General features: G+C 34.0%; 58 protein-coding genes and 1 riboswitch (2 of these 59 cut by a window edge). Of the genes, 8 read left to right on the top strand and 50 right to left on the bottom strand.

The annotated features are described in order from the left end of the window. The 16 genes from CHB72_RS08400 to CHB72_RS08470 all read right to left on the bottom strand — a co-directional run. Window positions 1-1442: the 5' portion of a PASTA domain-containing penicillin-binding protein gene (locus CHB72_RS08400; protein ID WP_089282440.1), read on the bottom strand. 709 nt of this gene lie to the left of the window's left edge; only the first 1442 of its 2151 coding nucleotides appear in the window; the start codon lies at window positions 1440-1442; its stop codon lies off the left edge, out of view. Window positions 1443-1457: 15 nt separating this feature from the next. After that, window positions 1458-1946, bottom strand: coding sequence for a cell division protein FtsL (locus tag CHB72_RS08405; RefSeq protein WP_089282441.1), 489 nt, complete (start codon window positions 1944-1946; stop codon window positions 1458-1460). A 41-nt stretch (window positions 1947-1987) separates the two neighbouring features. Continuing rightward, window positions 1988-2923 carry a 16S rRNA (cytosine(1402)-N(4))-methyltransferase RsmH gene (gene rsmH / locus CHB72_RS08410; protein WP_089282442.1) on the bottom strand — a complete coding sequence of 312 codons (936 nt, stop codon included), beginning with the start codon at window positions 2921-2923 and terminating at the stop codon, window positions 1988-1990. A 16-nt stretch (window positions 2924-2939) separates the two neighbouring features. Further along, on the bottom strand, window positions 2940-3371 hold the full coding sequence (mraZ, locus tag CHB72_RS08415) for a division/cell wall cluster transcriptional repressor MraZ (protein ID WP_089282443.1): 432 nt from the start codon (window positions 3369-3371) through the stop codon (window positions 2940-2942). A 191-nt stretch (window positions 3372-3562) separates the two neighbouring features. Next, window positions 3563-3709, bottom strand: coding sequence for a hypothetical protein (locus CHB72_RS26465; RefSeq protein WP_176431278.1), 147 nt, complete (start codon window positions 3707-3709; stop codon window positions 3563-3565). A 234-nt stretch (window positions 3710-3943) separates the two neighbouring features. Continuing rightward, window positions 3944-4684 (bottom strand): prolipoprotein diacylglyceryl transferase, encoded by a 741-nt coding sequence (gene lgt, locus CHB72_RS08420; protein WP_089282444.1) that lies wholly within the window; start codon window positions 4682-4684, stop codon window positions 3944-3946. 83 nt (window positions 4685-4767) lie between these two features. Next, window positions 4768-5925: a hypothetical protein gene (locus CHB72_RS08425; RefSeq protein ID WP_089282445.1), complete on the bottom strand. Its 1158-nt coding sequence runs from the start codon at window positions 5923-5925 to the stop codon at window positions 4768-4770. Window positions 5926-6071: 146 nt separating this feature from the next. After that, window positions 6072-6626 carry a YhcN/YlaJ family sporulation lipoprotein gene (locus CHB72_RS08430; RefSeq protein ID WP_089282446.1) on the bottom strand — a complete coding sequence of 185 codons (555 nt, stop codon included), beginning with the start codon at window positions 6624-6626 and terminating at the stop codon, window positions 6072-6074. A 128-nt stretch (window positions 6627-6754) separates the two neighbouring features. Continuing rightward, window positions 6755-7423 (bottom strand): deoxyribose-phosphate aldolase, encoded by a 669-nt coding sequence (gene deoC / locus CHB72_RS08435; protein WP_089282447.1) that lies wholly within the window; start codon window positions 7421-7423, stop codon window positions 6755-6757. Window positions 7424-7441: 18 nt separating this feature from the next. Then, a complete protein-coding gene (gene pduL, locus CHB72_RS08440) occupies window positions 7442-8020 on the bottom strand; it encodes a phosphate propanoyltransferase (protein ID WP_089282448.1) in 579 nt (192 codons plus the stop codon). 233 nt (window positions 8021-8253) lie between these two features. Continuing rightward, on the bottom strand, window positions 8254-9261 hold the full coding sequence (locus CHB72_RS08445; protein ID WP_089282449.1) for a restriction endonuclease: 1008 nt from the start codon (window positions 9259-9261) through the stop codon (window positions 8254-8256). A gap of 76 nt (window positions 9262-9337) precedes the next feature. Next, a complete protein-coding gene (locus CHB72_RS08450) occupies window positions 9338-9601 on the bottom strand; it encodes a YkuS family protein (protein WP_089282450.1) in 264 nt (87 codons plus the stop codon). 118 nt (window positions 9602-9719) lie between these two features. Continuing rightward, the gene (locus CHB72_RS26470) at window positions 9720-9893 is read right to left on the bottom strand and encodes a hypothetical protein (RefSeq protein ID WP_089282451.1); all 174 of its coding nucleotides are present in this window, start codon (window positions 9891-9893) and stop codon (window positions 9720-9722) included. 75 nt (window positions 9894-9968) lie between these two features. After that, on the bottom strand, window positions 9969-10505 hold the full coding sequence (gene hpt / locus CHB72_RS08460; protein ID WP_089282452.1) for a hypoxanthine phosphoribosyltransferase: 537 nt from the start codon (window positions 10503-10505) through the stop codon (window positions 9969-9971). A 32-nt stretch (window positions 10506-10537) separates the two neighbouring features. Then, window positions 10538-11068, bottom strand: a complete 531-nt coding sequence (locus CHB72_RS08465) for a cob(I)yrinic acid a,c-diamide adenosyltransferase (RefSeq protein WP_089282453.1) — start codon at window positions 11066-11068, stop codon at window positions 10538-10540. Between the two features lie 146 nt (window positions 11069-11214). Further along, window positions 11215-11631 carry a MaoC family dehydratase gene (locus tag CHB72_RS08470; protein WP_089282454.1) on the bottom strand — a complete coding sequence of 139 codons (417 nt, stop codon included), beginning with the start codon at window positions 11629-11631 and terminating at the stop codon, window positions 11215-11217. 451 nt (window positions 11632-12082) lie between these two features. Here CHB72_RS08470 and CHB72_RS08475 point away from each other — a divergent pair, with 451 nt between their 5' ends. Continuing rightward, window positions 12083-12703, top strand: a complete 621-nt coding sequence (locus tag CHB72_RS08475) for an NUDIX hydrolase (protein WP_089282455.1) — start codon at window positions 12083-12085, stop codon at window positions 12701-12703. A 16-nt stretch (window positions 12704-12719) separates the two neighbouring features. Here the strand turns inward: CHB72_RS08475 and CHB72_RS08480 are convergent, their stop codons facing one another. The 4 genes from CHB72_RS08480 to CHB72_RS08495 form a co-directional block, all read right to left on the bottom strand. Continuing rightward, window positions 12720-13220, bottom strand: a complete 501-nt coding sequence (locus tag CHB72_RS08480) for a hypothetical protein (protein WP_089282456.1) — start codon at window positions 13218-13220, stop codon at window positions 12720-12722. A 51-nt stretch (window positions 13221-13271) separates the two neighbouring features. Then, entirely contained in the window at window positions 13272-14084 is an 813-nt protein-coding gene (gene ccsB / locus CHB72_RS08485; RefSeq protein ID WP_242975074.1) for a c-type cytochrome biogenesis protein CcsB, read from the bottom strand. 17 nt (window positions 14085-14101) lie between these two features. Then, on the bottom strand, window positions 14102-15352 hold the full coding sequence (locus tag CHB72_RS08490; RefSeq protein ID WP_089282457.1) for a cytochrome c biogenesis protein ResB: 1251 nt from the start codon (window positions 15350-15352) through the stop codon (window positions 14102-14104). Between the two features lie 86 nt (window positions 15353-15438). Continuing rightward, on the bottom strand, window positions 15439-16716 hold the full coding sequence (locus CHB72_RS08495; RefSeq protein ID WP_089282458.1) for an ammonia-forming cytochrome c nitrite reductase subunit c552: 1278 nt from the start codon (window positions 16714-16716) through the stop codon (window positions 15439-15441). A gap of 183 nt (window positions 16717-16899) precedes the next feature. Between CHB72_RS08495 and CHB72_RS08500 the strand changes: the two genes are divergently transcribed. The 5 genes from CHB72_RS08500 to thiD all read left to right on the top strand — a co-directional run bounded on the left by CHB72_RS08500 (window position 16900) and on the right by thiD (window position 21778). Then, window positions 16900-18648, top strand: coding sequence for a flavin monoamine oxidase family protein (locus CHB72_RS08500; RefSeq protein ID WP_278277822.1), 1749 nt, complete (start codon window positions 16900-16902; stop codon window positions 18646-18648). Window positions 18649-18716: 68 nt separating this feature from the next. Next, window positions 18717-18821: riboswitch (TPP riboswitch) on the top strand. Between the two features lie 89 nt (window positions 18822-18910). Then, the gene (gene thiM / locus CHB72_RS08505) at window positions 18911-19711 is read left to right on the top strand and encodes a hydroxyethylthiazole kinase (RefSeq protein ID WP_089282459.1); all 801 of its coding nucleotides are present in this window, start codon (window positions 18911-18913) and stop codon (window positions 19709-19711) included. Further along, the gene (gene thiE, locus CHB72_RS08510; RefSeq protein WP_089282460.1) at window positions 19702-20331 is read left to right on the top strand and encodes a thiamine phosphate synthase; all 630 of its coding nucleotides are present in this window, start codon (window positions 19702-19704) and stop codon (window positions 20329-20331) included. The genes thiM and thiE overlap by 10 nt, the downstream gene beginning before the upstream one ends. Next, window positions 20313-20972, top strand: coding sequence for an MtnX-like HAD-IB family phosphatase (locus CHB72_RS08515; RefSeq protein ID WP_089282461.1), 660 nt, complete (start codon window positions 20313-20315; stop codon window positions 20970-20972). Before thiE ends, CHB72_RS08515 begins: the two co-directional genes overlap by 19 nt. Further along, on the top strand, window positions 20969-21778 hold the full coding sequence (gene thiD / locus CHB72_RS08520; protein ID WP_089282462.1) for a bifunctional hydroxymethylpyrimidine kinase/phosphomethylpyrimidine kinase: 810 nt from the start codon (window positions 20969-20971) through the stop codon (window positions 21776-21778). Before CHB72_RS08515 ends, thiD begins: the two co-directional genes overlap by 4 nt. 241 nt (window positions 21779-22019) lie before the next feature. Here the strand turns inward: thiD and CHB72_RS08525 are convergent, their stop codons facing one another. The 5 genes from CHB72_RS08525 to CHB72_RS08545 all read right to left on the bottom strand — a co-directional run bounded on the left by CHB72_RS08525 (window position 22020) and on the right by CHB72_RS08545 (window position 27659). Continuing rightward, complete coding sequence (locus tag CHB72_RS08525; RefSeq protein WP_089282463.1) at window positions 22020-23006, bottom strand: sugar ABC transporter substrate-binding protein; 987 nt, start codon at window positions 23004-23006, stop codon at window positions 22020-22022. Between the two features lie 643 nt (window positions 23007-23649). Then, window positions 23650-24702, bottom strand: a complete 1053-nt coding sequence (locus tag CHB72_RS08530) for a LacI family DNA-binding transcriptional regulator (protein ID WP_089282464.1) — start codon at window positions 24700-24702, stop codon at window positions 23650-23652. 194 nt (window positions 24703-24896) lie between these two features. After that, window positions 24897-25361: a ribonuclease HI gene (gene rnhA, locus CHB72_RS08535; protein ID WP_089282465.1), complete on the bottom strand. Its 465-nt coding sequence runs from the start codon at window positions 25359-25361 to the stop codon at window positions 24897-24899. Window positions 25362-25727: 366 nt separating this feature from the next. Then, entirely contained in the window at window positions 25728-26762 is a 1035-nt protein-coding gene (iolG, locus tag CHB72_RS08540; protein WP_089282466.1) for an inositol 2-dehydrogenase, read from the bottom strand. A 63-nt stretch (window positions 26763-26825) separates the two neighbouring features. Next, window positions 26826-27659 carry a sugar phosphate isomerase/epimerase family protein gene (locus CHB72_RS08545; RefSeq protein ID WP_089282467.1) on the bottom strand — a complete coding sequence of 278 codons (834 nt, stop codon included), beginning with the start codon at window positions 27657-27659 and terminating at the stop codon, window positions 26826-26828. A gap of 531 nt (window positions 27660-28190) precedes the next feature. On the opposite strand from CHB72_RS08545, the gene CHB72_RS08550 reads away from it, so the two are divergent. After that, on the top strand, window positions 28191-28394 hold the full coding sequence (locus CHB72_RS08550) for a methylenetetrahydrofolate reductase (protein WP_089282468.1): 204 nt from the start codon (window positions 28191-28193) through the stop codon (window positions 28392-28394). 33 nt (window positions 28395-28427) lie between these two features. On the opposite strand, the gene CHB72_RS08555 is transcribed toward CHB72_RS08550, so the two are convergent. Genes CHB72_RS08555 through CHB72_RS08565 form a run of 3 tightly spaced genes read right to left on the bottom strand, consistent with a single transcriptional unit; the run spans window position 28428 to window position 29961 of the window. Further along, complete coding sequence (locus CHB72_RS08555) at window positions 28428-29153, bottom strand: permease (protein WP_242975075.1); 726 nt, start codon at window positions 29151-29153, stop codon at window positions 28428-28430. Further along, on the bottom strand, window positions 29150-29632 hold the full coding sequence (locus tag CHB72_RS08560) for a permease (protein ID WP_089282469.1): 483 nt from the start codon (window positions 29630-29632) through the stop codon (window positions 29150-29152). Before CHB72_RS08560 ends, CHB72_RS08555 begins: the two co-directional genes overlap by 4 nt. A 2-nt stretch (window positions 29633-29634) precedes the next feature. Then, complete coding sequence (locus CHB72_RS08565; RefSeq protein WP_089282470.1) at window positions 29635-29961, bottom strand: cupin domain-containing protein; 327 nt, start codon at window positions 29959-29961, stop codon at window positions 29635-29637. A gap of 99 nt (window positions 29962-30060) precedes the next feature. Here CHB72_RS08565 and CHB72_RS08570 point away from each other — a divergent pair, with 99 nt between their 5' ends. Then, entirely contained in the window at window positions 30061-30741 is a 681-nt protein-coding gene (locus CHB72_RS08570; protein WP_089282471.1) for a Crp/Fnr family transcriptional regulator, read from the top strand. Between the two features lie 218 nt (window positions 30742-30959). Here CHB72_RS08570 and CHB72_RS08575 read toward each other — a convergent pair whose 3' ends face one another. From CHB72_RS08575 to deoC (CHB72_RS08680), 22 genes are all read right to left on the bottom strand, one after another. Beyond that, window positions 30960-32180: a DUF438 domain-containing protein gene (locus CHB72_RS08575; RefSeq protein WP_089282472.1), complete on the bottom strand. Its 1221-nt coding sequence runs from the start codon at window positions 32178-32180 to the stop codon at window positions 30960-30962. Between the two features lie 11 nt (window positions 32181-32191). Next, entirely contained in the window at window positions 32192-32419 is a 228-nt protein-coding gene (locus CHB72_RS08580; protein WP_089282473.1) for a DUF1858 domain-containing protein, read from the bottom strand. A 347-nt stretch (window positions 32420-32766) separates the two neighbouring features. Continuing rightward, on the bottom strand, window positions 32767-34962 hold the full coding sequence (locus CHB72_RS08585; RefSeq protein WP_089282474.1) for a family 10 glycosylhydrolase: 2196 nt from the start codon (window positions 34960-34962) through the stop codon (window positions 32767-32769). 746 nt (window positions 34963-35708) lie between these two features. Next, entirely contained in the window at window positions 35709-37007 is a 1299-nt protein-coding gene (locus CHB72_RS08590) for an acetyl-CoA hydrolase/transferase family protein (RefSeq protein ID WP_089282475.1), read from the bottom strand. Window positions 37008-37012: 5 nt separating this feature from the next. Next, a complete protein-coding gene (locus CHB72_RS08595) occupies window positions 37013-37291 on the bottom strand; it encodes a NifU family protein (RefSeq protein WP_207652525.1) in 279 nt (92 codons plus the stop codon). Window positions 37292-37296: 5 nt separating this feature from the next. Beyond that, a complete protein-coding gene (locus CHB72_RS08600; RefSeq protein WP_089282476.1) occupies window positions 37297-38748 on the bottom strand; it encodes a 4-hydroxyphenylacetate 3-hydroxylase family protein in 1452 nt (483 codons plus the stop codon). A 190-nt stretch (window positions 38749-38938) separates the two neighbouring features. Beyond that, window positions 38939-40684: a sigma 54-interacting transcriptional regulator gene (locus CHB72_RS08605; protein WP_089282477.1), complete on the bottom strand. Its 1746-nt coding sequence runs from the start codon at window positions 40682-40684 to the stop codon at window positions 38939-38941. A 663-nt stretch (window positions 40685-41347) separates the two neighbouring features. Continuing rightward, window positions 41348-43039 (bottom strand): phosphoenolpyruvate--protein phosphotransferase, encoded by a 1692-nt coding sequence (gene ptsP, locus CHB72_RS08610; protein WP_089282478.1) that lies wholly within the window; start codon window positions 43037-43039, stop codon window positions 41348-41350. An 18-nt stretch (window positions 43040-43057) separates the two neighbouring features. Further along, window positions 43058-43321: an HPr family phosphocarrier protein gene (locus tag CHB72_RS08615; RefSeq protein ID WP_089282479.1), complete on the bottom strand. Its 264-nt coding sequence runs from the start codon at window positions 43319-43321 to the stop codon at window positions 43058-43060. Window positions 43322-43612: 291 nt separating this feature from the next. Next, a complete protein-coding gene (locus tag CHB72_RS08620) occupies window positions 43613-46510 on the bottom strand; it encodes a sigma 54-interacting transcriptional regulator (RefSeq protein WP_176431279.1) in 2898 nt (965 codons plus the stop codon). 24 nt (window positions 46511-46534) lie between these two features. Beyond that, on the bottom strand, window positions 46535-47374 hold the full coding sequence (locus tag CHB72_RS08625; RefSeq protein ID WP_242975076.1) for a class II fructose-bisphosphate aldolase: 840 nt from the start codon (window positions 47372-47374) through the stop codon (window positions 46535-46537). Window positions 47375-47395: 21 nt separating this feature from the next. Further along, window positions 47396-48487, bottom strand: coding sequence for an NAD(P)-dependent oxidoreductase (locus CHB72_RS08630; protein ID WP_089282481.1), 1092 nt, complete (start codon window positions 48485-48487; stop codon window positions 47396-47398). A gap of 122 nt (window positions 48488-48609) precedes the next feature. Further along, complete coding sequence (locus CHB72_RS08635; protein ID WP_089282482.1) at window positions 48610-49077, bottom strand: PTS sugar transporter subunit IIA; 468 nt, start codon at window positions 49075-49077, stop codon at window positions 48610-48612. A 27-nt stretch (window positions 49078-49104) separates the two neighbouring features. Then, window positions 49105-50379, bottom strand: a complete 1275-nt coding sequence (locus CHB72_RS08640; protein WP_089282483.1) for a PTS transporter subunit IIC — start codon at window positions 50377-50379, stop codon at window positions 49105-49107. A 74-nt stretch (window positions 50380-50453) separates the two neighbouring features. Further along, window positions 50454-50762 carry a PTS sugar transporter subunit IIB gene (locus tag CHB72_RS08645; protein ID WP_089282484.1) on the bottom strand — a complete coding sequence of 103 codons (309 nt, stop codon included), beginning with the start codon at window positions 50760-50762 and terminating at the stop codon, window positions 50454-50456. Between the two features lie 265 nt (window positions 50763-51027). Then, window positions 51028-51159 carry a hypothetical protein gene (locus CHB72_RS28245; RefSeq protein ID WP_408606558.1) on the bottom strand — a complete coding sequence of 44 codons (132 nt, stop codon included), beginning with the start codon at window positions 51157-51159 and terminating at the stop codon, window positions 51028-51030. 651 nt (window positions 51160-51810) lie between these two features. After that, window positions 51811-52458: a corrinoid protein gene (locus tag CHB72_RS08655; RefSeq protein ID WP_089282485.1), complete on the bottom strand. Its 648-nt coding sequence runs from the start codon at window positions 52456-52458 to the stop codon at window positions 51811-51813. Between the two features lie 34 nt (window positions 52459-52492). Beyond that, on the bottom strand, window positions 52493-53581 hold the full coding sequence (locus CHB72_RS08660) for a uroporphyrinogen decarboxylase family protein (RefSeq protein ID WP_089282486.1): 1089 nt from the start codon (window positions 53579-53581) through the stop codon (window positions 52493-52495). 419 nt (window positions 53582-54000) lie between these two features. Beyond that, window positions 54001-54858: an ABC transporter permease gene (locus tag CHB72_RS08665; RefSeq protein ID WP_242975077.1), complete on the bottom strand. Its 858-nt coding sequence runs from the start codon at window positions 54856-54858 to the stop codon at window positions 54001-54003. 117 nt (window positions 54859-54975) lie between these two features. Beyond that, on the bottom strand, window positions 54976-56037 hold the full coding sequence (locus CHB72_RS08670; RefSeq protein WP_089282487.1) for an ABC transporter substrate-binding protein: 1062 nt from the start codon (window positions 56035-56037) through the stop codon (window positions 54976-54978). Window positions 56038-56069: 32 nt separating this feature from the next. Further along, window positions 56070-56855 (bottom strand): ABC transporter ATP-binding protein, encoded by a 786-nt coding sequence (locus tag CHB72_RS08675; protein ID WP_089282488.1) that lies wholly within the window; start codon window positions 56853-56855, stop codon window positions 56070-56072. Between the two features lie 664 nt (window positions 56856-57519). Beyond that, on the bottom strand, window positions 57520-57671 hold the 3' end of the coding sequence (gene deoC, locus CHB72_RS08680) for a deoxyribose-phosphate aldolase (RefSeq protein ID WP_242975078.1). 202 nt of this gene lie beyond the right edge of the window; only the last 152 of its 354 coding nucleotides appear in the window; its start codon lies beyond the right edge, outside the window; its stop codon occupies window positions 57520-57522.

Consider the following 57671-nt stretch of genomic DNA (forward strand, 5'->3'; position numbering starts at 1 on the left):
TTTTGAGAGATTACTTGTCTAACCATGGTTTCTTCAAAGCGATGAACAACCTTACCATCGTTATCAATCAGTTCTTTAACTATCTTTGGTTTCATTAGTTTACCATCATTCGCAATTGCAGCAACAGATGTTATTACATGCATAGGCGTTACAGCGATACCATGACCGAAGGACATTGTAGCTAACTCAACAGGCCCCACATTATTTAAACTATACATAATAGATTTTCTTTCTCCTGGCAAATCAATACCAGTTACATCAGAGAATCCAAACCCTTCAACATAATTATAAAATGTCTCAGCACCCAACTTCTGTGCTAATTCAATGAAAATAGGATTATCCGAGTTTTTTACTGCTTCTGTGAGAGTTTGCTGTCCAAAAGGATCATACCATCTCCAGCTTCGTATTCTTTGGCCAGCTACTATAGAATATCCGTTTGAATAAAACTGACTTTGTGGGGTAGCTATTCCTTCTTCAAGAACTGCAGCTGTTGTAATCAATTTAAAGGTAGATCCTGGTTCATAGGTGTCATTAACTATGGGATTCCTCCACATGCTAAACCATGCTTCCAGTTTTGCCTGTTCCTCCATCGCTTCAAGTTGTTGCCTTAAAGTTTCATCTAAAGGAATTCTAGGTTGATTAGGATCATAATCAGGTTTTGTAGTCATGGCTAAAATATCTCCAGTTTTTATGTCCATAACAATAACCGTTGCTCTATCAGCCTTGTTTATTTCTAAAGCATTTTCAACTGCTTTTTCTGCAAAGTGCTGTATAACCTCATCAATTGTTAGCACAAGATTTAATCCATCCTCTGGTGGATGATATCTTTCTCCATTAAAAGTTAACTGCCTACCAGCGCCATCAGTATTTTTTATCCATCTACCTGGTAGCCCAGTTAAGTACTTTTCATACTCAAGTTCAACCCCTGCCATACCTCTGTTATCATCCGTTGTATGACCTAAGACATATGCCGCAAAGTTTCCATAAGGATAGTATCTTTTGTTATCTTCAGCGATCCAAACACCAGCAATTTTCTTCGTACGAATGCTATCTGCTACATCATCATCTATCCATCGAGCTATTCTTACTAAGCCATACCTTGTATCCTTCAACTTTTCAAAAGTTTCTTCCTCATCCAATTCTAGAATCTCTGATAGCACGCTAGCTGCTTCTTCAGCATCATCTATTTCTCTTGGTTTTGCCCAAACTGTATTACTGCTGGCACTTATGGCCAATTCTTTACCATTTCTATCGTAAATCGTTCCTCTTTTAGAAGGAATTGGGATATCCCTTGTCTGTTGTGTATTTGCTAATTCTTTGTATCTTTCTCCATGTACAATTTGTATCCATCCTAGCCGTATGATTAAACCAAACATTACTACACATACACTGACAAAGATGAATATAAGTCGTTTCTTCGTAGAAATATTAGGTTGTGACACTAGGATTTTCCCCCTTTAAATTCTAAACAAACCTACAATCTTGCTAAACATTGTATAGATGATATTGTCTGAGGCAATTTCAGATGGAAGCATTTCATCGTATTGTTTTTTGATTTGACTAGATACCATAGCTACCTCAGCAGGATGAACATGAATATATAAAACTTGATCTGGTAGTGGGTACTGCATATCTAGTCTTTCTATAGCTTCCCTTTCAATCCATCTAGACTTTGAGACTTGTTCTACTTCAATCCGCAATCGTTCTTTTTGGGTCTCTAACTGCTCTAGTTGATTATTAAGGCTATGTACTTGATATCTAGTTTCTGTTATAGTAGCGAATCTTATTAACAGCATTAAGCTTAAACTAAACACTGCTACTATACCAATCCCTAGCATAATCTTCTCAAATCTGTAATTTTTCAAAGGTTTTTGTTTCTTTACAACTTTTTCCTGTTGTTGCTCTTGTGGTTGTAAATAATCATATGTTTTTCGTGCTACTACCAAATTTATTCATCCCCCTTTCCCATTATTCTATACTTTTTATTCTATACTTTTTGTGCTACTCTTAATTTTGCACTTCTTGATCTATGATTTGCTTCTAGTTCTTCTTTCGTAGGTAAAATCGGTTTTCTTGTTATTATTTTTAGTTGTTTTTCATTTCCACACTGACATATGGGAAACTGTGGAGGACATTTACAAGGATTATTTAATTCCTTAAAAGTATTTTTTACAATTCTATCTTCTAAAGAATGAAAAGTAATAATGCATATTCTTCCTCCATGATTTAAATACTTTGTGGCAGTCTTTATTGTTTCTCCTATAATCTCCAGTTCTTCATTTACCTCAATTCTTATTGCTTGAAAAGTTCGTTTTGCAGGATGTGCTCCTTCCCTGCGAACTGCTTTTGGAATAGCTTTCTTAATGATTTCAACCAACTCATAGGTCGTATTAATTTCTTGAACTTTGCGATGTTCAACTATAAATTCAGCAATTCTTTTAGCCCACTTTTCTTCTCCATACTCCCAGAAAATTTTTGTTAACGCTTCCTTTGAGTAATCATTCACTACGTTTTTTGCAGTTAAAGATCTTCGGATATCCATCCTCATGTCTAATTCAGCATCCTGCATATAGGAAAATCCTCGTTCAGCTTCATCCAACTGATGTGAAGATACGCCTAAGTCCAATAATAAGCCGTCTATCTTATCTATTCCTAAATCATTTAAAACTTCTTCAAGATTTCTAAAATTATTATGAGCTAATTGAATTTGACATTGACTATCCTTCAATTTTTCTGTTGCTGCTTTAATAGCATTTGTATCTTGATCAATACCGATTAATAATCCGTTACTACTTAATCTTTCAGCAATTCTTTTTGAATGGCCTGCTCCACCTAATGTGCCATCTACATAAACGCCATCACTTTTTATATTTAAGTTTTCTATACACTCTTCTAGCAAAACTGATATATGTTGAAAGTCCATCTCATCACCTTCATCTTTAGATTCCTAACTCCTGCATTTTAACAGCAATCTCATCATAGCTTAAATTAGCATCATTATTGTATTGATTCCACTGTTCAAGACTCCATATCTCTAATCGTGTAGCAACACCAATAATAACTGCTTCTTTTTCTAACAATGCATGTTCTCTTAGGTTGGTAGGTATCCTTATTCTTCCCTGATTATCAAATTCACATTCTGTTGCCCCTGCAAAGAAAAATCTAACAAAGGCTCTAGCATCTCTATTCGTCATAGGAAGCTGTTTAAGTTTATTTTCTAACACTTTCCATTCGTCGATTGGATATACAAACAAACAGTTATCCATACCTTTGGTTACTATGAAATTTTCTCCTAATTCGTCTCTAAATTTGGAAGGAATACTTAATCTGCCCTTTGTATCAACCGAATGATTGTATTCACCAATAAACATCTTCATCCCACCTTAGGGAATCTCTCCCACTTTATACCACTATTCACCACTTTTTATATATTTCTATAGCTCTTTATAAAATCCTTCTAATTATTGAAATTATTTTTATATAGTACTAAAGTTCTATCGATGAATTATGACAAAAAAAGAAAAAAACTGCCAAAATCAATGGCAGTTACTCTTTTAAAATTTTAATTTTCAATACTTTCCTCGTAACAGTCTATTAGCATGTCCAGCTTTTTACTGGCTTCTATCAAACTATTAACGTCATTTTTCTCATCATTTGTTTTAAGGGTCGGTAGAAGTTTTCGTAAATATTCAATCCCATCCTTTGTCATAATATTCACCCTAATTATTCCTTTCGCTATTTTAATGTCCCATTTTATATTCTTGTATATAAACTTAGATTAAAATAACATAATTTGTCAAAGTTCTTTTTTTGAAAATTTCTATAAATTATCGATGACTATTTGTTTTTTCCTCTAAATTCCTTCGGATTTCATTGATTTTTACCTTTAAAGTTTTCCAACATATTGTGCTATCATTATACAAACATCAATAAATAACACAATTTATCTGCTAGTAAAATATCTTTTTTTGTTTAAAATTTTCATAAGCGCTATTGCTCCCACAATAGTAATAATACTTATGACTTGTGCAGTTCTTAAGGGACCGATCATTAAACTATCGGTTCGAAGTCCCTCAATAAAAAATCTCCCTATAGAATACAGCACTAAATAATATAAAAATATTTGTCCTTCATATTTTTTCTTTTTTGTATAAATCAGCAAGAAAGCAAAAACACAGAAATTCCATACAGATTCATACAAAAAAGTTGGATGTACCATGACACCATCTACTTCTATTGCCCAAGGTAAATCCGTTGGTCTACCGTAGGCCTCTTGATTAAAATAATTTCCCCATCTGCCAATAGCTTGACCTAAAATTATACTAGGAGCACAAATATCTGCCAGCTTCCAAAACCCAATGTTCTTATATCTGCAAAAAACATAGCCTGCCAATACACCAGCTATAATAGCTCCATGGATTGCTAATCCACCTTCTCGTATCTTTATAATATCTCTAAGATTTTGTCCATAATAATCCCATTTAAAAATGACATAATATAGTCTTGCTCCTATTACCGCTAAAGGGATAGCAATTAACGCCATATCTAAAATAACATCTTCATATAAATTTTCCCTCTTCGCCCTAATAATAGCAATAAATATACCTAAAAAAATACCAATCGATATGAGGATACCATACCAAGCTACTTCTATTCCAAATACTCTAAAGGCTATTGGATCCATATCTTACCACCCTTTGCTAAAAATTTACTTTTCTTATCAATAATCAGAATAAATTATATTGAATTTGATAATAAAAGTCAAATCTATAGATTTAATAATCGTATTCTATTGACCAACTCTCTTCCAATATCATGATTAAAGCTCCAAGGATCAACGGCATGAATTTTTACAGTATAAGGAGCGTCCATTCCTTTTATTAACCTTTCGATTTTCAATTGATAATGACTAGATTGCAAAGTATTTGTAGAAGGAATTAATAGAATTTCGCCCACTCCATACTCCATTAGTTCTTCAATTTCTTTATGAATATTTCTTTTATCAAAAAATGTCAATCTAATTTTATTGTTATTGTATCCACTCCTAATTAAATAATCCTTTATTTTTTCTCTAAATAGTAGATCCTGTTTTATAAAAGGTTTATTATAATCTCTCTTTTCCAGTTCTTCACCGATCAATACGATACCTATATTATGTTTATGTTGGCTTTCTTTAAAACTATCAACTTGATTTACAAAAGATCTCGCTATAATATCACTATTCCACATGGGTTCAATTCTATGAATTTCTACTTGATGTTCATGAAGATTCATCTTTTTAATTGTATTCTCTATTAAGTTAAACTCGTTGTTTTCTGCCATGAAGATGGGACAAAGTATTATTTTTTGATTGCCATCTGCCACTGCTTTAAATATAATTTCGGACAAATATGGTTTATTGAAAAGATAAGTACTGTATATATTATATTCTTCTCCAAACTCTTCCTTTAGATTCTGTTCTAATCCAATAGTATAGTACTTTTCTTTTATAAAATCAGTTTTTTCATAATTAAGTTTTTCTATAAACATGTTAAAAGGCATTAATACTGTTCTCCATAGGTTGTTATTTGTCCTGTAATTTCTAATAGATAAAGATAGATCATAGGCATCAGGTTCTCCTTTAAATACTAATATAATGGCTGCTTCATTGGTATCAACATAATTTACTCCAACATAAGCTTCTTTTAAAGGATATTGAATATAAATTAGTAATAATAAAACAAGTATATATCCTAGTATAATTCCTCTAACAACTTTCCTATAGCTTTTCAAATAAACAGCTAGTCCCTTTCTTTTTAATCCATTATAAAGCGCTCCCAAAATTGCAGCACTTATTATCCATAATCCTCGTTCTACGAGCCCTTTTGTCACTAGCCCTAAAGTTATGGCTATGGTAATCATCATCGATATAAAGAAAATATACATATCATCCTACCTTTTACTATACATTTTTATTATACATTTTTATTATAATTATAGTAACGTTTACTTGGATATGATTATTATAAATAATATGTATTCTATTAGTATAAAATGAATAAAGATGGAGTCATGCTCCATCTTTATTCATTTTATGCTTTAGGTACTATTTTTCTAAAAATTTCTTCTATTTCACGACCAAACCCACTTAACGGTCTACCTCTGCCTGCTTCCCTTGCAATGTTTTCAATTCTTGTAAACAAATCAGGGTCAGCTGTAACTGCCACGTTGTCAATCTCTCTATCAGTTTCTCTGACTACTTCCTCAATTCTTCTTTCCATTTCTCGATCAAGTTCACCAGTTTCATCGTTTGTTAAGTTAACTCCTACTATAGCTGTATTTTCAGAAATAACTACTGTAGCGCTACGTACCTCTTCAAGTTGTACAACTTCATTTACTATTCTATCAGCTCTAACCATTAAATCCTGTTCCATTTCTACAGGCTGCATATTTCTTGGTGCTGTTCTATCGTCCTCTGGAGTTCTTGCATCTCTAATCACTCCATCGTCCGCCTGTTCTCCTGGAACTTGTTGTCCTGGTGTGTCTTGTGTCTCAGGAACAGGTCTTTCAGCTGGTCTACATCCAGTTATAGCCATGGCTATAATAAGAAAAACACATATTGTTAATATTAATTTTTTGCTTTTCAAATAATCACCTCCTAAATATATTTTGTCTCCAGTCAAGTTTTTTATTTAACTACTTTTTTCATGATTTCACAGAGTTTAACAAAACAAAAAAAGAAATCCTATATTCCATAAATACAGGACTTCTTTTCTTAATATCCATTATCTTCTGATTCGATACCCTTGGCTATGTTAACAGAAGCACTAGCACCTAGTCTTGTGGCACCAGCATCAATCATTGCCTTTGCCTTTTGAAAATCTCTTATTCCACCTGAAGCTTTCACTCCTATGTTAGGTCCAACGGTTTCTCTCATTAATTTTATATCTTCTACCGTTGCACCTCCAGTGCTGAAGCCAGTAGACGTCTTAACATAATGAGCACCTGCTGCCTTAGCTATTTTGCAGGCCAATATTTTTTCTTCATCATTCAGAAGAGCTGTTTCAATGATAACCTTCACAATTACATCTTTACCCGCGGCTTTTACAACAGCTGCAATGTCCTTTTGGACGAAATTCTCATTCCTGCTCTTTAGAGCTCCTATGTTAATAACCATATCAATTTCATTAGCACCTTTTGAAACAGCATCTTTCGTCTCAAATCCCTTTGTTTCAATTGATGCAGCACCCAAAGGAAATCCTACTACTACTGCAATTTTTACGTTGCTTCCCTTTAATTGTTTAGCAACAAAATCTACATGACTACTATTCACACAAACAGAATAAAAGCCATATTCTTTAGCTTCCTCACATACTTTTCTTATATCAGACTGTGTAGCATCTGCATTTAAGATTGTATGATCTATGTATTGAGCTATATTCATATCAATTTTTCACCCATCTTATTTAATAATTAATTCAACCATTTCTCCATTTTTAACACCAGCTGCATTTCCTTCATCATTATCCACATGCATTTCTAGTGCAAATGTATGGTGTGCTCTTACCAGCACATTTTCAAAAACTATTGCTCTTTCTCCGCTTGTTCTTACCTTTACTCTTTGTTTATCTACTACACCAAATTTTTCTGCATCATCTGTATGCATATGAATATGTCTAGCAGCAGCTATAATGCCCTCTTTTAATTCAACTTCTCCTTGAGGGCCAACAATTTTTGCTCCTGGACTTCCTGCCACATCGCCTGAATCTCTAACCGGCGGTTTTACCCCTAAAGCAAATCCGTCAGCTAACGATATTTCAATTTGTGTGCTTGGTCTAGCTGGACCTAAAACACGGACACCCTTTAAAGTCCCCTTTGGGCCTACTATATCAACCTTTTCTACTGCTGCATATTGTCCAGGTTGAGATAAATCTTTAAATTTATTTAACTCATAGCCCTTGCCAAATAATGTTTCAATATCTTCTTGGCTTAAATGAAGATGACGATTTGATAATGCAATTGGCAACATTTTTTCGCTCATCATAATTCCTCCCAACATAATTATTGTTAATATTTTGTTGTACTCTGTGAAAGTGACTGACTCAAAAGTTATAAATCAAACTTGCACTCTGTATAAGTGATCAACACGAAAGTTACAAACTAAACTTTCGGTTGTCTACTTATGGTCATCTACTTTTGTATGTACAATCACTATTATACGGTTTTTAGTTAAAAAAATCAAATTTTTTATAGGTTTTCAACATATACAAAGCATTAAAGGTTTTGAAATAAACTTTCTATCTCTTCCCATTTTTCTTCTTGATTATTTTCTTTATTATGTATATGGAATATAAAAGTTATTATCGTCAAAAACATAGTAATACTAGCTACAACTATATAATATATCGTATATGGAATATATAATGAAGCTACCATAAGAAATATACTTAAAGTAAAATATCCTTTAATTTTTTTATTTGATAAAGCTGCTGCCTTATATCTTCCCCAGTTTTTCTTCCTTTTACTTATTTGATTTTCAATAGCTTCATCAATTTCTTGCTCCGATGGAAACATATCCTTCCCTTCTATAATCTTTAACAGTTTTTCTTTATTAATTAATATGATATTATAATTTTCATTTATTTGATTCAAATAATCATAACAATCTTTAGTAAAGTCAGATGTCGTAACAAAAATGCCTTTTTTTATATTTTCTCGTATTAACTGACATAAGAATTCTTTTAAATCTTTTAATTCTACATCAAAGTCATTTTTATAGGTATAACAGGAAAGCATAGTTTTATGATCATTATAATCTGCTATTAATACGATTGATTTATGATCATTGTTTATGTATTGTATTTCAGTGAAGCCTACTTTAGTAAAAATTGTTGTTATGTATTCCTTCATTTCATCAATCGTTTTATTTAAAATTTCTTTGTACACTCTTTGAGACGCAACAATTCTTCTTTTTTCTATTTTTAGTTCATTCAACTTTCCTCTTCGTATCTTTATTGAAATTGCATGATAAATACAGGATACCATTGTCGCCATCATTATTGCACTATAGATATTTGCATTTTTTAAAAAAAATAAAGTAAAGGTTATAAAAAAAATAAAACATCTCCATAAAACATAGTCGATTACTTTAGCTATATCATTTCTTTTGTCTTCTTGTGTACTGCTGTAGAAGGTCTTAAATCTTCTGCTGTTTGAACGATTTTTTTTAAAGTTCTTGTAAATTTCACTAAACTTTATTATCCATTTCTCTATTTTTTTCATATTTCACCGCTCCTCTATCATTAATTATTTCCAATAAAATCCATAGTATGCTTTTACTATGGATTTTATAAACCTTCTATTCTAATTCTTCAATCGTACTAACTAAATTATTGATATCTACTTCTTCTACATTAATCATCTTAACAAATTGATTATAGGATGGAACTCTTATTTCTCCTGTTGTATTGTGGGCAAGATAATCATTATTTCTATTTGAATAAATTATCACATCAATAGGCTCCTTTGCCTTATCTATCGTTGTAACTCTATATCCCTTTTCTCTTAATATTTTTGCAGCTTCATGCAATCCCTCTTGAACAGCTATTAATTTGCTTTTCATTATTATTATTCACCTCAATAGATTTTTAAAATGCTAGTTTACTATACACTTTATCCTTCCTAATTTTTCATAAATAAAACCTTCTTATCTTAAAATTAAGAAGGTTTTAAAAGTTATATTAGCCCATTGCTCTTTCTAACTTATCGAGATGTTGTAGAGGAAAATGTTTTAATAATTCTTTAAATTGATCTACAGTTAACCCTTGTGTCGTTGTGTATATCTGTATTTTACCGTCTACATCTGCATTGATAAAACGTTGTTTCACCTCTTGAAAATTTACAACTGCATTCATTATTAAATCCTCCTTAGCTATGGATTTAGTAATAGTATGGAGATTTTTTTCTAAAACTATACAAGGATTATTATACTATTCATAGATTTCATTTTTAAGAGTAGCAATATATGGTAAATTTCTATATTTTTCTGCATAATCAATACCATATCCAACGATAAATTCGTCTGGTATATCAAAGCCAATATAATCAATATCTAAACTGCATTTTCTTCTAGATGGCTTATCTAGTAGCGTGCATATTTTTAAGCTTGCCACTTTTCGTGACCTTAAGTTTTCTGTTATATATTTTAAAGTTAAACCAGTATCTATAATATCTTCAACAATAAGGACATGTTTATCTTCAATTTCTAGGTCTAAATCCTTTAAAATCCTCACAACTCCTGAAGTTTCTGTTGAATGTCCATAGCTAGACACTGCCATGAAATCAATATACAGAGGTACATTAATTTCTCTAATCAAATCTCCTAAAAAAACATTTGCTCCCTTTAATACTCCAATTACAACCATCTCTTTTCCAGCATAATCCTTTTCTATTTGTTGTCCTATTTCTTTTACTTTGCTTTGGATTTTTTCTTTCGTAAATAAGATTTCTTTAATATCATTTTTCATAAGTAAATCTCAACTCCTTTTCATAAGATTCGCTACTTTTTAAACTCTACATATTTTAAATCAGTTTCCAAATACCTTGCAAGAGTATAAATCACATCAGATAATCGATTTATATATTTAATTAACATAGGATTAATCGTTTCTTCTCTATTTAAGGTTAATATTCTTCTCTCAGCTCTTCTACATACTGTTCGTGCAACATGTAAACTAGCTGCTGCTTTATTACTTCCTGGAATAATAAATGCGTTTACCTGTTCTATTTTTTCTAAATATTCATCTATAATTTCTTCTAAAAACTCAACATGTCTCTTTTCTATTTTTTCCGGAAATTTTTCTTGATCTGATGTTGCTAATTCACCTGCCACATCAAATAATTCTCTCTGTATTCTATAAATAATCTCAACAATTTTATCTTGTGCAATAAAATTTCGTGCAAAGCCTAATGTAGAGTTCAGCTCATCAATCGTTCCATAGCTTTCTACTCTAATATCATCCTTTTTTACTCTTTTTCCATCATACAAACTAGTTTCTCCACCATCACCTGTTTTGGTATAAATTTTCATATGCATCCTCCTCATAAAAATTTATTTACTATATATATCCATACCGTATTCTATTTTCTATATGCGACTATATGTTCGTTAAAATAAATTTGAACGCATGAAGAAGGCCTAGACAAATCTAGGCAGTTCTTAATAGATTTATAATTCTATTTTGGAGGCATTACAGTAGCAATGCCCTCTAACACTACAACTCCCTCTTGATTTGTGCAAGTAGTCTTCAGTTTGATACGATTGCGTTCTTCATTCTTTTCTAAAACCTCTGCTTCAGCTTTAATGGTATCGCCAAATCTAACAGGTACTAAAAACTTTAACTCCTGTCCTAAATAAATTGTTCCTGGGCCAGGAAGATACATGCCTAGGACGGTTGATATTAAACCTGCTATCAACATTCCATGAGCTATTCTTCCTTTAAACATTGATTTTTCTGCTGCTGGCTGGTTAATATGGGCTGGATTTAGGTCACCAGTGATCCCAGCATATAAATATACATCAGTTTCAGTAATCGTCTTTTCAAAATTAGCTTTATCCCCGATATTAAGCTCAGCTATTTTTTTCCCAATCATATAAAATCCTCCTTTAAATAATTAGTCAATTTTTAATCATGTTCTTTTATGGGTAACCAACTACAGAACTTAAGCAGATGACTGTAATCTATGATTTCATGTCAGTCGCTTATACAAGGTGAAATTTTGATATATTAAGGGCTACATTTGCAACTCATGGTTTTGGGCGAAATCGTAGACCGTGTATATCAAAAGTAGATGACCCAAATCTTTGATTTGCTGTCAGTCACTTTCACAGAGTGCAATTAAAGTTTAAAATTGGTTATCTATATAAGTCCTTAATGAATTTATTATATACTTTCTACATTTCTAAGTCTTTTCCTCTAACCATATAAATTAAATATAGAGAATAGATACCCTATTAATACTTTGAATATGTTTAATGAATATGATACTCTTATATGGTAGAGTTATTTAATTACTACAAAATATGATTGAGGTGCAATTAGATATGAAACATAAAAAAATTATAGAAGCTTTTCAAAATAATGACAAAAAATCTCCCCACACCTTTTTAAGATCATCTGTTCTAATTCCTATTATCGATGTGGATAATGAACCTCATATATTGTTTGAAGTGCGTTCTCATCAGCTAAAAAGTCAACCTGGTGAGATATGCTTTCCAGGAGGAAAAGTTGATGATAACGAAACGCTTCAACAATCAGCAATAAGAGAGACTGTAGAAGAATTGAATATTTCAGCTGATAATATTCAACTTATTGGAAACTTGGATCCTATTGCTACCACCTTTAATATGATTGTTTATCCCTTTTGTGCTATTCTTCATAATGTAAAACTAGAAGATATTCGTTATAGTATAGATGAAGTTGATTCCATTTTTGCTGTTCCTCTTAAAGAGTTAGTGACACAAAAACCTTTAGTGCATAGATTAAAGGTCAACACAATTCCAGATGAAGATTTTCCTTTTCATCTTATTCAACAGGGAAAAGACTATAGTTGGAGGGTGAATGACTATTATGTATACTTTTATAAATATAAAGATTATGTTATATGGGGTATCACAGCCAAAATGCTAAAAAACTTTTTAGATATCATATCAAATGAATACTAAATAAACTCAGCACCTGTTATTCTGCTCCGACAGGTGCTGTTGCAATATTTGCCTTAAAAAGAGTTTGTAATTCCTGTGCAATCCTAGTGTTTATTACGAAGTAATAGCCTTCAATATATATATAATTATTATTCATCAAACCATAAATATCCTCACTATCAGAAAAATAAAAGTTGATTGGGCCAATAACCTGACTCTGCTGATTAGCAATTAGTTCTTTTTCAATCTTATATGTAAAAAAGCTATCCACTAAGTTAGATATTTTTTCTTTTTCCTGTAGCATGCCCATTGTTTGATTTTCTGTATTTTTCAGTTCTATAGCCACAGCCATCATTAATCTTTCTTTTAGTTGTTCACTATCTGAAAATTGATTTGTATCTACAATAATAGAATAATTAATATCCTCAATTGTGTCATTGATATCTGCATTATCATTTGTATCTGGAACTCTTTCTGTAGAACAACCAATTAGAGAAAGCATTATGATCACTGTTATTAATAATACTTTTATCCTCATTGCCTTCACCTTCCTCAATTATTTCCTCTATTATATCATAGATTGTCAATATTATGCATAAGAATGATAACCAACTAACAACGTGTTCACGCCTATATAGGTGAAAAGAATAGCTAAAAAGCCCAGTACAGCGAACCATGCAGCCTTCTTATCCTTCCACCCTTTCGTCAATCTAACATGTAGATAAATGGAGTAAATAACCCATGTAATAAATGACCATGTTTCCTTTGGATCCCATTGCCAATATCTCCCCCATGCCTTTTCTGCCCATATGGCTCCACTGATAATCACCACAGTTAGCATAACGAATCCTAATGCTATGGCTCGATAACTTATTAAATCCAGTTTTTCAAAACTAGGCATATAATTAGCAAGAAAAGCATCCTGTTTAAATCTATCTCGAATTAAATACATAATAGATACACCACATGCGATAGCAAAAGCTCCATAGCTGAAAATTGCAGTACTCACATGTATTGTAATCCAATTGCTTTGTAGAGCTGGCATTAAAGGTCTTATTTCTCTTGATTGTAGTGCAGCATAAAAGGCCACCAATAGTAATAAGGGAGTAACAAAGGTGCCTAATGCTTTGAATCTATATTTCCATTCAAATCCTACAAAACTTACTGCAATCCCCCATGCAAAGCTTGTTGCAAATTCATATTGATTGGCTAAGGGTAATCTACTAGCTTCAGCTGCTCGTGTAGTTAAAGCGATGGTATGAAAAACAATGCCTACCTTGACCAACAAACTTCCATAGTTAGAAAATTTTTCTTTCCTAAACATAAAAAAAGTAAAGTAACACACCATCGATAGACTATACAATATTAAAGTAATGATAAAGCTATATCTTTCATCAAACACAATATTCCTCCTTTGGCTTAAGTATTCAGCAGATGATTTATATTGTTTCCAAAAACTTCAATGTGTTTTCCTGCCTCTGTAATAATTATTTCCTTTGGCTTTATATAAAAGCATAGAATTAACCCAAGTAAGATAAGTACCGCACCGATAATTGCCCCTATCTTACCCTTCATTTTATTCACTTGAAAATAAGTATACATCTGAGGATTTTCAAAAACAAATGTATAGTCATACCAGTGAATATTTTCATCTATTGAGGCTATATTCATAGCTACCCGTTGCCCCATAAAAAATATAGTATATAACACTTTAGGATTATTTGAGTGGTTAGAACTACTATATATGCCATTCTCAGTTGATATAAAGTCTGGATAGAACTTGGTAAACTGAATTGCAACAGGTCCTCTTTCGTCTGAAATAGTCGTTGCTTCATAAAAGATATCCTCCTTTAATAATTGATCATTAGCATATATCTTTATATCAGCAGCCCAACCAGTAGCAGTCTGATAAATAGCATATCCATCATGTCGCATTGGGTTGTTTACAAAAATATCTTCTGCCTTTAAAATGTCTCCCCCATTGTTTTTCAAATTAACATGAGAAAGATATTGTTCTATAGAACCATCCTCACGATATTGTATGTTAAAGTCATTGATTTCTAAGCTGTAATTTGTACCTAATACTTCCTTAGCCTCTCCCGGAACCCCATATACATGAGTTGAAAAAAAAGTGTATTGTCCATATCCATAAAAAACGATTACCAAAAGTACCCCTACATGAATAAACCATGAGCCTAAATATCCCATTTGATTCTTTTTGCCATAGTATACTGTTCTATTATTAACTTTTTCCATTTTATTCAAACTTTCAAATCCATATTTTCTATATATTTCTCCAATTACAGCTGTTTTTTTGTCTTCTTCTACCTTTTGTGCAGAAATATTTCTCATCTTTTTAACATCGGGCACTTCAAAAATTTTATTAAATGTTTTATTGAATCTAGTTATACTACATAACAATAGATTTAAACACAATGTTCCAAATAAAATGCTAAAATATAAAGAATGATATAGATCATTAAACCTTAATACTAGTATTGTCTTCGCTACAATACTAGTATAATTGTTCTGGTAAAATGCGATATCTCTTCCTTGAGGTATAAAAGATCCCACAACTGAAAGAAATCCTAGAACCCCTAGTAATATTAACCCAAATCTCATAGACTTAAAAAAAGACCTTATATTTATTAAACCTACTTTATTTTGCATTACATCACATCCTCTATTTTACTAAGTAATGAAACTACCACTATCTTTATACTGCTTAGATAGTGGTAGATAATTTATAAATCTTTCTACTGTTGTTCTGCTAAAATGTCCAATGCCTGTTGTGCAAATTCCTTAGCTTCCTCTAAAGCTTTCCTGGCTTTTTCCCAATGGTGGAAACCTGTACTGTTTTCTACCATTACGAAATCCCAACGATATTGGGCCTTTCTATGCAAATCCCATAATTCTTCTACAGTAGCTTCCTCTAGGTCCCTTTCCTCCAGTGCAGCTGCAAAATCTTCTACAAGTTCTACGATCATACCACTGACCTCTACTTGCATGTCATCAATTTCTCGCTGAATTTCTTCCGTCTGTGCTATAATGGCTTCTCCATCCTTATGACATCCTCCACAGGATTCTTCAACGGTTTTAAGTGGACTCTTGGCCCAATGGGATCGATAGGTTTCTCCCTCTTCCTCAACTGTCGGCATGTGACAATCTGCACAGCTAACACCCATCCTATCGTGAATACTTCCCGTATACATTTCAAATTCTGGATGCTGTACTTTAATAAGAGGCGTTCCAGTTCTGGGATGCTTCCAATCATAAAAACCTCTTTCTTCAAAATAGGCTTCTATATCTTCTATTTCTATACCATTGTCCCATGGCAAAACAACTTCCTTTGTATCTGGGTTAAAATAGTATTCAACATGGCATTGAGCACAGGCTAAAGTACCTGCAGGTGGTTCCTGCTCTAATTTTGTTAAACCTACCGCAAGGTGAGGAGCAGTAACTTGTATATTTTGTCCAGGTTCATTCCTATGACAATTGTAGCAGCTAATAGAATTTTCTATTCCTTGAACTGTTTCATGAAAATCTAGTGCAAACATATCTTCTCCATGTTCTACAAACAATTTCTCATAGTCTGCTGTCTTACATGCCAAGCAGGAAGCCCCTGGCTTCGGTCTCTCTGTATTGATTACGTCCTCTAGGGAGTAATAATGGCCTCTCGCTGCATAATACTCTTTTGAAAACCCTATTCCATCATAGAGTATTTTTATATTGGGATACTTTTCTAGATAATCAACAGGGTGTAGACCCCCTAAAGTACTGTCCTCAACAGTAAAATCCCCCATTCTTGATGTTCTAATAAAGGATTCATAAATCATTGGATACTCCTCTTCCCAATGGGCAGCATCCAAAATCATATCCTCTGGTGCGGGGATCTCTCCTAATGGTATTTGTAGTCCTTCACCTGGTTCTTCTGCTTGTGGCGGTCCTTCCTCTTGTCTAGCACATCCTACATTAATGGTTATTATTGCTATTATAGTCAAACAAATCACTATCCAACTAATGTTTTTCTTCATTCTCCATTCTCCCTTCTTATTACTTCAATCCTTAGTTTAGTATTTGTCAAATTTTCAAATCTTATAATTTTTTTCTTTCTAAATAAAGATTTATTCGTCTTCTGTAACAAATATGTGCAAATATATAAAAGACTTTTCACATATAAATTAATAATCATTGATGAAATTAAAGGAGGTAATAATGTGATTATTCCATCACAACCTAGAAACCCTAGTGCTAAAGAACGACTTGAGATGATGGCCTTTGCCCTCGAGTCAGAAAACCGTATTGAAGACCTTGATAACATTGTAGAATTACTTGCTCCGCCACAGGATATTCTCACCATTGCACCGCCTGGCTCTTGTAAAAATGTCAGGGTAGCAGTTTTAGGAGGCGGTTTGGCTGGTTTATCGGCAGCTTTTGAGTTAAGAAAATTAGGATTTCATACAACGATATTTGAAGCCAATGAACAAAGGATTGGAGGCCGGGTCTATACCCATTACTTTGATCAGCAAAGACAATTATACGGTGAATTAGGGGCCATGCGTTTTCCAGTAAGTCACAACACCACATGGCATTATATTGATCTTTTCAAATTGAACACTCGCCCCTTTATACAAACAAATGAAAACGCCTTCATCTATGTACGAGGAGTAAGGGTTCGAAATGATCCTGGAGGTAAAAATGTTCAAAAATACATATATCCTAAGTTCAACATGACCCCCGAAGAAAAAGATTTATCATGGCAAGAATTAGAAAACATCGCTTTTTTTGAACCTCTTTTAGCTATTCCTTCGGAAATAAGAAAGCAAATATTAGAAATTAGAGATATTTATAGTCCTCAGATCAACATGTCGGACTTTTTCAATATTCGCCAAAGCATGGAGAAAGCTGGTTTAAGTGATGGTGCTATAGCTATGCTCAGCAATGTTAACCCCTCTACAGGTTCCTTTTTTTACTATAGCTTTTTCGAAATATTAATGGAGATATATGGAATTAACTTTTCATTTATGTATGAAATACCTGGAGGAATGGCAAAGTTTCCAGAAGCATTTCTTGATTCTTTCCAACAAGATTGTCCTAAAAACTATTATCCTGATATTTATCCTAATCATCTAGGAGACATTGATTTAAGAATGGGCCATGCAATTATGGGTCTAGGTCAATACAGAGAAGATGGTGCTGTTACAGTTCACTATAAGAAAAAAGACTGTCCAGAAATTCATCAGGAGGACTTTGACTATGTTATTTGCACCCTACCTTTTTCTAGTGTAAGACGTTTGCGGCTGGATCCGTTATTTAGCAGTAGAAAAATGCAAGCGATTAGAATTTTATCTTATATATCATCACAAAAAACTGCTTGCTTATTTAATCAACGTTTTTGGGAAATAGGAGGACCGGATGAACGAATTATCGGTGGTAGTTCATCAACAGATTTACCAATTAGTAGTATTTGGTACCCTTCTGATGACGGCAAATTCATTGGAGATGAAGAATATGATTATAGAAAAAGCTACCGCGATTCTTATGGATGCACATGGGATTTGAACACTAAAGCAAACCCCAATCTTCCTGGAGTATTACTAGCCTCCTATAACTGGGGACAGGATGCTGTGCGGCTTGGTAACGAACCAAATCCACTAAGGATTTACGATATAAAAAGACAGGTTGAAGAAGTACACGGTCTCTATCCAGGAAGCCTTGATCCTCTATTAAAGGACTATAAAACTGTACATTGGAATACTGAACCATGGTTTTGGGGAGCATTTTCCTTCCTTTCCCCTAGTGAGCATCGATTATTTTCAAAGGTATCAATAGAACCTGAATATAAAAGTAGAGTTTTCTTCGCTGGAGAACATGTTTCTACTGCAAGAGCATGGATGCAAGGGTCGTTGCAAACCGGCATGATAGCTGCTAATGGAGTAGCAAAAATGTGTAGAAAAATGCTTTAGCGGCTATTTTCTATTCCTTCAGTTGACATAGTGAAGTTAGCAATGCTATACTAAAACAAAATGAATAGTATCATTGGCAGGGGTGCCCTTTGGGCTGAGAAATGAAGATTTTTTCATTAACCCTTGAACCTGATGTGGATCATGCCACCGGAGGGAGCTGATAATGAGTCTTTATAAATTAGTTGTTGATAATTAAAAGATTTTTCTATACCTCCCAGTACAGTGGGAGGTATTTTTTATCTAAAAATAAGGAGGCAATAAAATGAAAGAATTAGCTATGAGTTTAAGTAAAGTTAAGGAAAAAACCCCGTTAATACAAGCAATTACTAACTATGTTACCATCAATGATTGTGCAAATATTTTATTGGCAATAGGCGCTTCACCTGCCATGTGCGAAGCAACGGATGAAGCCTATGAATTTAGTCAAATCTCCAATGCTGTTTATTTAAATATTGGCACCTTTACAAAAGAACAAGAATTAGCAATGCCTTTGGCAGTTAAAGGGGCGGATGAAAAAAAAATTCCTGTAGTACTAGACCCTGTAGGTTGTGGTGCTATACCAAGAAGAATTGACTACATAAACAAGTTAAGGAAATTTGGAAAAATTCATGTCATAAAAGGAAATTTAGGAGAAATCAAGTCTCTTTTAGGTGTAGATAGTAAAGTTAGAGGTGTAGATTCAATTGACGATGGAACAGATGGCGTTGAGGTATGTAAGCGATTGGCAAAAAAATGGAGCTGTATTGTAGCAGCTACTGGAAAAACCGATATCATTACCGATGGAGAAAAGGTTTGTCTTGTTAATAATGGTACAGAAATGCTTACAAAAATTACAGGAGCTGGTTGTATGGTAGGTGCTCTTACTGCAGGCTTCTGCGGTGCTAATGATGATTTGCTAATAGCTACAGCAGCTAGTCATTTAGTTATGTCTTTAGCAGGTGAAAAAGCTGTAAAAGCTAAAGAAGGTAATTTGCCTGGTACCTTTAGAATGAAATTATTTGATGAAATCTATCAAATAGATGAAGCGGCTATTGAACAAGGAGGTAATATAGAATGGCTATAGATTATAGCTTATATCTAATCACTGATCGTTTATTAGTAGGAGATAAGGACTTTTTTGATGCCATTACTTACGCCTTAAACGGTGGAGTAACACTGCTGCAGGTTAGAGAAAAGAATATCGATTCTAAAAATTTTTATAACATTGCTTTAAAACTAAAGCAAATTGCGAGAGAATTTAATGTCCCTTTGATTGTTAACGATCGATTAGATATTGCTTTAGCTATAGATGCTGATGGACTTCATATCGGACAAAACGATCTCCCTATTGATGTAGTAAGAAGTATACTTGGGAAAGATAAGATTCTGGGCTACTCAGCTTCAAATGTAGAAGAAGCCCTTTATGGAGAAAAGATGGGGGCTGATTATATAGGAGCTGGCGCTGTATTTGCCACTGGCAGTAAGCTAGATGCTGGTGATGCTATTGGTTTAAAAGGGTTGAAAGAAATTGTAGAGCATGTTCACATACCTGTAGTTGGTATTGGCGGCATATCTATCAATAACCTATCAGAAATAAAAGCTGTGGGTGCTGAAGGTATCTCCCTTATATCAGGAATACTATCCCAAAAGGATACTTATAAAGCTGCAAAGGAGTTAATCCAACAATGGAAAAAGAAAAGCTAGTATTTTTTGTGGATTTTGATGGTACCATCACAAAAAGAGATGTCTGTGAGGCTATCGTTACTGAGCTTGCATCAGAGGGTTGGATAGAAATCAACGATCAATGGGAAAACAAACAATTATCCACTTTAGAGTGTGCTAGAGAAACCTTTAAGCTTTTTAAAAGAAAAGATTCTCTAGCTTTTAAAGAAATTGCAGATATGATAGAAATTGATGATGAATTCCTTGTTTTCGTAGATTATTGTAAAAATCAAGGATATCCTATTTATATTCTAAGCGATGGCTATGATTATTATATTGATTATATTTTAAAAAGAGAAGGTCTTTCCCTTCCCTACTACGCCAACAAATTAATATTTTCTTCAGAAATAGAGATTCAAGTACCTTATCAATCAGATCATTGTGATTTATGTGGTGTATGCAAAACAGAATTAATGTTAGAGCTAAAAAAAACCTTTCAAAAGTCAATATATATCGGTGATGGTTCATCAGATTTCTGTCCTGCTGAAAAAGCAGATTATGTATTTGCCAAAAAAAAGCTCTATGATTACTGTGTATCTCTGGGAAGACAGGTTGATAAGTTTGAGAGCTTTCATGATATACTAGAAAGACTATACTATTGGGAAAAGGAGATAACCAAATGAAGCATTTATTAACAATTGCTGGTTCCGATTGTAGTGGTGGCGCTGGTATACAGGCGGACCTTAAGACCTTTTCAGCACTTGGAACTTATGGAATGAGTGTGATCACTGCAATTACTGCTCAAAATACACAGGGAGTAGATGCTGTTGTTGAAATAGATAAATCTATGGTACAGGCACAAATTGATGCTATTTTTAAAGATATTGTTGTCGATGCGGTAAAAATCGGTATGGTGTCAAATTCTGAGATTATCAAACAGATTCGATATTCGCTAGAGATGTGGCAAGTTCCCTTTGTGGTGGTAGATCCAGTTATGGTATCTAAAAGCGGTCATCATTTACTTCAACCAGAGGCAAAGGATGCCCTTATTCGAGAACTTTTGCCTATAGCCACTATAGTAACGCCTAACATTCCAGAAGCCGAAGTGATACTCAATAGACAAATAGTAACAGTAGATGATATGGAAGCAGCAGCAAGGGATATCTATGAGTTAGGGCCTAAGAGCATACTAGTCAAAGGAGGTCATTTAGAAGGAGATGCTATTGATGTGTTTTATGATGGCACTACAATCAACCGAATATCTTCTCCAAGGATTCATAAGAATAATACCCATGGCACTGGTTGTACTTTATCTTCAGCCATTGCCTCCTATCTAGCTTTAGGCTATGACCTTACCCCTGCAATCTCTAAATCTAAAGATTATGTTACAAAGGCCATTGATTCCGGATTAGAAATAGGTAAAGGTGTTGGACCCTTACATCATTTTCATCACATATTCCCATTAGAAGATCATTATAATAACAAATAGTTATATAAAAGCAGGAAGATTTTAATCTTTCTGCTTATTTTTGTATCAAGAAAACACCCCCATTTGCATTGCAAATGGGGGTGTTTTTACTATATAGGGGAGATTTTATTATGTTAGAAAGTCTTTTATATAGTTTTAAATGTTTCCCTGAAGCCCTATTTCATGTTTATTACAAGTATATGGGCAATTTCGGTATTGTTATAGATTTTTAAGTAAGATAACTTACTATTTCAAATTATTTTTATTGCCACTTTGCAATATATTCATCTACTTGATCAGGTAATACTAATTGATAATCAATCCATACTACATCTTCCACGGATTCACCTTTAGCGATTTTTACAGCTGCTTCCATCGCTCCACCACCTTGTCCATTTGCATCTTGGAATACCGTTATATCTAATTTATCGTCCTTCATAAATTCCAGTGCATCAGGTGAGGCATCAATACCAGCAACAAATACCTCATCTAATTTTCCTGCTTGCTCCAATGCCATAATAGCTCCAATTGCCATTTCATCATTATTAGATGCAACCCCATGGATTTCTAAACCAGCTTGAATCCAGTTCTCCATTATATCCAAGCCCAGTGATCTTTGCCATTTACCTGTTTGTTCTGCTATAACTTTGATATCAGGGTATTTTTCTGCTATAACCTGCTTAACACCTTCTGTTCTCATTCTTGCTGCCTCGTGACTTGATTCTCCTTGTAATATTACAATATTGCCCTGACCACCCATCAGTTCACCTAATGCTTCCATCTGCAGAATACCTGCGATAATACTATCGGAACCAACATAAGAGGTAGCATCCTCTTGATTTTGGAAAGGTCTGTTTACACTGATTAACGGCATACCTTCTCTTTTAGCTAAATCTGTCAATGGACCTGAAGCTTCGGTATCTACGGGATTTATTACTACTGCATCAAATCCTTGTGCAATAAAGTTCTCTAACTGTCCTAACTGTACATTCGGGTCATTTTTAGAATCTACATATGATATTTCAATATTGCTATCTCCCAATGAAGCCTCATACTTTTTCATTCCATCCAGCATATAAGTTAACCACACGTCATCAAAGGTAGAAATTGCTACACCAATTCTAATTTTGCCATTCTCCTCTTCAGTAGACCCACCTTCAGTAGCAGCTGGTTTTTGACCACATCCTACAACCATAGTGATGCTTAATACTAAAACCAATAATAATGCTAATACTTTTTTTAGATTCATACTTCTTCCCCCTTAAATTCTTTATTAATATTTATATAAGCTTAATTTCTCTATGAAAGATACAATTAAGAAATTAAGTTTATATCCTTTAAATTTCGAAGAAAGCGGACTTTTGTAGGAAAACAAGCATTTTTAACGTTCATTTCATGCAACCGTTTGCATAAAACTTGAAAAATATCCTATGTTGCATTTTTTTCAAATTTATATTGCATATTGAGCTTTTATTTGCAATCTCTCACACAAACCTATAGCGCCTTATTATATGCGATGATTTTGTACTGGCTATCTTTACCTTCACATCTAAACAACCCTAAATTATACTCGTATTTTATGCAATGGTTTGCATCGAGGGCTTCAATTTAATAATTTTTACTGTTTCCTTCTTTCAAAAATTTCATCATACCCTCTAGATAATTCATAATATCATGTTATGTAAGATTCAACAGTGTTAATCAGTTGTAGTTTTCATAATGTTTGCGTTTTTCTGAATTTATTTATGAAATAATATTATCATATGAATTTTTATTTGTAAACAATAAATAATAATTTAACAGAATTTTTAATCTTTTATATCTACTTTCCACATAAGAATTTTACGATACTTTTCTTATATAATTCAATTTAAGCCTGATACACTCCGTACTTAAATCGTTACTTCTATTTGCTCAAAAGCGCCGCAGGATTCTCTTACTATCAAATTGGGTTGAAGAACAATTCTTCTTCTTACTGATGATTCTTTATTGCTTAACAAGCTAACCAATCGTTCGCAAGTCAACATAGCAATTTCCTTTGTTGGTTGATGAATAGTTGTAAGATAAGGCTTATAATATGTAGCGAACTCAATATTGTCATAGCCTACTACTGCTATATCCTCAGGGACTCTAATTTTTAACTCTTTTAATGCACGGATAACCCCAAGTGCCATCAAATCATTTTGGGAAAATATTGCAGTTGCATTTTTTACTATATCAATATTATCCATTACAATTTGATAACCTGAGTTAAAGCTGGTATCTCCTAATATTAGCATTTTTTCATCAAAAGCAATGCCATGATTACTTAAAGCAGCTTTATACCCTTCACTTCTTAAATTAAACTCTCCTCCGATTATATCTGCCGATATAGACATAATGTTACGGTGTCCCAGTTTTATTAAATGCTCTGTAGCTAAATATCCTCCTTGAAAATGATCTATATAAACAACATCTATATCCTTTTCTGCACCATCAATGTCTGGAATATATTTCAAAAACACAAAGGGTTTATTACTCCTTTTTAAAAGCTCTAGGGTCTCGATATCAAATATTGGTTGTATAATTATAAGTCCATCTACTTTTTTCCCTGAAATTAATTTCCTAATATTGTTTTGGCCCGTATACTTATTTTCAAAATAAGAAACAATGATATCTAAGTTTTCTTTTTCTAATTGATCTCTCAATTCATTATGCCAAGAAGTAAAGTGAAGATTATAACTAAAATCTACAGAATTATTTGGATAAATGATACCTATTGTACCTGTTTTACTAGTAATTAAACTTCTAGCATTTGCATTAAATTCAAAACCAAGTTCTTCAGCAATTTTCTTTATTCTTTTTTTAGTTTTATCCGGGATTAGATCACTGTCATTCAAACTACGTGAGACAGTAGCTTGACTTACTCCTGCACTTTTAGCTATGTCTGCTAGTGTAACCGCCATAAACCTCATCCTTTACTTTCTAAAGTTTCTGCATTTAGCACATTTTTCATCATAGTGCAATCGTTTGCACTTTATATTATCATATAATATTGCAACTTAATTGTAAAGTTTTTTTAAGCAATTCCGACTTTTTTCTTACAAGTCTACAACTGGATTGCTTTTTTTAATCCTTTAGTGCTACTATTAAAACCTTCTTATTCTTCGGACAAGCCTTTAATATATTCATCCATAGCTTCATTTGCTAACTGATCACACCTATTATTATATTCATTGTCCGAATGTCCCTTAACTTTTATAAATTTTACATGATGATACCGAAGCAGTTCAATAAGCTTCAACCATAATTCTTTATTCTTCACTGGCTGTTTATTTGCTGTTTTCCAATCTTTTTTCAACCAATTCTCAATCCAGTTTTGATTAATAGCATTAACTACATATGCAGAATCGCTGTATATTTCCACGTTACATGCTTCAGTTAACATATCAAGAGCATCTATAACAGCAGATAACTCCATTTTGTTGTTAGTAGTATTGGAAAATGCTTTTTTTATTTCCTTTTTATTATTCTTATACATTAATACAATTCCATACCCGCCTAGAGCATTTTCTTTACCATTACCTCTACATGCTCCATCAGTGTAAATAGTAATATTTTTCACAAAACCCCTCCTTCTGATGTCCCATGATATCATTATTATCTTTACCTATTTTTACTCAATTAGGGTGTTATATATATCATGTCCTTTAGTCATCCCTTCCATTATATTCTCTATCAGTTCTCTTTTGTCCTTCTTTTATTAATAAATGTCATTTGATCCTTTTACCCATGTATAAAATTCTAATATTTGGAGAATATACTATTAATGAGAATGTGATGTTCAGGTATTTTAGTCCCCCTTTAATCCTGATTAAACATCATGTTCTCATTTATTTTTTATGCAAATGCGAACATAGAAAAATCCACTCTTTGGAGTGGACTCTTTCTGCAGCCTTATCTAATTATATAGAGGATATGTTAATTATTCTTACTTGCTACTATACTCTTCTTCTATTTCTTTAATTTTAACAGGTCTACCTTCCTGGAAGGATTTTTTAGCAGCTAAACCTATAAGTACTGGTTTAAGTCCGTCTTTTGCAACTACTGGAGTTTCTTTATTCTCTATAATTGCATTAAAGAATTCTTTCATTTCTTCTCTAAAAGAACCTTGGTATCTTTCTAAGAAGAAATATTTGGGTTTATCACTAAAAACGCCTTCTTCAGTGCTGATAATTGCTGATGTATCCGTATCATTAGAAACTAGCACTTTTCCCTTTGAGCCAAATACTTCTATTCTTTGGTCATATCCATAAGCAGCTTTTCTACTATTGTCAATTACACCAATAGCTCCATTTTCAAATTTTAAAGAGATAATTGCTGTATCAATGTCTCCAGCTTCACCGATAGCTGGATCCACTAACACTGCACCGGTTACATAAACTTCTTCTACTTCACTACCTGATAAATATCTCGCCATATCAAAATCATGAATTGTCATATCTAAAAAGATTCCTCCTGATACCTTTACATATTCTGCTGGAGGTGGTGCTGGATCCCTTGAAGTAATTTTAAGGATTTGTACATCTCCAATTCTTCCATCTTTTACTATTTCTTTCACCTTTTTAAAGTTATGATCAAATCTTCTATTAAAACCTACTTGAAACTTTACACCTGCTTTTTCAACAGCAGACAATGCTTTGTCAATTTTTTCAACAGTTAAGTCAATTGGCTTTTCGCAGAAAATATGTTTTCCTGTTTTAGCAGCCTCGATACTAATATCAGCATGTGTGTCAGTTGAAGAGCAAATAAGAACTACATCGATCTCAAAATCATTTAGAATTTCTTTATAATCCTTATAAGTATGTTTGATTCCTACATTGTCAGCCCACGCTTTACTATTGTCTATAAAAGGGTCAGCTACTGACTTTACTTCAACATTTGGAAAGTGTGCTATTAAATTTTCAGCATGGAGTTTTCCAATCCGGCCTACACCTATTACTCCTACTTTTATTTTTCTTTCCATTATAAACATCTCTCTTTCTTTTTATAAGATTACTTGCCCGCTTATGAATTTGTTAATCATTCACTATATTTCAAAATATTTGCTAACAACTTTTATCGTTTTTTGTTTTCCAACCTTTATTGTCTCTTCAATATCCCATTCCCAGTATTCTGGTCTAAATAGCTCCACTGATACCATTTCACTATAACCAATTTCTTTTAAGGTTTTAAGTATTGAATCCAAATCAATCGCTCCTTCACCTGGCCATAATCTACTATCATCTCTCAAAGCCCCTACAGGTAAATCCTCTGTGTCATCAATATGAAAAATAAATATTTTGCTAGAATCTGCTTGTTTTAAATCCTCCAGCTTTGAATTCATTGCGTGGAAATGGAAACAATCTAGTACCATTCCTATACTTTCTCTATTTACAGCTTTTACAATGTCATAGGTTTGCCCAAAGGTATTTACAGAACAATTTGGATAACCAACAAACTCATAGGCCAGTTTCACGCCAAATTTTTCTGCTGTATCTGCTAAATCATTTAATACTTTGATGGATTCTTCTTTAATTTGTGTTTTTGTATAATGTCCTATATCAAAGGTTGGCACTACAACGATTTTTTTACAATGAATCTGTTCTCCAATTTCACATAAAAACTGAAGATCGTCTTTAATTTGTCTATAGCCTGCTTCATCTCTAAATGTAATAAACTCTAAAGCATTAAACGCGTAAGGCTTTAGTTTGCTATTGTTAAAAAAATTAGCAAGATCCTGTACAGTCTGATCCTTTAAATAATCCTTCAGTTTATCAAGTCTGATTTCAATGAGGTCATAACCATGTTTTTCACATAATTCTAAATCCTTTTGTAGTGTTGAATGCTTCATAGTAGTTGCTTGATTAAAACAAATTTTCATCTTTTTTCCTCCTTAATAATTAATTGTTTGATCATATAACAAGGTCCAATTTATTTCAATTTGATATTAGTAGCTACATGCATTGTATAAGCATTGTATTACCAATTCAAAATGAATGAAACTTCACTGTTCACATTTCACCCCTTAGCCTTTGCTATAGAGACTTTAATACCCTCTCTATGCAATCGCTTGCGCTGTGATGTATAAAATCTATATTCTTTGTTAATTCTGCTTTTATGCAAAGGTTTGCATAAAAGTGTGTATTTAAATTTGGCACTAGCTATTTTGTAATAGTAATCTATGTATTCCTATATTTCATGATCCTTGCTATACTAGATTTCTTCGAGAAAGACTTTTCACTATCTCTAGTCTATTCATCTAGATTTTTATTAAGTTTAAAAATAGTGCTAATATTATTTATTGTTTGATAATTTATACAACAATCATATCATAGGAAATTTTCATTGTAAATAATAATTGTATAGATATCCAAGTTGAAATATAAAATTATGCTATGAAATTTCTGGATAAATGCCAGCTGTAAATTCTAAACAAATTCGAAGAGTAGTAAGTCTGTGTGGCGCAAAAATTCCTCATGATTTAGAAGCACTTTTAGTTAAGTACGAAAATGACGATGCTTCTATGTTTTCAGCGGGAATTGATTATGCATGTAAGCAAATTGATGGTTTAATTCGACATGGCATCGATGGCTTACACAACTATTCAAAAACCTAAAACACCTTCATGAAATGAAGGTGTTTTCTTAACTTACTTAAAGCTAATTGCCTTAGCAGGGCATTCCTCGATTATAGTTCTCATATTTTCTATTTCAGTTTCTTCTAACTTTTTGTTTTTAGATTTAACTTTTTTATTCTTTGCTTCAAAATAATCTGGAGACGATTTTATACATAAACCACATCCGATACAATATTCTTCATGTACACCAATACTACTGATTTTTTCTCCCTCTATTTCTACACCAAAAGGAATGCTCTCTTTCTTAACAATAATTGATACAGCATAGGCCATCAGAATTATTGAAAGTACTGTTAAGATCCATCTTAATCCCATAAACTGAAAACTTAAAAACTTTGCTTCATTTGCCAGCATTGGTATCTTTATGACAGCCCATGCACTTAGGATAATAACAATGTTAGTAATACTAGCTCCCTTTTTTAACAGCATTTTACACACAGGGAATGCTGCATAAATTGGTCCTGCTGAGAAGCTTCCTAATAGAAAGGAATAAATATTTCCTTTTACTCCAGACCCTTCTCCAAAACCATTTATAATCACTTCTTTCGGAACCCATGCCTCTATAATTGAAGTCAGTACAAAAACCACAGGCATTATTTGTAGCATTTCTGATACATAATACATGCTGTTCTTTACTGATAAGATTCCTTTATCAGGCATCGTAATAAACAAAACTACATAAAGGAAGGATACTGCCGCTAACAGCTTGTTTCTTTTAATAAGCTCTATCCTATTCACAGTATCACCCCCATTGCAAATGCGATAATCACGGCGAACAGGAAGCTTAATGCATTTCTAGTGACAGCAAACCGCAATCCAAACTCTTGTCTTTCTAATGGAAAGGTAACAACCCCTACCATCGTTAAGGTCGTCAAAAATGCCACTGCAGGTACAATGCTAGCACCTACATCTATAAAAGATCCAACCAATGGAAAAGCTACAAAAGCAGGTATTAATGTGATACTTCCGACAGTAGCAGAAATAACAGTTGATATAAATAGATTTGATTTTCCTAAATAATCTTGGATCTTTTCTGGCGGAATCATGGTTACTATCAACCCTATTAATAACAAGATTGCTATTATCTGGCCTAACATATTTTTCATCATACCTTTAGCCATTTTCATAGATTTTAGCGTTTTGTTTTTATCCTTCTTGATAGATACAACAAGGAAAATTCCTGTAATAATCCAAAAAAAGACCGTAAATATATCCATCCTTATTCACTCCTATAGTCTTTAGGATTAGGAGATTTTACAACAAAAAACTCTAAAACCTCTTCTTCATAGTTATTCACATTCATTTTAGTATTAAAAGGTATGTTGATAATGTCTCCTACTTCATACATTTTTTTATCTTCTTCACCTAACTTGAGCGTCATTGTTCCTCTGATGATAATCATATACACATTTGAGTTAGAATAATGCTCTGGAAGTCCTGTTTCCTTAGTGAGTACCATATGATTTAAATGGATATTCCCATCGTCGATGATACGCTCTACTATTTTTTCATTCACCAATTTGTACTTATAATTTTTTTCTATCATTATTGATTGCCTCCTTTAAATTTTATTAATTCTATAGTATACTATCAGAAATAGTTTTACAGTTACCATGGTAACTAATTTTCAAAAAAGGTGGTTCATATGGATATCAAAAACTATATTTATTTTCTTCAGTTAAGTGACTTATTTAAAGATCTTTCCTCAGAAAAACTATTAGAGTTTTTTACGAAAAACAACCATAAAATTTGCAAGTATGAAAAAAACCGAATTATACATTTTGAAAGTGAAAAATGCACATCATGGGAAATTATTCTAAAAGGAAAATTGATCATCCAAAAAATTGACGACAAAGGAAATGTTTTAACGGTTACGCAATTTACTGTCGGAGACAATCTTGGTGGTAATCTTCTTTTCTCTAAAATTCCTTATTACCCTATGAATGTGATAGCCAAGATAGATACAGTTGTACTTCATATTAATAAAGACTTAGTACTCCGGTTCTGTCAGAATAACCAAAATTTTTTACTCCATTTTTTAGCCTGTATATCTGATAAAACATCTATTTTAACAAACAAAATTAAATCTATTACCATGAAGTCTATTAGAGAATCCATCATAGACTTTTTAAACTATGAATACTACTCACAAAATAGCCTTACCATTAAGTTTCCTATGACAAAGAAAGAATTGGCTGAACAGTTTGGTATTCAAAGAACTTCACTATCTAGAGAATTGAATAAAATGAAAAAAGATGGCCTTATAACATTTACTCCCCACTCCATAACAATAAAAGACTTTGACATCATAAAAAAACTACAATAAATAACTAATCATAAGTTTTTTAACAGTTGTAGAACCCTATAACTGATATTTTAGCAGATAGTATGTAGCTTTTTAATAGCTAACGGAAAAGTTATAATCTTGATGATTTATCTTAAAAGCATATTAAAAACTAGTTAACAAAAGGAGACAATGCTATAGCATCATCTCCTTTGTATAACCTCCTCTATTAATATTTTCATTTGTAAACTTCATCAAAATTATTCTGTGAGCAACCTTTTTTCTCCATCTAGCTCTTGAATAGGCTTTATGTTTTGAGTTACTTCAATTGTCCCCATATATTGCCCCTCTTTATCTTTTACTGCAAAATATCTTATATAGATAAACATATTTCCCATCTTGATCCAAAAGTCTTCATGGTCTTTTGCCCCTGATTTGAAATCCTCTAGCATTTTTTCAACGATATGAACACTACCTGGAGGATGACAGTTTTGCACGGTTCTTCCAATAACAGATTTTGTTCTAGCAAATATTCTTTCCTTTCCATGGGAGAAATATTTAACGACATCATTTTCATCAATAAAGGTTATATCAAAGGGAAGATTGTTAAATATAGTACTTATTTCTTTAGCCGTTAATATACCTGTTTCAAATTTTATGTATCCATTTGCGATCTGATTCCCGTCCTCCTCTTCTTCCTTTGCTATGTCCACTCTATCAGGTACCCATATTCCTTCGGGTTCAACTAAGCAATGTCCTATTTCATCACTTTCTCTCATAATATTAAACCACTCATCCTCTGTCAATGTGTCTAATGCCATTGGAAATAGTATACTTTCTTCCTTAAAGATCATTTCTTTAATTTTTTCTAATACTACTTTGCATTTATCTACTATTTCATCTTTATTATCACTAAATTTATGAAGTAATCCCTTAACTGCCTTGATCTCATTTCTAATCTCGTCATCGACACCCCACATTACCTTTGGTGGTGCAGTAATTCCATACTTCTCTAGATAAGGGAAAAGTAAGTTTTCTTTTCTACTATAGTGTTTGTCAATGTCGAGTAATAAATTTAGATCTTCAATTAGCTTATAAGTATTTTCATCACTATTATCTTGGTAAAAAACCTCTAATTGTGGTTCCACCACTTCACTAATATGCTTTTCTAATGCTCTATTTTCTAACTTAAAGGTATGTACTGGATGACCTGGAATACGATCTGCTGGCCTATGTATATCCTCAATGTTCCCTTTATATATGGATGCATGTACATCGCAAAGTCGTTGTACCTCCTCGATCGGCATCCCCTCCATAATAATCTCTTGTTCAATTTCTGCTATCTCCGTTGCCGCTATTCCGCTAAAAGTCTCTTCAAATTTAGGTTTTACTTCTTCAAGTTTTTTACCCTCATGCAACTCCATTATGAGCTGTTTTAGAACCTTTTTTCGATACTCTCTGTTATTAATAAATTCACTCATAAACAAACCTCCTATTCTATAATCTGGTATCCATGCTCAATAAAAACTTCTTTTATTTTATTGATATCTACTCCCTTCATTTTTGCTCCTTTTGATATCGTCATAAATCTGCCAGCTGTATTTATCATCCCTGGTTTTGCAACATCTTCAAAGCCTATCTTCTTCATGATTTCTATTATATCTGGGTTGGATTTATGTAGTTCATAAATCGTTTTGTTTAAATCAACAATCTTTGCCATTATATCCTCCTATACTTAATATCTACTTCATCATTGATTTTTATTGGAGTATTATTTAGATTCTACCAAATCATATAAAACTATTTATTATTTTTATATTGCATAAGAAATAGTCTTTATATTCCAAAATATACCCTTATTTATCTAGATAATTCATACCTACATAAAAGGTTCTTTCTCTTGCAACAAATCTAAATTTTTCTCTGAATGCACCTGTAAATATAGTTATAAAATTCGACGTTGTAGTGCTTGCTTTGCCGTTTAGTTTGTTTTCTTAAAGTAGCCTTTTCTTCAACAAGCTCAAGCAAAAAGCCTAACAATTTTTTTGTTAGGCTTTTTGCTTTTTTCTATTTTGAAAACAGATTGTATAATACCTGTACTGCCTCTGCTCTTGTGGAAGTAGTCTTAGGTTTAAGATTAACACCATCTCCTTGAACCATTCCAGCTTCGACAAATAATTTCATCGCTTTTAATGCATAATTGTCAATATCACTTGTATCATTGAATTGATCCAAGCTTCTGCCACTGTTACCCGCCTTCGGAAGCTGTTCCAATTCTTCTAACACACGGTAGAGGATTACAAACATGTCTTGACGTGTTATTGTGGTTTCAGGTAGGTAGCGGTTATTACCCACACCTGATACAAGTCCAAGTCTTTTTGCTGTTCCAAGGTATTTGGTATAATACTTGTCACCTGCATCAGCGAAGTTGCCAGTGATATAAGAGTCAAGTTCTATACCATAGGATTTCATCACCACGATTAGAAAATCAGCACGAGTCACGTTATTTTGTGGAGCAAATTTTCCATCTCCTACACCACTTACAATACCTCTTTCGTACAAGTTATCAATAGCATTTATAGCCCAGGCATATTGGTTTCCAATATCATAAAAATAATTAGATTGATTTGTACTAATGATAAGCTCTCTACTTTCATTATGAAGTCTGTCAAGGGCAGTAACTGCATAGGCTACTTTATCAAGATCATTACTTCCTCTGTCTATAAACTCTTGAACAGCTTTATCGCTTTTCCTTACAGTTGCTATAAGCTTTAGAGCACTTTCATCAGAGTTAACATCTATGCTGCTATCCTTATCGATCCTGTAAATTGCATAATAGGCTGTGTTTGGATCTTTGTCAACCCAGGACAGCTTCCTTGCATTAGCAAGGGCCTCTATCTTTCCCTGGGTAGGATGATGAGGAGCCTGTCCTCCCTTCCAAGGCATAACAGGAACCAGGGATTTTGTTAACCATAGGTCCTCCTTCATCACATTTACAACCTGTTGTTTATTAGAGTCATTGAAATTTTGGAATCTATACATGATGCTCCCCATTATTTCAGGTCTTACAGCATTATAGTTAAGCTGTCGTTGAAACTCTTGAACAGCATTATTTCCTTGAAAATATTGGTCAGCATTATCATTTATCTTATAAAGAGCCTGCCCTATATACAGATGTACATTTCTCTCTTTTATAACCTTTGACCACCAATCAGTAACTTCACCATAGGGAGCACTAGGGTTAGCAAAGGTAAAGTAAACCTGGGGAGCGATATAGTCTATAAGCTCCTCTTCTACCCACCTTTTCGTATCTGCAAAGCTCCTATCATAATTGGGTAATCCAGCGCTTGTATTTGAACCACTAGGGTGTCCATCCTTTTTATTTCCCCAAACTGCCGCAGGGCTTATGCCAAACTTTACCCAGGGCTTTGTTGCTCTTATTTCATTTGAGAGCTCCTTTACCAGCAAATAGGTATTATTTCTTCTCCAATCCCCTAGGTTGGAAAACTGACCTGAATTGTACTTAGTAAAGGTGTCTTGGTCTTCTAATTCTCCTAGATAGCTTTCATAATAGAAATAGTCATCAAAATGTATTCCATCTACATCGTAATGATCCATTACCTCCATAACCCTTCTACTTACCCACTCCCTTGCTTCTGGAATACCTGGGTCTACAACAAACCTAGACATGGAAGTCCTAATCCATTCAGGATGTTCCTTGAAAACACTTTTGTCTATATTAAGGGACTCTATTGTAGCATCATTCGTATTGGTAGATATTCTGTAAGGATTAAACCATGCGTGAATCTCAAGGTTTCGTTTATGAGCTTCTTCTATGGCAAAGGCCAAGGGATCAAAACCAGGATCCTTACCAAAGGTTCCTGTAAGATAACGGGACCACGGTACAATGTCTGATTGATAAAGCGCATCTCCCTCAGGACTTACCTGAAAGAATACAGCATTCATATTCATCTCAACTGATTTATCTAAAATAGCAATTAGCTCATCCTTGCTTTTTTTGATCCGTTTTTTATCATCTCCTATTTTTCTTGCTTCTACCGATGGCCAGTCTAGGTTTATAACAGTAGAAATCCAGGCTCCTCTAAGATGCCTTTTTGTAACTGGTGTTTCATTTGGTAAGTATTGGTTGTATTGGTCCCATGGTTCTGATACCGCAAAACTATGGATAGGTAAAGCAACCGCAATTAATATAGTAACAATGCACATACTTATAAGTTTACTCAACTTATTTTTAGCTAACATTTATATCCCCCTTTAGATCTAGGTTTTACCAGATTACTAAACTCTAAAAAGTCTTGTGATTTTGACATTCTTTGACAAAACTTAATAGCGAAAAATCATTTATTCTTTTAAATTTAGATATAAAAATAGTCAACAACCTTTAGTCTAATATAATGATCTTTAACCACATTAACTAAGGAGATTACTGACTATGGTAATTATATCAAAATTTTTCATCAACTTATAGACCTTATAATTGGAAGGCATTTAAAATATTAGCATATAAGTTAAATATTGGATATGCTATCGCTAAAAATTATAAAAAAATCTAAGTTAACCTGTTGTGCTAGTAAAACTTACAACATTTAATTTATCATCATTCTTGTTTTTTCATATCCTTTGCGTATTTTCCGTTAAAAAAGCTAACTTTTCTAATGAGTTAGCTTTTTTAACGTTTGTTTTTCAACCCTACATACCCCCAATAAAATTTAAATACTATCTTTTGATTCATTTTATTACACTCTATTCAGCTGTTTGTTTCGATTTGCTAAAGTCTGAAATAAGAAGATGTAATAATATTCCAACTCCAAAACCCCATGCAGCACCCTTAGTCGCCAATACATGTTGCGTACATAAGTATAGCTTGAAAAGCCTCCGACTATTCCCACTTATAATGTATAAATGGAAATCTTATTTTAAATATTCCCGCAGAAAAATAAGGCTGTTCAGTCCCATTCGTTCTTTTCATCATTAATCCCCCTTAATCATTAAAATTCTTTAAACTTCTCCTTTGCCTTTTCATAAAGCATATCTCTAAAGCTTGGATGAGCTATTTTAATTAGTTCTCTGGCCCTGTCTCTTAATGTTTTACCTCTTAAATCACCTATACCATATTCTGTAACAATAAACTGCACATCATTTCTAGATGTGGTTACTGCTGCTCCCTCATCAAGTATTGGCATTATTCTTGATACTTTTCCCTTGCCTGCCACAGATGGCATTGCAATGATAGACTTTCCACCTTGAGACATTGACGCTCCTCTAACAAAGTCTACCTGTCCTCCTGTCCCACTAAATTGTTTATATCCAATGCTTTCAGCTGCAACTTGGCCCATTAAATCCACTTGAATAGCCGAATTAATTGAAATCATTTTGTTATTTTGTGAAATTATACTTGGGTGATTAACATAATCAACTGGGCATAGCATGACACTTGGGTTATTATGAACATAATTATATAATTTTCTAGTCCCCATTAAAAATGTTACTACTGATTTTCCTTTGTGCAATGTTTTAGCTTGGTTTGTGATATTTCCATTTTCTATTAACCCCAGTATTCCGTCGGAAAGCATTTCTGAATGAATACCTAAATCATTCTTTTCCTTCAGCAGGCTTAATACTGCATCTGGTATTGCACCAATACCTAATTGTAGTGTGGCTCCATCCTCTATCAGACTTGCACAGTATTTACCAATTTTACTTTCTATTTCCCCAATCATAGGAGGCTTTAGTTCTATTAATTCATCATCTGATTCAACAATATAGTCCATATCATCTATATGAATAAAGCATTCTCCCAATGTTCTTGGCATGTTTTTATTGACCTGAGCTATGACTAGTTTAGCACTTTCGGCAGCTGATTTAGTATAGTCACAGGATATACCATAGCTACAAAACCCGTGTTCATCTGGCTTTGATACTTGAATAAGCACAACATCTACAGATAAAATTCCATCTTTAAATAAATTAGGTATTTGAAAAAAGAAGCTAGGCGTATAATCTCCCCTCCCTTCTTCAACGGCTTTTCTGGTATTGCCACCTAAAAAAAGACCATTGTGTATAAAATGCTTTTCCATGCTGGGATTCACATATTCACAGCTTCCCATGGCAACCATATGAACAATTTCTACCTTTTCATAGGCTTTATGATTATCAACCATAGCCTTTACTAATATTTGAGGTTCTCCCGAAGCATGACCAATCACAACTCTATCTCTTGATTTTATATTTTTTACTGCTTGACTGGCATCACATAATTTTTGATTATAGGCTTCTTTCCAGTTCAATTTCCCTACCCCCTTAAATATTGCTTAGCTAACTGAAGCATTTCTTCCGATAGCCCAGTTTCTACTATGATTTCTTTTATCTCTTCAAACTCTGCTTTTAAGGTTGTCTTTATTATGTTTTCACTTGTATGTGAAGCTTGGGGACAAGTACAGCATTGTCCCATTAGCCTCATCTGTAAAACCTTTTCCTCGTCATTATAGTAAAGTATTTCTATATTTCCTCCATCCTTTTGTAGTGTAGGTCTGATATGCTTATCTAATACATTTTCTATTTCCTGTATCATCTGATTTACTCCTCTATATCAAGCAGATCTTTGACTAATTGCTTTTTCATACCTATATTTGATTGCCTACTGATCATGATACGCTGTGCTTGTGGAGAGCCTGCGCCATGCATTGATTCTGTACGGTATCCAACTGCAGCAGTGCCTAAAGTAATATTCTCTATAAGTCTGAGGACCTTCATTCTATTGATAGTTGGAACACCGTTGACTCCCACTAAGTATTTTTCAACATATTGACCTATTTCCTTACTCTTCAAATCCTTTTCTGAAGGCATTGTTACAAATAACCCACCTGCAATATCTTCAGCAAGTCTAGCAATCTCATAGGGAAATCTGGTTATATTTTGCTTACAAACATTTGCTAAAAGCATATCTATCTCATAATTTTCTGCTTCAGTTGGATGTCCTTCACTTGAACATGCTATTCCTGTACAGTATAATGTTTCATTTAAATGTATCATTTCAATTATTTTATCCTTAATATGAGATGCCTTAGGGGCTCCGTTATAATCAGCTATTAAAGCAGTGGCACCTATAAGTACATCCCCTACCCCAACCTTGCATCCACCATAGCTTTGTCTATGATAACCAGCAAATCTTTCAACTAATATTCCAGAAAAATCATACTCTTGACACATAAATATTCTTTCATTTGGAACAAATACGTTATCGAAAATTACAAGGGCTTCATGACCACCGAACTTAGGATTACCCCTATCCAATGTCCCCTCTTCTAATTTTCTAGTATCACAGGATTGTCTACCATATATTATTTTTATTCCATCAGTATCAACGGGTACTGAGAAAGATACGGCATAATCCTTATCCTCTTCCCGCATGCTTATGGTGGGCATTACCAATACCTCGTGAGAGTTAACGATACCAGTCTGATGGGCCTTAGCACCACGTACTACAATTCCATCATCTCTTTTTTCTACGATATGCAAGAATAAATCTGGATCAGCCTGTTTTGATGGTGGAAGACCTCTATCACCCTTTGGGTCAGTCATAGCGCCATCAACTACTAAATCTTCTTCTTGAACATATTTTAAAAACTTAATAAATCTATCATGATATGTTGTACCATATTTTTTATCCATTTCATATGTGGTACTATATACAGCATTAAAGGCATCCATTCCTACGCATCTTTGGAAACATGATGCTGTTTTCTGTCCTAATAATCTTTGCATTTTTACTTTTTTAACTAAATCATCTGAACTTTGATGTATGTGGGTGAAACGGTTAATCTTCTTTCCGGTTAGGTTGGAAGTGGTTGTCATCAAATCCTCATACTGAGGGTCTTGAGCTGCCTCGTAAGTCATCTTTACGGAGTTAAGTGATGGTTTAATAATTGGATGATCAACTGGATTTTCAACTCTTTCACCGAATAAATAAACCTCCATATTCATTTTTCTTAAGCTTTCAACATATTGCTCAGTAGTTTTTAAAGACATTTATTTTTCCCCCTTTTACTATATTTTTAATACATTGTTTTATATTGCAATTAACATGCCAAATTTATGATTCAGTAGCCATAAAATGTCCTCGAGATTTCATAAAAAACAGGTTATTGTGTTGTAAATTTAAAACACAATAACCTGTTTTGCATTGCATATATACAACTGTTGTATATATGCAATATTGTTATTCATTTAATTTTCTAGATACTGTAGATGGATCAACCTCTAGATATTTGGCCGCTTTTCTCTGAGACCCTAATCTATCTATTGTTTGATTGATTAATTTTTGCTGGAACCTTATGGTGGCATCCTTTAGGTTCATTCCTACGTATTCATCTATAGAATTTTCTTGTATTTCTTCTTTTATTTCCTTTTCCATCTCTTTTTCCGTATGGTTTTTTCCTAAAATATATTGAGGCAGTAAACTCTTGTCGATTTTATCATTTTGTGACATTATGACTAATCTTTCTATTAGATTTCTAAGTTCCCTGACGTTTCCTGGCCAAGAGTATTCCATAAAACTATCTAAAACTGAAACTGTAATATATTTATTCATTCTATATTTAGAATTAAATTCATCTAAAAAACTTAAGCATAGAGGGATAATATCCTCTCTTCTTTCTCTCAAGGGAGGAATAACTACAGGGATTATATTCAATCTGTAATATAAATCTTCTCTAAACAACCCCTTCTCCACCATTTTCTTTAAATCTTGATTACAGGCAGCAATTATTCTAACATTAATTGGTATACTCTCTTCTCCACCTATTCTTTTAACGATCTTCTCCTCCAATACCTTTAGTAATTTCACCTGCATATCAATGTCTAATTCAGATATTTCATCTAAAAAAAGAGTAGAATTATTTGCAAGTTCAAATACACCCATTTTTCCTTTTTGAAGTGCACCTGTAAATGCGCCTCTATCATATCCAAAGAGTTCAGATTCTATTAAATTCCGTGGAATAGCTCCGCAGTTTATTTCAACTAACCTATTATGCAATCTTGTACTATTTTTATGAATTAGTTTAGCAAATTGTCCTTTACCTACTCCAGTTTCTCCCATAAGTAAAACTGTAGTATCCACCCTTGCAACCTTTAGGGCAGTTCTTACGGTCTGTATTGTATTTTTATCTTTTACAATAAGCTCTGGAATTTCTATAGTTTGCTCCTTTATATTTTCCAATTCAGACTTATATTTTTCGTTTAGAGCTTTCGTTTCAGATAGCTTTTCTTGCAACTTAACTAAATCTGATATATCCCTAACATTTGTAACAATAAATTCCCTTTTCTTATTGGTATTATAAACCGGAGTACTGGTAATAAGAATTTCTTTTCCAGATACAAGTCTCTGTCTAAGAGTTACCTGCCTGTCCTTCTCAATAGCTAGTAAAGAGCCCGATTGACTGAAATACCCCTGCTTAACTAATTCCATCATATTTTTACCTAGTATATCCTTGCCCCTGATTCCCGTAATATGTTCATAGGCTTTATTAAGTAAAATTGTATTCGCTTCACCATCCGTTACATATATACCATCGTAGGAGGAATCTATTATGGCTTCTAACCTTCTATTTAGCTCTTTAAATTTATCCATTTCTTCAACAATTGATTCATATTTTGATACATCTTGAAAAACTGCTGCGTACCCCTCTATTATGTTTTTTTCAAAAATAGGTATAACATCAAAAGCAATTACCTTTGTTTTTAATTTTATTTTATAAAATCTTTCTGTATTATTTTGCCTTATCTTATTAAGATTATCCTGTGGTATGAATTCAGATAAACATTTACCAGTTAGCATTTCATTATATTCAAAGATTTTTTGAGCTGCCTTATTTGAAAAAGCAATATTAAAATTATTATTAAATATTAAAATACCATTAATGGAATGATTAAGTACATATTGCATAACCCTATTATCAATCTCCATAATTCCCCCCCTTAAAACATTAACGCGATATACTAGTAATACACCCATATTATACCATAATATTTTAAGAATTTTCTAATATATTATTTTGATATCTTTCTTCAAATAGACGACCTTATGGTGGCAACGGAATAAATATCCTGCTATCATAAGGTCGTCTATTTGTATTTTATATATATTGTCTTACAATCTTGGTGATTACAGAGATTAGCTTAAGCAATGTTTACCATTTCATACAAGTATTTATTTCTTATGTAAATAGCATTCTCCTTTATTAAAGCTCAAATTATGGTGTACCACTTAAAAGTAACTGTTGGTAAGAAATTACTGAGCTGAAAATTTCCAGTGGCAAAAATAAAAAAAACTAGACGATGCTAAAGACACAGTAGAAGTATTAAAAAAGTCAGCAGCCATTTTCATAAAACCACAGAAGTAACAACTTCCAGTAAATATGAGTATTCGAATTATCTACTGGCACGCAATGTTACGGTCATGGTAAATACGCCGGTTACCCGAAGCACCCCGCCCAGATCTCGGGGTGCGAAACTACCGCACTGGAATCTTCGTAAAATATTTCTTCTACCTTTGGCTCAAAGTATAGCTTTACTACCATTTGAGCAATTGTATCTCCGTTTAGCCTATATGCCAGTAGACTTCCCTGTATTATTGATACTGTTTTACGAACGCCTCTATAGCATCAGCAATATTCATTTCTAATACTTTATCAGCGACCTTTTGCATTTCTTCATAGGATAAACCTTGGATTTGTTTCCTAGCAGGAAGTACTGAAGCTGCACTCATACTAAACTCGTCAAGTCCCATTCCTAGCAATACAGGAATAAGCCTTGGATCCCCAGCAACTTCTCCACACATACCTACCCAAATACCTTCTTTGTGTCCATTGTCTATCACTAGTTTTATTAATGCTAAGACAGCCGGATTAAAGGGATTATATAGATAAGATATTTTTTCATTCATCCTGTCAACAGCAGTTGTGTATTGAATTAAATCATTGGTACCTATGCTGAAAAAGTCTACTTCTTTAGCCAACATATGAGAAATAACAGCTGCTGCTGGAATCTCGATCATAATTCCAACTTCGATATTAGAAGAATAATCTATGTTCTCTTTTTGTAAATCTTGCTTTACTTCCTCTAGCACTGAATTCGCCTGTCTAATTTCCTCTAGAGAAGAAATCATAGGGTACATTATTTTTAAGTTTCCATATACGCTGGCTCTCAACAATGCCCTTAATTGGGTTTTAAAGATATATTTTTGATCTAGACATATTCTAATAGCTCTGTAACCTAAGAAAGGATTCATTTCCTTTGGTAAGTTCAAGTAGGGTAGTTCTTTGTCTCCCCCAATATCTAATGTTCTAATGATTACAGGACGTTGTCCCATAATTTTCAATACTTCTTTATAAGCTAGGAATTGCTCTTCTTCTGTAGGAAGATTGGCTCTATCCATATATAAGAATTCTGTTCTGTAAAGCCCAATCCCTTCTGCACCATTTTCGCTGGCTTTCTTAGCATCCTTAGGATTTCCTATATTAGAAGCTAGTTCTATTTTTCTTCCATCTTTAGAAACAGTATGGCTATTCACCAACTTCCTCAATTCTGCTTTTTCTGCAATTTCCTTTTCTTTGCGTTCTTCATATTCTTTGATGATGGATGCTTCTGGATTTACCATAACAATTCCTTCATTACCATCAAATACAACAAGATCTCCAGTTTTAACTTCTTTTGTTATACTACCTAAACCAACGATAGCAGGAATCTCCATAGATCTTGCCATAATAGCACTATGGGAAGTTCTCCCTCCAATGTCTGTAATAAAACCTAATACCTTTTCTCCATTCATCTGTGCTGTATCCGACGGTGTAATATCATGAGCTGCAATAATTACTGGTTCATCTAATTCAGCGAGATTTGTCATTTCTTTTCCAAAAAGGTTCATCATTGCTCTTTGTCCTACATCTTTAATGTCAGCAGCTCTTTCCCTCATATATTCATCATCCATTGCTTCAAAAATAGAAATAAATGTTTTCAACACATCCTCTAAAGCCGCTTCAACATTTAATTTTTTAGAGGTAATTTTCTCTTCAACACTGGTAATCAATTCTGGATCCTGCAATACCATTAAATGAGCGTCTAGGATACTTTTCTGTTCTTCTCCTGCCTTGCTTTTAATGACCTCTATTTGTTCTTTAGATATATCTATTGCCTTTTTAAACTTGTCCTTTTCCTCTTCAACATTTTCAATTGTTGTTCGTTGGATATGAATATCTTCTTTTTCTAGAAGAAGTACTTTTCCTATCGTAATTCCTGATGAAGCACCAATACCTTTAAACATACTTTGAGTCCCCCCCTATCATTCACCAAAATTAGATTCAAATAATGCAATAATAGTATCTAAGGTTTCTTTTTCATCTGGTCCGTCAACTTTAATTTCTACTTCCTCCCCTTTTTTTATACCCATTGCCATAAGCCCCATGATACTTTTTGCATTACTCTCCTGTGTACCTTTAATAAATGTGATGTTACTTTGAAATTTAGAGGCCTCCTTAATAACTAATGTAGCTGGTCTTGCATGTAGTCCGGTATCATTTTTCAAAACAACAGTTTTTGAAATCATTTTCCTCTTCCTTTCCAATTGATTTAATCTATTTTCCTTCCTTAATCATAAAATTGCACAACCTAAGTATGCATATCTACTTTTCATAACAATATCTATTATATTTCAATTGAATCCATTGCTGTAAAATTCCATCAATATTTGGTTTCTTATCATAGGTATACACCCTATGAATCATTTTAAGCATTTCATTGGCCTATTTTTTTGTTGCTGATCTCCCCATTTTCTGTTGTAAACAATGAATGACGGCAGCTTTATAGTGAAAGATTTTCAGCGCAATCAAATATCACATTACTCACTCACTATATCATTGATTATAGAATAAATTTCTGCTTTGTTGTTACTTTTTCTCAATTTTTCTAATATTTCTGTCGTTCTAATTATTTTGAAAATTTTGTTAATTAACTTGATATCATTTCCTTTTACTACAGGAATAAATATGATATCTACTTTCCTATGTTCTTTATCCCAATTGATTCTTTCTTTAAGTTTTATAACCATCAATGTAGTTTCACTTACATAGGAAGGTAACCCGTGAGGTATAGCAATTCCTCCCTTAGCAAATGTTGTATTCATTTCCTCCCGCTGCTTTAATGAGTTCAAATAATCTTTTTTAACAAATCCACCATTATAGAGGAGAGAATATGCATGCGCAAGAAGCTCATCCTTAGATTTATAATTTTTGTTTAAAATAATAAAATCTTTATTGAGAACGTTTTTCTGTACATTAAAGGCGGCCTTATGAATAAGAACATCTAAATATTTACTCTTTATCAAGTCATCACTATATTGTAGATAATTTACACCCTCTATTTCTGGGTTTACTGTTCCAATTATCGCTATAATATTATACACTTGCTTAATTACGTTAATTTCTTCAAAAATATTTTGAGTCATCATACCAATAGGAATGATTTCTAGCCCATTATATATTTCAAGGATTTTCTGTCGTATTCTTAGTGCAAACCCTTTTCCAGTGAGACACAATGTTACTATAACGGATGGTTTTCCTTTGTCTAAGACACTGTTTGACTCACTAATAATATATCTGGAATTAACAATATTAAAATATATATTGTCCAGCGTACTCTCTGATATATATATTTTTCTAACTGCATCAATTAAAGTAACAATATCAACCCTATCAATCGTTCTCGTTTTTATTCCCGTTCTTTTAGTAACAACTTCACCAATATTCACTAGAGACCCCATATCTGAGAAAAATAGGATACCGTTACCATTATCAATTATTTTTGCAATTTCTATAGTTTTTTCCAATATTTTTGAAGGGTTCTCCGCAAGAGGCATGTCAATAGCTATGGGAAAATCAACATTCATAAGTTGATTAGCAACTGAAACCATTTCAGTTGCAACCTTCCCATGTGATAAAACGATGACTCCAATCTTATTATCCTTACTTTCTGTTTGTTTCAATGCTTTCATATACATGGCAATGAAACCGATTTCATCATCCGGTATACAAATCTGATATTCTTTTTCTAATTTATCTACTAAAATTTTAGCCATATTAAACTCTTCACTGTATTCATTTTTTATTTTAATCAAATTGGGATTAATGATTATTTGTTTGAATTTGATTCTTTGTATAACTTCATTGAGATGAATACATAGATGATTAAGTATATTCCTGTTAACTATATTTTTCTGTTTTTTTTCCTGTGCTACTGACAATATAAATTCATCAATAATAGTAAGTATTTTCTTATCAACTAGACTTTCTATGTCATTATTCTCCATTTCCTCATTGCTTACAGCTTCCGACTCAATCTTATGAAAAGTGTTTAAAATGTATGTCCATAAAATTTTTTTTGTTTCTTTAATACCAACGTTTAGACTTTTCATTTCATGATATTTTTTTTGGATTTCATGGTAAATATCTCTTGAAATATCATAATTTTCATTTGTTACTCTCCTAATAGGCATCTTGTTCTCATTCATATTGGGAAAAAAGACTGCGTTATTGATAAGGGACTTAATCTTAATAATGCTACTACTATCAAAATTTAAGCTATCACTGAAGATATTATTATATAGGATCTCGTTTAAACCAATATGAATTTCATTTGACTTGTTACCGATATTTTCAACATATACGTTAGCACATGTCACTTTGATTTCACTTCTCATTTGTCCAATATTTCCTAGATATTTTTTTAATACAAATGCTTCCATAACTTTACAATCAACAAAAATCTTTAAATTCGTTCTATTACATTCTTCCTGAAAAAAACTGAAAGCTAGTTCGATTTTTTCCTCAATGCTTCTTTCCTCCAATGAAGGTATAGAGATAACCATCGGGATTCTTCTTCGAAAACTAACAAGTAAGGAGGATTCGATATTTTCTGTTGTTGCACAAAGAAAAAGTACCTTTGCACTTCTTTCATTATAAGTTTCACCCAATCTTCTAAATTTCCCCTTGTCTAAAAGGGTAAACAAAATTTCCTGACCTTTAGGTGGTAGCCGGTGTATTTCATCCAAAAATAAAATTCCGTTGTCTGCTTTCTCAACTAACCCTGGAGCGTCTTCATCGGCTCCTGTGAAAGAACCCTTTTTGTAACCGTATAGGATTGATAGCAGCAATTGAGGATTATCTGCATAATCTGCACAATTCAAGGTAACATATGGCGATCCCATTTTTATGATATTATTTTCGATTGCAAAATCATACATGCAGTCGGCAAATAGTGTCTTACCTGTACCACTCTCACCAATAATTAAAGTTGACAAACCAAAAGGGGGGTACAATAGTGATGCTTTGGCTTGTTTTATACTTTTAGATAGGCTCCTTTCAAAACCAATTAATCTACTAAATGTATTTTCTTTATTTGAAAGTTCTGTTTCGATGGAATACTTTTCTTTATAATATGACAAGTTATTGATAATCTCTTCGAGAAGAAATCCTGTCACAACCGCTCCACGCACTTCTAATTCACTAGTAAGTTCTCTGATTGACAAACCTCCTTTTTCTGAGAGAAGCTTTGCAACTTCTTTCACCAGCATTTCCTTTTTCCTCTCCCGTGAATTAGGAATATCTAATTTCTTACGCAGATTGGTTACTGTCTCCCTTAAAACATCCATTTTTCCTGAAATTTCTTCATCAGTCAATGGATTAAATTTATCTTCTCTAGCGATAATGCTTTGAATTTTTTCCTCATTACTGATTTCCAAAATTGCACCCCCCAGCATTGCTCTCTAAACTCTATTGTTTGATCTAACCAATCTGATATTATGTACCAACTTCTCTTTATAACCATTATATAACACATTACATATTTCGACAATTCTAATAGACCGTTTATCCGTCATATATTCAATCAACTTTTCCGATGCTGATAAATCTAAATCGGTAAATAAATTAATTTTATTGATCCCTTCAGTAACGCACTTCGCAATATTTTCATCACCTGTTCCGGAAGATCCATGTAAAACTAACGGAACGTTGATTTTTTCTTTTAATGCTTTTAGTAGTTCAAAATCAATTTTAGGTTCTCCACAGTAGATGCCATGGGATGTTCCAACAGCTACTGCAAGGCAGTCCACTTGGGTTTCTTGGACAAACCTTATTGCTTCATCAACTCTTGTAAGTCCACAATCTCTGGTCTTTGCATAGTCTTTTCCTTGCCCAACGTGACCAAGTTCTGCTTCTACTGCAACCCCTACAGCATGGGCAATTTTAACAATTTCTTTAACTTCTCTGACATTATCATCAAACGGCAACTGGGATCTATCTACCATAATTGAAGTATATCCTGATCTGATAGCTCTAATCGCTTCATCAAATCGACTTCCATGATCTAGGTGAACAGCTACAGGTACTTTTGAAACTGATGCAAATTTACATGCTATTGATGCGAATTCTTCTATGTTTGCCATAACAGGGTATAGTGCGATAATCAATGGTGCATTCTCCTGCTCAGCCGCCTCTATTGCCGTCCTTATGGTATCTTCGTTCCATGCATTTGGTGCCACAACTGCATAATTGTTCCTATTTGCATCATCAAGTAATTCCTTCATTGTTAAAAGCAATCTCATCACTCTCCTTCCTCTGATTTATCATTTTATATCTTTCATGTTTATACAAGTTTTTAAAGACTTTTCTTGATAAAACGGAAGCATTTGTTCTCTTAAAATATCTGCAGAACCTTCTGACACATCATACCTTTGCCCAGCAATATGTGGTGTTAAGATTACATTGTCCAGTTTCATCAGCTCACTGTCCAATTCCAGTGGTTCCTTCCAGAATACATCAAGGGCAGCTCCTGCAATTTGTTTTTCTTTAAGTGCTTCAATCAGTGCAATTTCGTCGATAATTTCACCCCGAGCGACATTAATCAAATAAGCAGTGTTCTTCATCAACCCCAACATTTTTTTATCAATAAGCTTTTGGTTACTTTCTACTGGTGGTACATGAATAGTAATGAAATCGCTTGTAGAAATGAGTTCTTCTAGCGTGCAATTTTTTCCGTAATGGTCAATTACCCCAGCAGGAAGAAAAGGATCAAATATCTGTACGTCAAATCCTATTCCTTTTGCTTTATCTGCTACTCTCTTACCAATTTTACCTAGACCAAGGATTCCAAATTTTTTCCCTTTAATAACGGGCCCCCTAAAAGAGTAGAATTCGTCCCATTTCGGTTCAGTCCTATTGATGTCACGATACCACCTTCCTGATTTCACGTACTCATCTGCCCGCAAAATATTTCTTGCAAGGGTTAAAGCGAAGGTTATCGTAATATCTGAAACAGGTTCAACAGATCTGCCTGGAGCATTAAATAGATAGATTCCCTTTTCAGTAGCATAGTCAACATTTATATTTACTATGTCTGATCTACAGCATCCAATAGCAACAAGCTCTTTACCTGCATCAATAACCTGTTTTGTAATAGGAGCAGTGTGTGTTACCAGCAAATTGATACCATCAATTCGATCGATAATTTCCTGAGGAGTACCACAGTACTCATTTACTGTATCATCGCCGATATCTTCTTTTTTATCTCTACTCATCGGCTTATCCATCACAATAGTGTGTGTAGTAATTTCATAATCATATCCTTTTAAAACATCTTCCATTGCCTTGATTAGATGCTCCGTACTTACCCAGTCATCTCCAACAATTAGTGTTCTGATCTTTTTTGGAATTTTCATATAATTACCTCCCATTTTATTCTAAGAACGGGCTCCACCTGCCCTAATAGTATTTATGCTTATAATTAAGGCAGGTATAGCTTTATCCATAATTTGTGTGCTTTATAATATTTTGAGATAATTTATACAAGTATTTTTTGCAAAAATATCTCCATAATCTTTTCCGTATCTTTTATACCATAGATTCCCATGATATTTTCTTCATGTTTGCAAAACTCTACAATATTTCTAAGATAATTGATTTGATTATTCTCACCCTTAAGTGCCATAAGAAAAACAATCCCTACACTAATCTTATTTTCTTTGTTACCCATATCTGAAAACTCTACAGTATTATTCAATATTGCTAAAAGCACGGCAGGTTTTACAACATTTTCTGCATCAGAGTGTGGAATTGCAGTCCCTACTGGTTTTGTAGACAAGCCAGTTGGAAAAATATTTTCTCGTTCCAAAGTTGCTTTGCAATATTTTTCATTGATATAACCCTTATCTAATAAATAATCTGACATTTTTTCGATAACTTCTTCTTTTGTAGTCAAATCATTCAGTATTAATACATCATGATATACTTTTTCTTTCATCCCATTCATTGCATCCTCTCCTAATGCTGCAATTTATTAAAAACCAAAAATTTTTCCGATTATCTTGTATACTAGAACTAAACCCGGTGTTCCTGCTGCATCCCAAGCAGAAACCATACCGCCTGAAGCATCATATCCTAATGAAACCGCCAGATCTGTCATCGGTCCAGCCATGATTGTAGCACCCCAACAAAAGAAACAAATAATAATTGATAAGGTAATGATGTTGTGGAATATATTTCCTTCTGTAATTGAATTGACTGCTGCACTCTCCCAAAGCACAATAATCAAACTAATTGATGCAATCATTTGATTACCTGGCAAGAATAAAGAAATCAATAGCGCAATTGGATACATAATAAGTGTCGTAGGAATTACTGCACTATGCCCAATAACCGTTGAACAGTCTAAAGCAATACGTACATCCTCCCTCTTAAGTTTTCCAACAAGCGTTTTACGAGCAGATTTTATAATTGGGAACCATCCTTCAACCAAAATGGCACACATTCTTGGCATGAGGAGAAAGGCTGCTGCCATTGTTACTCCTAATAACAGGGATTGCATAATGCCTATTTGACTGAAGAGGCCTATTGCTATACCTAATATAGTTCCCATCACTGTAGTTTCGCCAAGAATTCCAAATTTCTCTTCAACAAATGAAGCTTGAATATTGATATCTTTAACTCCTGGTATCCTTCTTAAAACCCATACTATGGGCATTGCCATTACAGCTTGAAATGAGAAATGTGTTCCATGGGGCCATGATCCACCTGGAGGGAAGTTATTAATTTTTTCAATATATGGTGCTGCTATATCAGCTGTCTTAATGTCGATGATATGAAATATAACTACTGCAAGCGTTGAAATCCAAATACTACCTGTAGCTACACCAACCATACCTCCAAGAAGCATCCCTCTCCAAGTATTAAAAACATCAACATATAATGTTTGGGTAAACCTGATGGAGACAAGAATAACATTTATGATTAAAAAGACAAAAACTCCAAAATAACCATATGGATTTCCGAATGCATAACCAACTGTTCCCCATCCAATGTCTATTATGTTTTTGTCAAGGCCATATATTGTAACAATGTTGTTTATTGGTTCTACCATGGCTCCTTGGACAATGTTAACGACTAGGAAAATTCCTTGAAGACCTATTGACACTTTAAGTGCACTGGTTATTGCTTTCTTAATCCCTACTTTTGCCAGTAAAGATACTATAAGTATTACTCCGACAATCGTAACAGTTGAATCAAAACCGAAAAACGAAGATAATCCTCGAGTTATTACATTAATAAAATTCATCTTATGCCCTCCTTTTACAATAATTAATTACTAACTTTAGTAATTTTCCAGTGCCATCCTTATCAGCAGATACATTATTTATTTGTGTCTCTGTTTTTAAGGATTTTTACAATGTTATCCAGTGCCTCTTTTGCTGCATCATCATCCAACATAATACCTAATGCTCTTACCTGTGGTATTCCATAATCTCGCTGCAATTCAACGGTAGTTGCTAAGAGATCAGCTCCAACCACTGATTCCTCCAGGTCATTTACCTTGCTGATTACGACTCGTACCTTTTTAAACCCCTCTGCCTTCAATCTGTCTTCTATCTCTTCTCTCAGGTAATTCGAAGTGCAAATTCCAGCTCCGCAACAGCATACGATTTTAATTTCATCATTCATTTATTTCACCTCCAGAAATTATTAAAATGTGTTTTCACATCTTATCTTTTATTTAAGCAATATGCATGCCAATAAAATGTAATTTTTATATTTTCCTTAAATGCCAACGTTTTCACCGCATTGGTATGCTTTAATGTAATTCATAACTTAGTTAACAAACAATTTTGTAATTACAAAATTGTTTGTTAATTTTTCCCATTTAAAAACCTACGAACTGATTTAATTTTATATCAGTTCGTAGGTTTACACAAACTTTCAAAAAACCTCAAATGCTACGATTCAGTTTGTCGCAAAGGCGGTTAAATTCCTTGAATACGTTTTTAAGGGCTTTCTTATTATCCTTGCGGAAATCGGATATGGTTCTAAAATCTGGTGACAGCTTGTTTAAAAGCCACATCACTTTGAATATAGGCGGTAGCCTATAGGAAGGCTCAAGTATTTTACCTTATCCTGATAATATAGGGGAATATTTAGCATCACAGAAATAAAGCAATGACCATTAAGATATTGACTTCCCTTCTTTTTGGTATGGTCAAAATGTTTAGCATAACAATCAAATTTATCACCGTATTTTGCTTGAAGGGTGTCGTCAATTGTTATAAATAATGTGATTTCTCTTAATTCCTCTGGTATTAAGGATAAGGCGATAGAATTGGTGAAATTAGTATTCCTAGGATTCAGGTGTCTGATTTTGTTATCTTATGGAATTATTTTCAAATCACTGTATTACTTGTAAAGTGGTGTACTATTTAAGTTAATAAGACAAAAACAAAGAAAGGAATGTTCCTAGTATCTAAATTAAGGAAAAAGATGAAAATAGAATTAGAACTTAGGGGATATAGTCCAACTACCTCAAAACACTACATAAGCCATGTAAGTAGACTTGTCAAATATTTCAATCAATCCCCTGAAACATTAGAGACCATTTACCTTTCTCAATCACATCATGTTTATCATCCTGACCAGACAGATGCAAAGCAAACAATCGATAAGCTGTTTCTAGGCAGCAACAATCAGGCGGCTTTTTTGTGTTAGTTCCTGTTTCATCTTATGTACCCATTAAGCGATTTACCAGTTTGACTGCTTCCACTGCATTCTTCGAGTAACCGTCGGCGCCAATCTTTTTGGCAAACTCAGGGGAAGTCGGTCCACCACCTATAATCACTTTGACACTGTCACGCATACCCTCTTTAACCAGCAGCTCCACAACCCTTTTCATATTGCTGGTGGCGGTAGACATCAAGGTAGACAGTGCAACCACGCTTGCATCTTTCTCCTTTACCACGTTAATAAAATCTACTGGCGGGACATCACGACCCAAATCTATCAGCTCATAACCAGCTGATTCCAGCATGATCTTCACCAGATTTTTGCCAAGATCGTGGGTATCCCCTTCTACAACGCCAATCACCACTTTGCATTGCTGCTGGGAATCAGATTTTTCTAAATAGGGACGTAAAACATCCAGACCGTTATACATGGCGTCCGAGCAAATCAGTAACTCAGGGATGAAATATTCCTCGTTTTCATACAAATCAGCGACTTTGTTCATGCCATCCACCAAACCCTGCATAATCCCGTCGATGGCGGGGTAACCAGATTGTATGTATTCTTCAGCCATCCCAATGACTTTCTCGTCTTCCATTTCCACTACGCATTCCGACAATACCTTTAAGAGTTCTTCCTTGTTCATCATCTCGATCTAATCCCTCCTTATTTAACCTCCGGTATTATTTGTTGTACCGCTTCAGTATCTCTGCTACCCGCTCTGGATCCACAGGATATCCGACTTCCCGCACGGTATCCATCATCATTTGAATATTCTCAAGCGGTGTTTCTACAGGTAGGCTGCATCCGGACATAACCACGTATCCTTTGGGAGAGTCATAGGCATCCAAAATACTCTCCAGTGTTTTGATGCGTACATCTTGAGGCGTTCCCAAATACATGATGCTGGCTGGATCCACGTTGCCCAAAATCTTAGTACGATTACCAATAGCCAGCTTACAATCCTTTAAGCTGGCAACATTATCAATGCTCATGCCACCAATTCCCAAATTGGCAACATCCTTCCATATCTTATCAGTTTTCCCACAGATGTGAACAACCACTTTGGTTCCATCGTAATCTTTGATAAAGTCAATCAACTCTTTCATATATGGTAACGAAAATTCACGAAATACCTTTGGGCTGATGACAGTACAGGAGGACATCGGCTCGGATATAGTGGGGTTCAGACCAATGTCCAGAACCGCTTTAGCGTATGCCTTACAGGTTTCTAACGAAATGCGGCAAAGCTTATGAACCGCTTCTGGATTTTTGTGAAGCAGCCTAAGCGTTTCGTTGACGCCAATCAGAAAAAATGCATTGGTAAAGGGTCCAACGATACCGGCTGAACATTTTATTTCATCCTTGGCAAGGTCCCTCAGATATTTCATTGCATCTAAATGCACCGGCAGCCGTCCATCCTTATAGGGATCAGCGGGTTGTAAAATATCAATATCCTCTATGCCAAGAATTGCTGGCTTTGCCAAGTCAGCCGTAGCATCATTGGGAAAGGTAACAGTTGCACCCATTGCTTCTGCCCAGGTGAACAAATCGGTAAAGATACGCAGACTATCGCAGCCAAACTTACGATAGGCCGCCATTTGCGCCTCGGCAATGGTTTTAGAGTTGTGATTGAACTCAGAAATCTTGCAACCATAGACTCTGGCAACTCCATTTGCAATATTGGGGTTGCAGGGTAATCTGTCTACTTCCTCTCCGTTGGCAATAGCTGCTCCTCTTTCCGCTGGAGTCATAGAGTCTGTATTCAACATAATAATCCCCCTCTTCTCAGATTTATCCTTCGGTGTATTGCTAAGACTCCCGCTGCTTATAGATAAACAAACTAAGTGACCAACACGAAAGTTAGAAACCAAACTTTCGGTTGTCTACTTAAAGCGGGAGATCAAGCACTACATCCTCGAAGTAAATTCGGCTACAATTCAGTGAGAGTAAAAACTCCCTCTAGATAAACAAACTAAGTGACTGCCACAAAAGTTAAAGTGCAAACTTTTGGTCATCTACTTATGAATTAAGTCTCATTTTATTTTCATCTAAGCAATCATTTTCTAAACAGTTTATAAAATTAGTAATTACATAAACAACGAGGTCAACATCTAGATCGATATAAATAATACTAGCAATGAACAACAGACACTATAAAGCATCAAGTGCTTTGATTTAGAGGACAATGCTAGTTATTTATAGTCCAACGCAAAATTCTGGATTTTATCATATCAAACAAGTACATTATCCCAACCAATACAACTCCCATAAAGATAAACCCTACTATTACAAGATCAAAGCGTGCGAAATCAGCGTAATATTGGATAAAATAGCCCATGCCGGAGGTCGCTCCGAACATTTCTGCCACTGTAAGCAGTACAAACGAAAATTTAAGTGCAACAGCGCAACCAGGGAGTATAGTGGGAGAAGCTGCAGGAAGTATTACTCTGAACAATTTTTCTGCTCCAGTTATTTCCAACGTGGCTGCATTTTCCAAATATCTTTTGTCGATAGTCATCGTTGCATTAATGGTTGTACCTAGTATCGGCCAAAATGCTCCTAAAAAGATAATAAATATGGACGCACTCCGAAAGGATGGGAAAATGTTAATTGCAAAAGGTGTCAAAAGTGTGGCTGGAACAGCGCTGAACCCATTAACGTAGGGAGTAATATTTTTCCGTAACAGCTTTTTTAAACCAATAAGTACACCGAGACTTATTCCTAAGGTTAACGCCATGGTATATGCAGGGATAAGTAGTTTCAGGGAGCTTTTCAACCCTTGCACTAGTTTGCCAAAATACAAAATGAATCCTGATAAGATTTTGCTAAGTCCTGGAAATAAAAATGAATCTAATATGCCGAAAACATCGGTTGCAAGATAGTACAAGATTACTATTCCGATAAAAATCAGAACTATGCCTAACCTATCTGTTATCATTTTTTTCATACCAACACTCTTTGGAGAATGTAAAACATTATATTCTGATTTTAAGTTTTCATCCAAAAGGGAGACTTGCCCCAACCTATCCGTTACAATTTTTTTCATGCCACCACTCCTTCGGAAATACAAAACATTATATTTGGATTTTAAGTTTTCATGCAAAAGTCAGACTTGGTATACAGCTGCATACCAAGTCTGATGCAGCTAATTATGTAATTAAAATTACAGATTATTCTCGTTGAACATTACCAACTTCTCCTGGAAAAAGGAGCTGCTGGGATACTCTTTAGCCAAAGAGTCTAAAGCTGCTTTATAATTGGAGGTATTAATATGGTCTTGAATATCAATGGAAGGATCAACGATGTAGCCGAAAGACTGCATCTTTTCCCACATTGTTATTACGCTGTTTTCATATGGGTCTGTTTCATAAATCATGTGTGGACTGAGCAAGAAGCTTTTTGCTGTTTCAACAGACATATCTAAATTTTCAACAGTTAATTCAACAACTCGATCCATATTCTCCTGCATCGCTTCTTCGGCTCTCAAATATGCGCGGAGCAGCTTTTGTGCCGCTTCAGGATTTTCATTAAGCCAGCTTGTTTTTGCAATCATACGACAGCAAGAGTGGTTCGGCCACAATTCATCGGGCCACAAAACAATTTCCATTCCCGCCTCAGCAATTTGAAGCTCAAAACCTGTGGATACCGCACCGAAATCCACTTCGCCGTTGCGTACCGCTTCCATGACATCTGGATTTCTTTTCATTTCAACAAAGGTAACATCTTTTTCTAGGTCGAAGCCCGCATCATACAGAATACCTTTCAGTACGATGTCAGGGGTCCCACCTCTCATAATAGCAATCTTTTTGCCACGGAAATCTTCCACGCTGTTATACACTGTATCAGGCATAGCAAAAACAGGAGTTGCGCCGATAATCATATAGCCGCCAAAAATGGTAAATTCTTGACCGTTTGCAATCTGTATTAGAGGACCACCGGTACCATAGGTGGAAATAACATCTACCTGACCTGAACTTAAAGCTGAAAAAGCATCTGAACCGTTGTTGATGTAAACAAGCTCAACGTCGACACCTTCTTCTTCCAGATAGCCCTTGTCCTCAGCAAGAAACTGGAACACCTGACCAGAGGTTGCCTGTGCCGCTAATTTAATATTAACCTTCTCAGTAGTCATTGTTCCAGAATTGGTTGTAGAGCTTGTGGAGCAGCCTGTCAGAAACATCAATGCTATCATTAAGAATGTGATGGTTTTTACAATTTTTTTCATTTTCATACTCCTCTACTTGACTTTATTTTTATTTATATACTTGATTTCGTTCGAACCTCATTATGTATGATTTTCATGAGCTGGTTGCGCAACTCCATAACATAGGAATCATCATGCATTGTTTTTCTATCCAGTTTTTTCTCGTTTTTAAAGGAATAACTGTAAATGATCTTGCTGGGTGACTGACCAAATACAAAAATATCGGTTGCCAGAAGCAACGCCTCATCCACATCGTGAGTCACAAAGAAAATCGTCTTTCTGTTTGCAGTCTCTTTCTTCCACAAGTCCAAAACTAAATCTTGAAGTTTGACTCTTGTTACCGCATCCAATGCACCAAAGGGCTCATCCATCAAAAGAATGGGAGGATCGATGCCGAAGGCACGGGCGATTGCACAACGTTGCTTCATGCCGCCGGAAAGCTCCTTGGGCAGCTTGTCAAAATCCACCTCGGTTAGTTCAACATCCTTCATCCGTCTAAGTGCTTCGGTTTTACGTTCGTCCGAGCTCATATTCTTAAATTTCTGTTTAAGCGCTATCATAATATTTTCTCCAGTACTCATCCAAGGGAAAAGGCCGTAATCCTGGAAGACCACACCTCTTTGCAGACCTGCTTTTGCAACCGATTCATTGTCCACAAGAATTTCTCCGGAGCTTGGTTTTTCCAAGCCTGCAAGCAAACGAAGAAAGGTACTTTTTCCGCAACCAGATTGACCTAGCAGGCAGACAAAGGCCCCAGCTTTTACCTTCATATTGATATCATCTAATATCAAATCCTTGTCATAAGAAAAACTTAAGTGTTTTACTGATACATCTAACATAAATTTCCTCCCTTTTCTGCTGTCGCTTATGCCATGATAGTTTTTGCAAGTCTTTTCTTGCATAACTTTAATCAGTGATTGCATCAAAACACAATGGTTTTTTTGTTGTTGAATCATTTAAAATTATACACGATTGCAGTAAAATTCACTAATTGATAATATCTATAACAAATCTTTACTCTATTGATTTTTTCAATAAATGGGATATTTACATATATTTACATGGATTATAGATTGGTGTACTACCTCTATAAATTTGCATTAGAGCTCAGGTATGAACACCCCTGTTTGACTTCCTATAACGGCTAATGACTCTTCTCCTGTTGTAAGGAGAAGAATTCTTCATACCCATGCAAAGAATTTTAAAAAATTTCATAAAAAATATAGTTAAGCTCCTGCTTGCATTACTAAATGCATTTAGGATTTTAACTATATTTTTCTTTCTTACTCTTTGATTAAAATTGTCACTTTTCTTGTCTACTTTGTAATTACAAGTATTACAGAAGCTCCTCTGCCATCAGGCTTTTCAGTTAATAAGTTAAGTTCATATCACCAATTATTTGGTTGAAGCCTCTAAACAGTTGGTTGGAATCCCTATATGCTGCAATCCCGTAGTATAACTAGCATCCATTTTAAATTCCCCCCCTATATTCTTTAGCGCTTATTAATCAAATCTATTTTTACTTAGCGCTTTATATTCTTCAACAATTTTCACACCGCTACTGGTTTCTATTCTACTTGCACCTGCTTCAATCATAGCTAATACATCCTCCATAGATCTAACGCCTCCTGATGCCTTAATCTTTATATGATCTC

Origin of the sequence: Anaerovirgula multivorans, from assembly GCF_900188145.1 — a bacterium.
Taxonomy (GTDB): Bacteria; Bacillota; Clostridia; order Peptostreptococcales; family Natronincolaceae; genus Anaerovirgula; species Anaerovirgula multivorans.

What these genes read in the sequence shown, in the direction of transcription:
- rsmH (WP_089282442.1), bottom strand. Translation starts at nt 2,923, where the DNA reads ATGGACTTTCAACATATATCAGTTTTGCTAGAAGAGTGTATAGAAAAC.
- mraZ (WP_089282443.1), bottom strand. Translation starts at nt 3,371, where the DNA reads ATGTTTATTGGTGAATACAATCATTCGGTTGATACAAAGGGCAGATTA.
- CHB72_RS26465 (WP_176431278.1), bottom strand. Translation starts at nt 3,709, where the DNA reads ATGACAAAGGATGGGATTGAATATTTACGAAAACTTCTACCGACCCTT.
- lgt (WP_089282444.1), bottom strand. Translation starts at nt 4,684, where the DNA reads ATGGATCCAATAGCCTTTAGAGTATTTGGAATAGAAGTAGCTTGGTAT.
- CHB72_RS08425 (WP_089282445.1), bottom strand. Translation starts at nt 5,925, where the DNA reads ATGTATATTTTCTTTATATCGATGATGATTACCATAGCCATAACTTTA.
- deoC (WP_089282447.1), bottom strand. Translation starts at nt 7,423, where the DNA reads ATGAATATAGCTCAATACATAGATCATACAATCTTAAATGCAGATGCT.
- pduL (WP_089282448.1), bottom strand. Translation starts at nt 8,020, where the DNA reads ATGAGCGAAAAAATGTTGCCAATTGCATTATCAAATCGTCATCTTCAT.
- CHB72_RS08445 (WP_089282449.1), bottom strand. Translation starts at nt 9,261, where the DNA reads ATGAAAAAAATAGAGAAATGGATAATAAAGTTTAGTGAAATTTACAAG.
- CHB72_RS08450 (WP_089282450.1), bottom strand. Translation starts at nt 9,601, where the DNA reads ATGAAAAGCAAATTAATAGCTGTTCAAGAGGGATTGCATGAAGCTGCA.
- CHB72_RS26470 (WP_089282451.1), bottom strand. Translation starts at nt 9,893, where the DNA reads ATGAATGCAGTTGTAAATTTTCAAGAGGTGAAACAACGTTTTATCAAT.
- hpt (WP_089282452.1), bottom strand. Translation starts at nt 10,505, where the DNA reads ATGAAAAATGATATTAAAGAAATCTTATTTACGAAAGAAAAAATCCAA.
- CHB72_RS08465 (WP_089282453.1), bottom strand. Translation starts at nt 11,068, where the DNA reads ATGAAAATTTATACCAAAACAGGTGATGGTGGAGAAACTAGTTTGTAT.
- CHB72_RS08470 (WP_089282454.1), bottom strand. Translation starts at nt 11,631, where the DNA reads ATGATTGGGAAAAAAATAGCTGAGCTTAATATCGGGGATAAAGCTAAT.
- CHB72_RS08475 (WP_089282455.1), top strand. Translation starts at nt 12,083, where the DNA reads ATGAAACATAAAAAAATTATAGAAGCTTTTCAAAATAATGACAAAAAA.
- CHB72_RS08480 (WP_089282456.1), bottom strand. Translation starts at nt 13,220, where the DNA reads ATGAGGATAAAAGTATTATTAATAACAGTGATCATAATGCTTTCTCTA.
- CHB72_RS08490 (WP_089282457.1), bottom strand. Translation starts at nt 15,352, where the DNA reads ATGCAAAATAAAGTAGGTTTAATAAATATAAGGTCTTTTTTTAAGTCT.
- CHB72_RS08495 (WP_089282458.1), bottom strand. Translation starts at nt 16,716, where the DNA reads ATGAAGAAAAACATTAGTTGGATAGTGATTTGTTTGACTATAATAGCA.
- thiM (WP_089282459.1), top strand. Translation starts at nt 18,911, where the DNA reads ATGAAAGAATTAGCTATGAGTTTAAGTAAAGTTAAGGAAAAAACCCCG.
- thiE (WP_089282460.1), top strand. Translation starts at nt 19,702, where the DNA reads ATGGCTATAGATTATAGCTTATATCTAATCACTGATCGTTTATTAGTA.
- CHB72_RS08515 (WP_089282461.1), top strand. Translation starts at nt 20,313, where the DNA reads ATGGAAAAAGAAAAGCTAGTATTTTTTGTGGATTTTGATGGTACCATC.
- thiD (WP_089282462.1), top strand. Translation starts at nt 20,969, where the DNA reads ATGAAGCATTTATTAACAATTGCTGGTTCCGATTGTAGTGGTGGCGCT.
- CHB72_RS08525 (WP_089282463.1), bottom strand. Translation starts at nt 23,006, where the DNA reads ATGAATCTAAAAAAAGTATTAGCATTATTATTGGTTTTAGTATTAAGC.
- CHB72_RS08530 (WP_089282464.1), bottom strand. Translation starts at nt 24,702, where the DNA reads ATGGCGGTTACACTAGCAGACATAGCTAAAAGTGCAGGAGTAAGTCAA.
- iolG (WP_089282466.1), bottom strand. Translation starts at nt 26,762, where the DNA reads ATGGAAAGAAAAATAAAAGTAGGAGTAATAGGTGTAGGCCGGATTGGA.
- CHB72_RS08545 (WP_089282467.1), bottom strand. Translation starts at nt 27,659, where the DNA reads ATGAAAATTTGTTTTAATCAAGCAACTACTATGAAGCATTCAACACTA.
- CHB72_RS08550 (WP_089282468.1), top strand. Translation starts at nt 28,191, where the DNA reads ATGCCAGCTGTAAATTCTAAACAAATTCGAAGAGTAGTAAGTCTGTGT.
- CHB72_RS08560 (WP_089282469.1), bottom strand. Translation starts at nt 29,632, where the DNA reads ATGGATATATTTACGGTCTTTTTTTGGATTATTACAGGAATTTTCCTT.
- CHB72_RS08565 (WP_089282470.1), bottom strand. Translation starts at nt 29,961, where the DNA reads ATGATAGAAAAAAATTATAAGTACAAATTGGTGAATGAAAAAATAGTA.
- CHB72_RS08570 (WP_089282471.1), top strand. Translation starts at nt 30,061, where the DNA reads ATGGATATCAAAAACTATATTTATTTTCTTCAGTTAAGTGACTTATTT.
- CHB72_RS08575 (WP_089282472.1), bottom strand. Translation starts at nt 32,180, where the DNA reads ATGAGTGAATTTATTAATAACAGAGAGTATCGAAAAAAGGTTCTAAAA.
- CHB72_RS08580 (WP_089282473.1), bottom strand. Translation starts at nt 32,419, where the DNA reads ATGGCAAAGATTGTTGATTTAAACAAAACGATTTATGAACTACATAAA.
- CHB72_RS08585 (WP_089282474.1), bottom strand. Translation starts at nt 34,962, where the DNA reads ATGTTAGCTAAAAATAAGTTGAGTAAACTTATAAGTATGTGCATTGTT.
- CHB72_RS08595 (WP_207652525.1), bottom strand. Translation starts at nt 37,291, where the DNA reads ATGATACAGGAAATAGAAAATGTATTAGATAAGCATATCAGACCTACA.
- CHB72_RS08600 (WP_089282476.1), bottom strand. Translation starts at nt 38,748, where the DNA reads ATGTCTTTAAAAACTACTGAGCAATATGTTGAAAGCTTAAGAAAAATG.
- CHB72_RS08605 (WP_089282477.1), bottom strand. Translation starts at nt 40,684, where the DNA reads ATGGAGATTGATAATAGGGTTATGCAATATGTACTTAATCATTCCATT.
- ptsP (WP_089282478.1), bottom strand. Translation starts at nt 43,039, where the DNA reads ATGTTTAAAGGTATTGGTGCTTCATCAGGAATTACGATAGGAAAAGTA.
- CHB72_RS08615 (WP_089282479.1), bottom strand. Translation starts at nt 43,321, where the DNA reads ATGATTTCAAAAACTGTTGTTTTGAAAAATGATACCGGACTACATGCA.
- CHB72_RS08625 (WP_242975076.1), bottom strand. Translation starts at nt 47,374, where the DNA reads ATGAGATTGCTTTTAACAATGAAGGAATTACTTGATGATGCAAATAGG.
- CHB72_RS08630 (WP_089282481.1), bottom strand. Translation starts at nt 48,487, where the DNA reads ATGAAAATTCCAAAAAAGATCAGAACACTAATTGTTGGAGATGACTGG.
- CHB72_RS08635 (WP_089282482.1), bottom strand. Translation starts at nt 49,077, where the DNA reads ATGAATGGGATGAAAGAAAAAGTATATCATGATGTATTAATACTGAAT.
- CHB72_RS08640 (WP_089282483.1), bottom strand. Translation starts at nt 50,379, where the DNA reads ATGAATTTTATTAATGTAATAACTCGAGGATTATCTTCGTTTTTCGGT.
- CHB72_RS08645 (WP_089282484.1), bottom strand. Translation starts at nt 50,762, where the DNA reads ATGAATGATGAAATTAAAATCGTATGCTGTTGCGGAGCTGGAATTTGC.
- CHB72_RS28245 (WP_408606558.1), bottom strand. Translation starts at nt 51,159, where the DNA reads ATGTGGCTTTTAAACAAGCTGTCACCAGATTTTAGAACCATATCCGAT.
- CHB72_RS08655 (WP_089282485.1), bottom strand. Translation starts at nt 52,458, where the DNA reads ATGATGAACAAGGAAGAACTCTTAAAGGTATTGTCGGAATGCGTAGTG.
- CHB72_RS08660 (WP_089282486.1), bottom strand. Translation starts at nt 53,581, where the DNA reads ATGTTGAATACAGACTCTATGACTCCAGCGGAAAGAGGAGCAGCTATT.
- CHB72_RS08665 (WP_242975077.1), bottom strand. Translation starts at nt 54,858, where the DNA reads ATGAAAAAAATTGTAACGGATAGGTTGGGGCAAGTCTCCCTTTTGGAT.
- CHB72_RS08670 (WP_089282487.1), bottom strand. Translation starts at nt 56,037, where the DNA reads ATGAAAAAAATTGTAAAAACCATCACATTCTTAATGATAGCATTGATG.
- CHB72_RS08675 (WP_089282488.1), bottom strand. Translation starts at nt 56,855, where the DNA reads ATGTTAGATGTATCAGTAAAACACTTAAGTTTTTCTTATGACAAGGAT.